Consider the following 57,671-nt stretch of genomic DNA (forward strand, 5'->3'; position numbering starts at 1 on the left):
CCGCCCTGGCCGTTGATCCACTCCAGCTGCTGGTTCAGCAGGAAGAGGGTGGCGAGGGCCGGGGTGTTGTACGTCTGGTTCTTGCGGGAGTTGTCGATCGCCGTGGGCAGGCTGAAGAACTCCGGGACGTGGCGGCCGGACGCGTGGATCCGCTCGGCGCGCTCGATCGCGGCCGGGGAGAACACGCCGATCCACAGGCCGCCGTCGGAGGCGAAGGACTTCTGCGGGGCGAAGTAGTAGACGTCCGTCTCCGACACGTCCACCGGGAGACCGCCGGCGCCGCTCGTCGCGTCGACCAGGACCAGGGCCCCGTCGTCCGCGCCCGCGACCCGCCTGATCGGGGCGGCGACACCCGTCGAGGTCTCGTTGTGGGTGAAGGCGTACACGTCGACGCCCGCCTCGGCCTGCGGCTCGGGGTGCGTGCCGGGGTCGGAGGCGATGACGGTGGGCTCGGCCAGCCAGGGGGCGAGCTTGGACGCCTTCGCGAACTTCGACGAGAACTCGCCGAAGTTCAGGTGCTGCGACTTGTTCTCGATCAGCCCGTGCGTCGCCACGTCCCAGAACGCGGTCGAGCCGCCGTTGCCGAGGACGACCTCGTAGCCCTCGGGCAGCGAGAACAGCTCGGAGATGCCCTCACGCACCTGGCCGACCAGGTTCTTCACCGGGGCCTGGCGGTGGGAGGTCCCGAGCAGGGACGTACCGGTCGCGGCGAGGGCGTCGAGCGCCTCGACCCGCACCTTGGAGGGGCCCGCGCCGAAACGTCCGTCGGCGGGCTTGATGTCAGCGGGAATCTGGATCTCAGCCACGGACCGAGGTTAGCGGCTGGGGGAAACCTGGCGGAAACGTCGTCCGTCGGCTGAGACGTCCGGGCCCGGCGGACCGGGAGGGTGGATGGGCCCGAGAGGCTGGGATGGTGGACCCATGACGGGTCTGGAAGCCGAGCTGCGCAAGGCCGTGCGGGGGGACGTCCGCTTCGACGTCACCTCCCGGGCGCTGACCACCATGGACGCCTCCAACTACCGGCGGGTCCCCCTCGGGGTCGTCGCGCCGAGGGACGGCGACGACGTGGCCGCCGTGCTCGAGGTGTGTCGCTCGCACGGAGTACCCGTCGTGCCCCGGGGCGGCGGTACGTCCATCGCCGGGCAGGCCACCGGGACCGGGGTCGTCCTCGACTTCACCCGGCACATGAACAGGGTCGTGTCCCTCGACCCCGAGGCGCGCACCGCCGTCGTCCAGCCGGGGCTCGTGCTGGACCGGCTCCAGGACGCGGCCGCCCCGCACGGGCTGCGGTTCGGGCCCGACCCCTCCACCCACAGCCGCTGCACGCTCGGCGGGATGATCGGCAACAACTCCTGCGGCTCGCACTCGGTGGCCTGGGGGACGACCGCGGACAGTGTGCGCGAGCTGGACGTCGTCACCGCGCGCGGGCAGCGGCTGCGGCTCGGCCAGGACTGGGCCGGGGCACCGGCGGGGCTGCGGGAGCTGGTGGACGGGGAGCTCGCGCGGCTGCGGACCGGGTTCCCCGAGCTGCCCCGCCGGATCTCGGGGTACGCGCTGGACGCCCTGCTGCCGGAGCACCGGGCCGACGTCGCCCGGTCGTTCTGCGGCAGCGAGGGCACCCTCGGCGTCCTCACCGAGGCCGTCGTACGGCTGGTGGAGGCGCCCCGCGCGCGTGCGCTCGCCGTGCTCGGGTACGTGGACGAGGGAGAGGCCGCCGAGGCCGCCGCCGGACTGCTGCCCCACCACCCCCTGACCGTGGAGGGGATGGCGGCCGACCTGGTGCCCTCGGCGGCCGCGTTGCCCAGCGGCGGCGCCTGGCTGTTCGTGGAGACCGGCGGGACCTCCGAGGCGGAGGCACGCGCGCGTGCGGAGGAGATCGTGCGCGCCGCCGACGTCCTGGACGCCCTCGTGGTGACCGACCCGGCCGGCCAGAGGGCCCTGTGGCGGATCCGCGAGGACGCCAGCGGTACGGCGACCCGCATGCCCGACGGCACCGAGGCCTGGCCCGGCTGGGAGGACTGCGCGGTGCCGCCGCCGCGACTGGGCGCCTACCTGCGGGACTTCCGGCGCCTGCTCGGCTCCCACGGCCTGCGCGGCACGCCGTACGGCCACTTCGGCGACGGCTGCATCCACGTCCGCATCGACTTCGACCTGCTGACCGGGGCGGGCGTCTCCCGTTTCCGGCGGTTCTCCGAGGAGCTCGCCGACCTGGTCGTCGCGCACGGCGGCTCGCTGTCCGGGGAACACGGCGACGGCCTGGCCCGCGCCGAACTGCTCCCGAAGATGTACGGCGGCGAACTGGTCGCCCTCTTCGAGCGCGCGAAGGCCGTCTGGGACCCGGACGACCTCCTCAACCCGGGCGTACTGGTCCGCCCGGCCCCCCTCGACGCGAACCTCCGCTTCTCCGTCCTGCCCCGCGAGCCGGTCGACGTCGCCTTCGGCTACCCGGCCGACGGCGGTGACTTCTCCGCGGCCGTACGACGCTGTGTCGGGGTCGCGAAATGCCGTACGACAGCGGTCTCCGGGCCCGCCGTCATGTGCCCGTCCTTCCGGGCCACGGGGGAGGAGGAGCACTCCACGCGCGGCCGGGCCAGGCTGCTGCACGAAATGCTCGCGGGCGGGGCCGGTGGACTCGTGACCGACGGCTGGCGGTCGACCCAGGTGCGGGACGCCCTCGACCTGTGCCTGTCCTGCAAGGGCTGCCGGTCCGACTGCCCGGTCGGGGTCGACATGGCCACGTACAAGGCGGAGTTCCTGCACCACCACTACGCCGGACGCCACCGCCCGGCCGCCCACTACAGCATGGGCCGGCTGCCGCTGTGGCTGCGCTGGGTGGACCGGCTGCGGCTGGCTCCGCTGGTCAACTCCCTAGCCGCCGTACGGCCGTTGGCCGCCGTCGCGAAGCGGCTCGGCGGGATCGCGGCCGAGCGGCGGATCCCGCGGCTGGCTCCGGAGACGTTCGGCCGGTGGCTGCGGCGGCGGGAGCGGGAGCGGATGCGGGGCTGGACGGCCGAGGCCCGGAAGGGCGGGAGACCCGAACTGCCCGGCACGATGGTCTACCTGTGGCCGGACACCTTCACCGAACACCTCTCGCCGGACGTCGGCCGGGCGGCGGTAAGGGTGCTGGAGGCGGCCGGGATCGGGGTCCTGGAACTGCCGGGGCGGCCGTGGAAGGTGGCGCGGACGGAGGACGGCGAGGTCATGGGCGTCGGCATCTCCGCACCCTGGGGCCGCCCCCGCGACCGCGCCTGCTGCGGGCTGACGTACCTCTCGACGGGCCAACTGGACCAGGCCCGCGCGGTGTTGCGCCGCACGCTCGACCTGGTGGAGCCGTTCCTGCTGCCGGAGCTGGACGAGGTGTCGGGGATGGAGGAGCCGACCGACCTGGACGAGGTGACGGAGCCGCCTGCCTTCGTCGTCCTGGAGCCCAGCTGTGCCGCCGCCCTGCGCACCGACCTCCCCGAGCTGCTGCACGACGACCCGCGCGCCGCCCGACTCGCCGCCCGGGTCCTCACCTTCGCGGAGGCGCTGGAACGGCTCGCCCCCGACTGGCGGCCACCGGCCCTGAACCGCCCGGTCGTCGGCCAGACCCACTGCCACCAGCACGCGGTACTGGGGGACGCCTCCGACCGCCGGCTGCGCGAGGCTGCGGGCCTCACCGGCGAGTTGACGGGCGGCTGCTGCGGCCTGGCGGGCAACTTCGGCTTCGAGAAAGGGCACTTCGAGGTGTCCCGGGCGTGCGCGGAGGAACAGCTGCTGCCGTCGGTGCGCGGGGCGTCCGAGGACACGGTGGTCCTGGCGGACGGCTTCTCCTGCCGGACCCAGCTGGAGCAGCTGGCGGGGGTGCGGGGGCGGCATCTGGCGGAGGTGCTGGCGGAGGGGCTGGACCGGTAGGCACAGGACGGGTCCGTCCGTCCCGCCCGCGCCCTGCGAGACTCCGGTCATGGACACGCACACCTGGACCCTGCGTCCGGCGACCCCGGACGACGTCGAGCCGATAGCCGAGCTGCGGGCCGTGGTGCTGCGTCCCGACCTGGAGCGGCTGGGGAGGTTCGACGAGCGGCGGGTGCGGCAGCGGTTCCGGGACGCCTTCGTCGCGGCGCAGCTGTCGGTCATCGAGAGCGACGGCCGCCTCGTCGGCTCCGTCGCCCTCCGTCCGGCCGAGGACGGGCACTGGCTGGAGCACTTCTTCATCGACCCGGGCCTGCAGGGACGCGGCCTGGGCTCGGCGGTCCTGAGCGCCCTGCTGGCCCGCACTGACGCGGCCGGCGTGACCGTACGCCTCGACGTCCTCCAGGGCAGTGCGGCCCGCCGTCTCTACGAACGGCACGGCTTCACGGTGGAGTCCGAGGACGCGGTCGACGTGTTCATGGTGCGGCGCTGAGTTTCACCCATCGAGACAGTCGTATAGCCGGTTTACGCACCTGACGAAGTCCACTACCCTGGACTCAACAGTGCATCACGATGAACGACCGTCTCGAATCGACCTCCTGGAAGTCCCCGTGACCACCCCCAGCACCGACCTGCCGTCCTCACTCCCGCTCACAGCGGCTCCCGGCACCGGCCCCCGACGCTTCGGCTCCCTCGGTCCCGTCGGCCTGGTCCTCGCCGGCGGTGTCTCCGTGCAGTTCGGTGCGGCGCTGGCCGTCACCCTGATGCCGAGGGCGGGCGCGCTCGGGGTCGTGACCCTGCGGCTCCTGGCCGCCGCGATCGTGCTGCTCGTCGTGTGCCGGCCCCGGCTGCGCGGCCACTCGCGCACGGACTGGGGGACGGTCGTGGTCTTCGGCCTCACCATGGCCGCGATGAACGGCCTCTTCTACCAGGCCGTCGACCGCATCCCCCTCGGCCCCGCGGTCACCCTGGAAGTGCTCGGCCCCCTCACCCTCTCGGTGCTCGCCTCCCGCCGCGCGGTCAACGTCGTCTGGGCCGGGCTCGCGCTCGCCGGCGTGTTCCTCCTCGGCGGCGGGAACGTCGGCGGTCTCGACCCGCTGGGCGTGGCGTTCGCGCTGGCGGCGGGGGCCATGTGGGCGGCGTACATCGTCTTCAGCGCCCGCACCGGCCGCCGTTTCCCGCAGGCCGACGGGCTCGCCCTGGCGATGGCGGTGGGCGCGTTGGCGTTCCTGCCCTTCGGCGTGGTCGGGTCCGGCACCCGGCTCCTCGACCCGGTGACCGTGGGCCTAGGCGCGGGGGTCGCCGTGCTGTCCTCGGTGCTGCCCTACACCCTGGAACTCCTGGCCCTGCGCCGCCTGCCCGCCTCCACCTTCGCGATCCTCATGAGCCTGGAACCGGGCATCGCCGCCCTCGCGGGCTTCCTGATCCTCGACCAGGCCCTGTCCGCCCTCCAGGCCCTGGCCATCGCGCTGGTGATCGCGGCGAGCATGGGGGCGGTGCGGACGCAGGTGGGGCGGGGGAAGGTAGCGCCGGCGGACTCTGCCGTGAGCTGAGCCGAGCTGGCTAGCCCTCGGTCCTCTCCCACACCGACACATGGGACTCGCTCTCCGCTGTGAAGGGGGCCCCGCTCCAGTCCGCCCACCGGTCCCGCAGCCGCATGCCCGCCAGTCGGGCCATCAGGTCCAGCTCCGCCGGCCACACGTACCGGAAGGGGATCGAGCGGAAGGAGCCCCGGCCGTCCACGACGCGGACGTGGTGCGAGGCCATCGCCTGGGTCGCGGTGTCGTAGGTGTCGAAGCCCAGGCGGGTCTCGCCGACGTGGAAGGGCACGGTGTTCTGTCCGGGCGGGAGTCTCCGCAGCTGGGGGATCATCACCTCGATGACGAAGGTGCCCCCGGGCTCCAGATGCGCCGCCACATTGCGGAAGCACTCCACCTGGGCGTCCTGGCTGGTCAGGTTCATGATCGTGTTGAAGACCAGGTAGGCGACCGAGAACGTGCCGGGCGCCCTGGCCGTCGCGAAGTCCCCGAACGTCACCCCGATCTCCTCGCCACCGGGCTTGGCCCGCAGCCGGTCCGCCATCGCCGGGGATAGTTCGATGCCGTGCACCTCGACCCCGCGCCCCGCCAGCGGCAACGCGATCCGCCCGGTCCCGATGCCCAGCTCCAGCGCCCGCCCCTGTCCGGCGAGTCTCGCCAGCACCTCCACGGCCGGGTCGACCGCCTCCGGCGTGAACATCGCCGCCGACGACTCGTCGTAGGTCGCCGCGACGGACTCCGGGAAGTAGTTCTCGTCTTGGGTCACCGGTGGACCGTACTGGTGAGGCGGGAGAGGGGCACACCATTTTCCGGCGCACCCGCAGTGCAGGGAAAAAATAAATGCAAGCACGCTTGCTTGTTTCTGTCGCCCCTGCCATTCTCACCCCATGGCAGACCCCACACCCGTCATCGACGACCTGTGTGCCGAGAGCGACGAACTCGACCGGCTCGTGGCCGAGTTGACCGCCGAGCAGTGGGCGCTCGCGACCCCCGCCCCCGGCTGGACCGTCGCCCACCAGATCGCCCACCTCGCCTGGACCGACCACTCCTCCCTGCTCGCCGTGACCGACCCCAAGGCCTTCTCCCGCGAGGTCGAGAAGGCGCTCGCGGCCCCCGGGGACTTCGTCGACAACGGCGCGGAGGAGGGGGCCGCCAGGCCGCCCGCCCGGCTGCTCGCGTACTGGCGTGCCGGGCGGGAGGACCTCGCGGAGGCGCTGCGTGCCGCGCCCGACGGGGCCCGCTTCCCCTGGTACGGCCCGCCCATGTCCACCGCCTCCATGGCCACCGCCCGCCTCATGGAGACCTGGGCCCACGGCCTGGACGTGGCGGACGCGCTCGGCGTGACCCGGCAGCCCACCGACCGCATCCGGCACATCGTCCGCCTCGGCGTCCGCACCCGTGACTTCTCCTTCGGCGTGCACGGCCTCACCCCGCCCTTCGAGGAGTTCCGCATCGAACTCGTCAGCCCGAGCGGCGAGTTGTGGGTCCACGGCCCCGAGAACGCCACCGACCGGGTCACTGGCCCCGCCCTCGACCTCTGCCTCCTGGTCACCCAGCGAGCCCACCGCGCCGACCTCGCCCTGACCGCCGTGGGGGAGGACGCCGACCGCTGGCTCGACATCGCCCAGGCCTTCGCGGGACCGCCCGGAAAGGGACGCGCACCCAAGGGGGCAACCGCATGACCCCCCTCCGCATAGGCAACGCCTCCGGCTTCTACGGCGACCGCTTCGACGCCCTGCGTGAGATGCTCACCGGCGGTGAACTGGACGTCCTCACCGGCGACTACCTCGCCGAGCTGACCATGCTCATCCTCGGCCGGGACCGGCTGAAGGACCCGGAGGCCGGCTATGCCCGCACATTCCTGCGGCAGTTGGAGGAGTGCCTGGGGCTGGCGCACGAGCGGGGTGTCGCGATCGTCGCCAACGCCGGAGGACTGAACCCGGCCGGACTCGCCACCCGCATCAGGGAGTTGGCCGACCGGCTCGGCCTGGACGTCAAGGTCGCCCACGTCGCGGGCGACGACCTCACCGCCCGCCATCCCGGCAGTCTCGCCGCCCACGCCTACCTCGGCGGCTTCGGCATCGCCGCCTGTCTGCGCGAGGGCGCGGACGTGGTCGTGACCGGCCGCGTGACGGACGCGGCCCTGGTCACCGGGCCCGCCGCCGCCCGCTTCGGCTGGGGGCCGGGCGAGTACGACCGCCTAGCCGGAGCCGTCGTCGCGGGCCATGTCCTGGAGTGCGGGACCCAGGCCACCGGCGGCAACTACGCGTTCTTCACCGAGGGCGGGCGCGACCTCGGAAGGCCGGGTTTCCCCCTCGCCGAGCTCCACGAGGACGGCACCGCCGTCATCACCAAACACCCCGGCACCGGCGGCTTCGTGGACGTCGGCACGGTCACCGCCCAGCTCCTGTACGAGACCCAGGGCGCCCGGTACGCCGGACCCGACGTCACCGCCCGCCTCGACACCGTACGGCTCGACCAGGACGGCCCCGACCGGGTCCGGATCTCCGGGGTCCGCGGCGAGGCACCGCCGCCCACCCTCAAGGTCGGCCTGAACCGGCTCGGCGGCTTCCGCAACGAGGTCGCCTTCGTCCTGACCGGCCTCGACATCGAGGCCAAGGCCGCCCTGGTGCGGCAGCAGCTGGAACCGGCCCTCGCCAAGGCCGCCGACGTGCGCTGGGACCTGGCCCGCACCGACCGCCCCGACGCCGACACCGAGGAGACCGCGAGCGCCCTGCTGCGACTGGTCGTCCGGGACCCGGACCAGGAGGCCGTCGGACGGGCGCTCAGCGGGGCCGCCGTAGAACTGGCTCTGGCGAGCTACCCCGGGTTCCATGTGCTGGCGCCACCGGGGAAGGGCTCGCCCTATGGGGTCTTCGAGGATGTGTACGTCCCCCAGGGAGCCGTGGACCATGTGGCCGTCCTCCACGACGGGCGGCGGATCCCTGTGGCGCCGGCCCAGGAGACCGCCGTTCTCGAAGACGCCCCCCAGCCGCCCCTTCCCGAGCCGCTCGACGAAGGTCCCACCACCCGAGCCCCGCTCGGCCTCGTCGCGGGTGCCCGCAGCGGCGACAAGGGCGGCAACGCCAACATCGGGCTCTGGGTGCGGACGGACCCGGCCTGGCGGTGGCTCGCCCACACCCTCACCGTCGACCGGCTGCGCGAACTGCTCCCGGAGACAGCGGAGTTGACCGTCACCCGGCACGACCTGCCCCACCTCCGCGCCCTCAACTTCGTCGTCGAGGGGATCCTCGGCGAGGGCGTCGCCGCCCAGCACCGCTTCGACCCGCAGGCCAAGGCCCTCGGCGAATGGCTGCGCTCCCGCCACCTGGACATCCCGGAGGCCCTGCTGTGACCGTCCTGAGGACCACCCTCGACCCGACCGGCCCCGACCACCGGGCGAACCGCGAGGCCATGCTCGCCAAGCTCGCCGACCTCGACACCGAGCACGCCAAGGCGCTCGCCGGCGGTGGCGAGAAGTACGTCGAACGGCACCGCAGACGCGGCAAGTTGCTCGCCCGTGAGCGCATCGAGCTGCTCCTCGACCCCGACACGCCCTTCCTCGAACTGTCCCCGCTGGCCGCCTGGGGCAGCGACTACACCGTCGGCGCCTCCCTCGTCACCGGGATCGGGGTCGTGGCGGGCGTGGAGTGCCTGATCACCGCCAACGACCCGACCGTGCGCGGCGGCGCGAGCAACCCGTGGTCGCTGAAGAAGGCCCTGCGCGCCAACGACATCGCCCTCGCCAACCGGCTGCCCTGCATCAGCCTGGTGGAGTCCGGCGGTGCGGATCTCCCCTCCCAGAAGGAGATCTTCATCCCCGGCGGCGCCGTCTTCCGGGACCTGACCCGGCTGTCGGCGGCCGGCATCCCGACCGTCGCCGTCGTCTTCGGCAACTCCACCGCGGGCGGCGCGTACGTCCCCGGCATGTCCGACCACGTGATCATGGTCAAGGAGCGCGCCAAGGTGTTCCTCGGCGGCCCGCCCCTGGTCAAGATGGCCACCGGCGAGGAGAGCGACGACGAGTCCCTCGGCGGCGCCGAGATGCACGCGCGCGTGTCCGGCCTCGCGGACCACTACGCCGTCGACGAGCAGGACGCCCTCCGGCAGGCCCGCCGGGTCGTCGCCCGCCTCAACCACCGCAAGGCGTACGGCGATCCGGGACCGGCCGAGCCGCCCAAGTACGACGAGGACGAACTCCTCGGGATCGTCCCCGGCGACCTGCGCACCCCCTTCGACCCCCGCGAGGTGATCGCCCGGATCGTCGACGCCTCCGACTTCGACGAGTTCAAGCCCCTGTACGGCACGAGCCTCGCGACCGGCTGGGCCTCGCTGCACGGCTACCCGGTCGGCATCCTGGCGAACGCCCAGGGCGTCCTGTTCTCCGAGGAGTCCCAAAAGGCGGCCCAGTTCATCCAGTTGGCGAACCAGCGCGACATCCCGCTGCTCTTCCTGCACAACACCACCGGCTACATGGTCGGCAGGGAGTACGAGCAGGGTGGCATCATCAAGCACGGCGCGATGATGATCAACGCGGTCAGCAACTCGAAGGTCCCGCACCTGTCCGTCCTCATGGGCGCCTCCTACGGCGCCGGGCACTACGGCATGTGCGGCCGCGCCTACGACCCCCGCTTCCTGTTCGCCTGGCCCAGCGCCAAGTCCGCCGTCATGGGCCCCCAGCAGCTCGCCGGCGTGCTCTCCATCGTCGCCCGCCAGTCGGCGGCGGCCAAGGGGCTGCCGTACGACGAAGAGGGCGACGCGGCCCTGCGCGCCATGGTGGAGCAGCAGATCGAGTCCGAGTCGCTGCCCATGTTCCTGTCCGGGCGCCTCTACGACGACGGCGTCATCGACCCCCGCGACACCCGGACCGTCCTCGGCATGTGCCTGTCCGCGATCCACACCGCCCCCTACGAGGGCGCCCGTGGCGGCTTCGGCGTCTTCCGGATGTGAGGAACCTCCAGTGATCACTTCTGTGCTCGTCGCCAACCGGGGCGAGATCGCCTGCCGGATCTTCCGCACCTGCGCCGAGTCGGGCATCCGCACGGTCGCCGTCTACGCGGACCCCGACGCGAACGCCCGCCACACGCGCGTGGCCGACACGGCCGTACGACTCCCGGGCGCGGCCCCCGCCGACACCTACCTGCGCGCCGACCTGATCGTGAAGGCGGCCGTGGCCTCGGGCGCCGACGCCGTCCACCCCGGCTACGGCTTCCTCTCCGAGAACGCCGACTTCGCGAGGGCGGTCCTGGACGCGGGCCTGGTCTGGATCGGCCCGCCCCCGGCCGCGATCGAGGCGATGGCGTCCAAGACACGGGCGAAGGACCTCATGGGCATCGCGCCCCTGGAGGACGTCACGGCCGCCGACCTGCCGGTGCTGGTGAAGGCGGCGGCGGGCGGCGGGGGCCGCGGCATGCGGATCGTGCGCCGCGCCGAAGACCTGCCGGCCGCCCTGGAGAGCGCCCGCGCGGAAGCCGCGAGCGCCTTCGGCGACGGCGAGGTCTTCGTCGAGCCGTACGTCGAGGACGGCCGCCACGTCGAGGTCCAGATCCTCGCCGACACCCACGGCACGGTCTGGGCCCTGGGCACCCGCGACTGCTCCCTCCAGCGCCGCCACCAGAAGGTGATCGAGGAGGCGCCGGCCCCCGGCCTGACCGACGAACTCACCATGGAACTGCACGACTTGGCGGTCCGGGCGGCCCGCGCGGTCGACTACGTCGGCGCGGGCACGGTGGAGTTCCTGGTCGCCGACGGCCGGGCCCACTTCCTGGAGATGAACACCCGCCTCCAGGTCGAACACCCGGTGACGGAAGCGGTGTTCGGCCTCGACCTCGTGGCGGAGCAGATCAGGATCGCGGAGGGGGCCGCGTTGGCCGACGAACCCCCACGCGCGCGGGGCCACGCGGTGGAGGCCCGCCTGTACGCCGAGGACCCGTCGAGGGACTGGACCCCCCAGACCGGCACCCTGCACCACCTCTCCGTCCCCGCGTCCGTCCGCCTGGACACGGGCTACGAGAGCGGCGACCCGATCCCCGTCCACTACGACCCGATGCTCGCGAAGGTCGTCGCGTATGCCCCCACGCGAGCGGAGGCGATCCGCAAACTGGCGGGCGCGCTGGAGCAGGCCACGCTCCACGGCCCGACCACCAACCGGGACCTGCTGGTCAACTCCCTGCGCCACAAGGAGTTCACGACGGCCCGCATGGACACGGGCTTCTACGACCGCCACCTGCCCGAACTCACGGAGCCGGCCGTGGACGTGCTGGCCCCTCTGGCGGCCGCCCTCTCGGACGCGGTGGGCCGCTCCCGCTTCGGCGGCTTCCGCAACCTCCCCTCGACCCCCCAGACCAAGCGCTACGAGATGGCGGGCGAGGAGCACGAGGTCCGTTACCGGCACACGAGGAAGGGCCTGGAGGCGGACGGGGTGCGGGTCCTGCACGCGGACGCGAGCGGGGCCGTACTCGAAGTGGACGGCCTGAGAAGGCAGTTCGAGGTGGCGCGGTACGGCGACCAGCTGTACGTGGGCCGCACGTACCTGAGGGCTCTGCCCCGCTTCCCGGACCCGACGACCCAGCTGGCCCCGGGGTCGCTGCTGGCCCCCATGCCGGGCACGGTCGTGAGGGTCGCGGACGGCCTGGCGGAGGGTTCGGCCGTAGAGGCAGGCCAGCCCCTCCTCTGGCTGGAGGCGATGAAGATGGAACACAAGATCACGGCACCGCACGCAGGAACGCTCAGCGAGCTGAATGCAGTTGTCGGCCAACAGGTAACGGTCGGCTCTCTGCTGGCGGTAGTCCGAACTACCTAAGGGGCGCGGGGAACTGCGCGACCAGCCACAACGAAGGAGCCACATGCCCACGATCGAAACCGAAGAACACAAGTCTCTGAGGCAGGCAGTCGCCGCCCTCGGCAAACGCCACGGCCGCGACTACGACCGAGAGCAACTCTGGTCCGAGGCAGCGAAACTCGGCTACCTCGGCGTCAATCTCCCCGAGGAGTACGGAGGAGGCGGCGGCGGAATCGCCGAACTCTCCCTCGTCCTCGAAGAGCTCGGCGCAGCCGGCGCCCCCCTCCTGATGATGATCGTCTCCCCGGCCATCTGCGGCACGGTGATCGCCCGCTTCGGCACCGAGGCCCAGAAGCAGGAGTGGCTCCCGGCACTCGCCGACGGCACCCGCACCATGGCCTTCGGCATCACCGAACCCGACGCCGGATCCAACAGCCACCGCATCACCACCACGGCCCGCCGCGACCAGGCGACCGGAGACTGGCTGCTCACCGGCCGCAAGGTCTTCGTCTCCGGCGTCGACATAGCCGACGCCACCCTCATAGTCGGCCGCACCGAGGACTCCCGCACCGGCCGCCTGAAGCCCTGCCTGTTCATCGTCCCGCGCGACGCCCCGGGCTTCGGCAGGCGCTGGATCGAGATGGAACTGAGCGCCCAGGAGAAGCAGTTCGAGCTGACCCTGGACGACGTACGCCTCCCCGCCGACGCCCTCGTGGGCGACGAGGACGCGGGCCTGCTGCAACTCTTCGCGGGCCTCAACCCCGAACGCATCATGACGGCCGCCTTCGCGATCGGCATGGGCCGCTACGCGCTCTCCCGGGCGATCACCTACGCCAAGGAGCGCACGGTCTGGAACAGCCCCATCGGCGCCCACCAGGCCATCGCCCACCCCCTCGCCCAGGCCCACATCGACCTCGAACTCGCCCGCCTGATGACGCAGAAGGCGGCCCACCTCTACGACGCCGGCGACGACGTGGGCGCGGGCGAGGCCGCCAACATGGCGAAGTACGCGGCCGGGGAGGCCTGTGTGAAGGCGGTGGACCAGGCGGTCCACACCCTCGGCGGCAACGGGCTCACCAAGGAGTTCGGGATCGCCTCGCTGATCACGGCCGCGCGCGTGGCCCGTATCGCACCGGTGAGCAGGGAGATGATCCTCAACTACGTCTCCCACCAGACCCTGGGCCTGCCCAAGTCGTACTAGGCCGACCCGGTATCAGACCGCCCCGGCATCAGGCCGTCCTGGAGGAACCGTGTTCCGCAGCGAGTACGCAGACGTCCAGCCCGTAGAACTGCCCATCCACGAGGCCGTGCTGGCCCGCGCCGCCGAGTTCGCCGACGCGCCCGCCCTGATCGACGGCACCGACGGCACCACCCTCACGTACGGACAACTCGACGCGTTCCACCGCCGGGTCGCGGCCGGCCTCGCGGAGGCGGGCGTCGCCCAGGGGGACGTGCTCGCGCTGCACAGCCCCAACACGATCGCCTTCCCCACCGCGTTCTACGCCGCCACGCGCGCGGGTGCCTCCGTCACGACCGTGCACCCGCTGTCCACGCCCGAGGAGTTCGCCAAGCAGCTCTCCGACTCCGCCGCCCGCTGGATCGTCACCGTCTCGCCGCTCCTGGAGACCGCCCGCCGGGCCGCCGAACTCGCGGGCGGCGTACGGGAGATCTTCGTCTGCGACAGCGCCCCGGGCCACCGCTCCCTGTTCGACATGCTGGCCTCGACGGCCCCCGAGCCGCACATCGACATCGAGCCGGCGGCCGACGTGGCGGCGCTGCCGTACTCCTCGGGCACCACCGGCACCCCCAAGGGCGTGATGCTCACGCACCGGCAGATCGCCACCAACCTCGCCCAGCTCGAACCGCTGATGTCGGCGGGCCCCGAGGACCGCATCCTCGCGGTCCTGCCCTTCTTCCACATCTACGGCCTCACGGCCCTGATGAACGCGCCCCTGCGCCAGGGCGCCTCCGTCGTCGTCCTGCCCCGCTTCGACCTGGAGACCTTCCTCGCCGCCATCCAGAACCACCGCATCACCGGCCTGTACGTGGCCCCGCCGATCGTCCTCGCCCTCGCCAAGCACCCGCTGATCGAGGAGTACGACCTCTCGTCCCTGCGCTACATCGTCAGCGCCGCCGCCCCGCTGGACGCCCGTCTCGCCGCGGCCTGTTCGGCCCGGCTCGGCCTCCCGCCCGTCGGCCAGGCGTACGGCATGACCGAGCTCTCGCCCGGCACCCACGTCGTGCCCCTGTCGGCCATGCGCGAGGCACCGCCCGGGACGGTCGGCAAGCTCATACCCGGCACCGAGATGCGGATCGTCTCCCTCGACGACCCGGGCAAGGACCTCGCCGTCGGCGAACCCGGCGAGATCCTCATCCGCGGCCCGCAGGTCATGAAGGGCTACCTCGGCCGCCCCGACGACACCGCCGCGATGATCGACACCGACGGCTGGCTGCACACCGGGGACGTCGGCCATGTCGACGCCGACGGCTGGCTGTTCGTCGTCGACCGGGTCAAGGAGCTCATCAAGTACAAGGGCTTCCAGGTGGCCCCCGCCGAGCTGGAGGCCCTCCTGCTCACCCACCCCGACATCGCCGACGCGGCCGTCGTCGGCGTCTACGACGACGACGGCAACGAGGTCCCGCACGCCTACGTCGTCCGCCGGCCCACCGCCGGCGAGCTCTCCGAGAGCGAGGTCATGATGTACGTCGCCGAGCGCGTCGCCCCCTACAAACGCGTCCGCCGGGTCACCTTCATCGCCGGGGTGCCCCGCGCCGCCTCCGGCAAGATCCTCCGACGACAGCTCAGGGAACGCGCATGACCCTCGTCGCCCGCACGCGCGCGCGTGCCGTCGAGACCCTCACCCTCGACTCCCCGCACAACCGCAACGCCCTGTCGTCGGCCCTGGTGGGGGAGCTGGCCGCCGCGCTGGCGGACTGCGCCAAGGACCCCGACGTCCGCGCGGTCGTCCTCACCCACACCGGCACCACCTTCTCGGCGGGCGCCGACCTCAAGGACCCCCCGCACCCGGACGCCCTGGTGGGTCTCCTGCGCCGGATCGTCGAACTCGGCAAACCGGTCGTCGCCCGCGTCACCGGACACGTCCGCGCGGGCGGCCTCGGCCTCCTCGCCGCCTGCGACATCTCGGCCGCGTCCACGGAGTCGACGTTCGCCTTCACCGAGGTACGGATCGGGGTCGCCCCCGCGGTCATCTCCCTGACCCTGCTGCCCCGCACCGACCCCCGCGCCCTGGCCCGCCACTACCTCACCGGCGAGCGCTTCGACGCGGCCGAGGCGGCCCGCATCGGCCTGGTGACGGCGGCCGGCGACGACGTGGACGCCGTACTCGAACCCGTCCTCGACGGGTTGCGCCGGTCCGCACCCGAGGCCCTGGCGGAGACGAAACGGCTGCTCACGGCTAGGGTGCTGGAGACCTTCGACCGGGACGCGGCCGCACTGACCGCGCTCTCGGCCCGGCTGTTCGCCTCACCGCACGCGCGCGAGGGCATGACGGCCTTCCTGGAACGACGGGATCCCTCATGGACGGTGTGACGACGATCGGCGACCGGGCGGAACGCGCGCCCAAGGAGGCCAAGCAGCCCAAGCAGGACCGCAGCCGCGCGACCCGGCAGCGGCTCCTGGAGGCCGCCGTGTCCTGCCTCGCCGAACACGGCTGGGCCGGCTCCACGGTCACGGTCGTCGCCGAACGCGCCGGAGTCTCCCGAGGCGCCGCCCAGCACCACTTCCCGACGCGCGAGGACCTCTTCACGGCGGCGGTGGAATACGTCGCGGAGGAACGCTCGACGGCCCTGCGCGCCCTGTTCCCGCAGGGCGCGGCGGACGACCGCCGAGCGGTGATCTCCGCCCTCGTCGACCTCTACACCGGCCCCCTCTTCCGAGCCGCCCTCCACCTCTGGGTGGCAGCCTCCAACGAGGAGCAACTGCGCCCACAGGTGACGGAGTTGGAGGGGAGGGTGGGCCGGGAGACCCACCGGATCGCCGTAGAGCTACTGGGCGCGGACGAGTCCAGGCCAGGCGTCCGGGAAACGGTCCAGGGCCTCCTGGACATGGCGAGGGGCCTGGGCCTGGCGAATCTCCTCACGGACGACAAGACCAGGCGCGACAGAGTGGTCACTCAGTGGACAGCACTGCTGAACGAGGCCCTGCGGTAGGTCTGTTAAGGGGCGCGGGGAACTGCGCGACAGGTCACGAAATGCCCGCAGTCGCCCACAAGCCTCAGGCACCCCCTTCAGCGGGCGATCCCTCCATACCCCTCGATGTCCCGAGGACTCCGCGCAGCCGGCCCCACATACCGCGCAGAAGGCCGCACAAGCCGCCCCGTCCGCTTCTGCTCAAGAATGTGCGCCGACCACCCCGCCGTCCGCGCACACGTGAACATCGACGTGAACATGTGCGCCGGCACCTCCGCGAAGTCGAGCACGATCGCCGCCCAGAACTCCACGTTCGTGGCCAGCACCCGGTCCGGTCGCCGCGCGTGCAGCTCCGCCAGCGCCGCCTTCTCCAGCGCCTCGGCCACCTCGAACCGCGGCGCCCCCAGCTCACGGGCCGTACGGCGCAGTACCCGCGCGCGCGGGTCCTCGGCCCGGTACACCCGGTGCCCGAACCCCATCAGCCGCTCACCGCGGTCCAGCGCCTGCTTGACCCACGCCTCCGCGTCCCCGGTCCGCTCGATCTCCTCGATCATCCCGAGCACCCGGGAGGGCGCACCGCCGTGCAGCGGCCCGGACATGGCACCGACGGCCCCGGAGAGGGCGGCGGCCACGTCCGCGCCGGTGGAGGCGATCACGCGCGCGGTGAAGGTGGACGCGTTCATGCCGTGCTCGGCGGCCGAGGTCCAGTAGGCGTCGACGGCCGCGACGTGCTTGGGGTCCGGCTCCCCGCGCCAGCGGATCATGAACCGCTCGACGACGGACTGCGCCTTGTCGATCTCCCGCTGCGGCACCATCGGCAGCCCCTGCCCGCGCGCCGACTGGGCCACGTAGGAGAGGGCCATCACGGCGGCCCGGGCGAGGTCCGCCCGCGCCTGCTCGGCGTCGATGTCGAGCAGCGGCTTCAGCCCCCACACCGGGGCCAGCATGGCGAGCGCCGACTGGACGTCCACGCGGATGTCCCCGGAGTGCACCGGGATCGGGAACGGCTCGGCGGGCGGCAGACCCGGGTTGAAGGCGCCGTCGACCAGGAGTCCCCAGACGTTGCCGAAGGAGACATGGCCGACCAGATCCTCGATGTCGACGCCCCGGTACCGCAGCGCGCCGCCCTCCTTGTCGGGTTCGGCGATCTCCGTCTCGAACGCGACGACTCCTTCGAGGCCAGGGACAAAGCCGGGGTCGAGGTCGGACATCAGGCGGCTCCTCATGATGCGTACGACGAATGACGCCACGATAACTCCGAGTGTCACCTTTGGGGAGTCATGCGGCACTCAGTGCCACCAACAGTCGGTGCCGCCCTCGGTGCGGGAGCCGTCCGTACGGCAAGATGACCGCGTGACCGACGCAGCACACGCCGTCTTCCCGGACCCCGCCTCCATGCGCGAGCAGTACCGCGCGGAGGGCCTCGCCGAGACCGACCTGGCCGCGACCCCCGTCGAACAGTTCGCCCGCTGGTTCAAACAGGCGGCCACCGAGGCGCACCTCTTCGAACCGAACGCCATGGTCGTCTCCACCGCGGACGCCCAGGGCCGCCCCAGCTCCCGCACGGTGCTCCTGAAGCAGTTCGACGAACAGGGCTTCGTCTTCTTCACCAACTACGACTCCCGCAAGGCACGCGACCTCGCGCAGAACCCCTACGTCAGCCTGCTCTTCCCGTGGCACCCCATGGCCCGCCAGGTCATCGTCACCGGCGTGGCCCGCCGCACCGGCCGCGACGAGACCGCCGCGTACTTCCGCACCCGCCCGCACGGCTCCCAGCTCGGCGCCTGGGCCAGCGCCCAGTCCTCGGTCATCGAGACGCGCGAACAGGTCGACACCGCCTACGCCGACCTCGCCGCCCGCTACCCCGAGGGCGAGCAGGTCCCGGTTCCGCCGCACTGGGGCGGCTTCCGGGTGGCTCCGGAGACGGTCGAGTTCTGGCAGGGCCGCGAGAACCGCCTCCACGACCGACTGCGGTACGTGGCGGAGCCGGGCGGCGGCTGGCGGGTGGAGCGACTCAGCCCCTGAGCCTCCGGCCCCTCCGGGCCCCTTCAGGCGCGCCCGACCACCCCGCCCAGGTCCAGCGCGGAAGCGATCCGTACCGCCACGTCCTCCGCGTACACCGCGTCGCTCCGCTCGAACTGGCCCCGTCCCGCACCCCGAAGGAACGTCACGACCCCCAGCGTGCGCCCCCGGCTGCGCAGCACCGCGCACAGCGCGTGCACCACGTCCGAGGGCCACTGGCGGGCCTCGGCCCACTCCCGGGCCCGGTCCGCCGGCACCGACCCGACGCTCGCCCGCACCGAACCGATGCGGTCCACGCACTGCAACGCCGGATGCCCCTCGCCATAGCGCACGGGCAGCCCGGACGCGCCCGAGAGCAGACTCGGCCCCGGCGCCCCGGAGGGCGTGGAGGCCACCCGCACCAGCCGCACCGGGCCCGTCTCCTCGCCGTCGGCCACCGCATCGCCGGCCACCCGGTCGACCAGCGCGTGGTCGGCGAACCCGGCCAGCGCGAAGTCCAGGTGCACGACCGCCGCCTCGGCCGGGTCCTCGCACTCCGCCGCCGCCCGGGCCGCCCGGTGCAGCTGGTTCGTCCGGAACCGCAGCAGGGACGCCTCCTGCTCGCTCTGCTTGGCCTCGGTCACGTCGTTGAACAGCCAGCCCACACCCAACGGGACGGGCTCCTCCGCGAGCGGCGAGGCCAGCCGTACGAACCCGCAGCGCCAGCAGCGCCGCCGCTCGCCGTCCGGGGTCCGCACCGCGACCCAGATCTCGGCCGGTGCGGGCGGGGCGCCCTCGGCCAGCACATGCGTGAGCGCGCTCTCCAGCTCCTCCACGCCCTGCGCGAGCAGCTCCCCGAGGGGCCGCCCCAGCACGGACGTACGGCCGACCCCGAGGGACCGGGCCGCGTGTGCGTTCACCACGGCGGGCCGCAGATCGGCGTCGACCAGCACGACACCCCAGGACGCGTCCTCGAAGAGGGCCTCGCTCAGCGCGATGGACCGCTCCAGGTCGATCTGCGTGTGCACCTCGCTGAAGGCGCAGTACACCCCGGCGGGCTTGCCGTCCGGCCCCCGCACGGCCGCGGACTGGGTCCGCACCAGCACCCGGCCGCCGTCCTTGGTCAGCAGCGCGAACTCGTGCACCTGACGGCCGGGCGCCTGCATGGCGGACATCAGCCGCCCCTCGACCTCCTCGGCGTCCGCCGGCCGTACGGCCCACCCCGCGAACCCGTGCCGCCCCACCGCCTCGGCGGCGCTCCAGCCGAGGATGCGCTCGGCCTCACGGTTCCAGTGGGTGACGACGCCGTCCGCGTCGAAGGCGCACAGGGCCGCGTCCATGCCGTCCAGGAGCGCGGCGAGCAGATCAGAACCGCCCGAGCCGTCCTGGCCCTCCGGGCCGGGTCCGTCGGGACCCAGCTCGTCGGTGGTCCCACTACGCCGGGAAGCACTCACCTGGACCCCCTGCCAGCCGCTCACTAACAATCAATTCAACTCGAACGTGACGCAGCACACACCGGGTTCCCGCAAGATTGAGAGAATCGTTGTACGCCGGAAACGTGCCGAATCCCCCTAAGCAGCCCACCTGTGCGGCTCCAGCCGCAGGTCGACCCACTCGTCGCTCCCGCCGTCCAGCACATACCGGTCGACCTCGACGAACCCGCGCGCCCGCGCGAACCGGGTGCCGTCCTCGTTGACGGCGAGCACGCACGTCTCGATCACCCGGGCGCCGAGCACACGCGCATGATCAAGACCCTTCTCGTAGAGGGCGGTCCCGAAACCCCGCCCCCGGAAATCGGGCAGCACGCGCGCGATGACGGTCGCGACGGCGTCGTCCCCCTGCGGTGGCCGCACGGTGGAACACCCCACGAGCGTGTCCCCGGCATAAGCGTTCTCCAGCCGATTACGCCCGACCCGCTCCCGCACCTCCTCGATCCCCATGGCAGCGGGCGGAACGATCACGTTGTGCACGAACCGCCACTCCTCGGCCATCACGTCCCCGACGACGGGCTCGATCCGCAGGTCAGCCATGGGTCCCCTCCACACGTCCGTGTCGATCAGCAACGCCATCCTAAAAACGGTTGATCGGCGGCCGATCGCTTCCTAGTGTGTGCCTCACGCCGAAAGGAGGTGATCGGGTACATGAGTGAAACCCGGACGCGCGAGGTGGCTGCGGGCTAGCGGCCTGCCACCACATTCAGTGCGGTGCCGGACCAGCGTGTACGTGATGCACGCAGCCGGCCAATTCAACGCAGTCACCCGACCCGCGAGCTCGCCGGTAACGTCCGGCCGGCTCCCCCGCCTCAGGGCGGAGGGACCCGAGCTCGCGGGTCGTCTGCGTTTTCCCGCGGGTGCCTACTGCCGGTAGAAGATCCGGTCCCCGTACTCCTCGAAGACCCGGTCGTTCCACTCCAGGCCGCCGTCCACGTTGCCCGAGCGCAGCAGCGGGGGGTCGATGCCGCGGGCCGTGAGGGCGGCTGCCGTCGTGGCCATGACCGCCTGGAGCAGGGCCGAGGTCACCACCGTGGAGGCCGGGGCGAAGGGGGCCGGGACGGCGTCCAGGGTGAGTTCCGCGTCGCCGACCGAGATCTTGGAGTCGAGGACGACGTCGCAGTGGTCCTTGAGGAAGGTGCCCGAGCTGTGGCGGGGCTTCGTCGCGGTGGTGTAGGCGAGAGACGTGACGCCGATGACCTTCACGCCGAGGGAGCGCGCGGTCAGGGCCATCTCCACCGGGAGCGCGTTGCGGCCGGACAGGGAGATGATCACCAGGGCGTCCCCCGCGCGGAGCGGGGAGCAGTCCAGGACCGCGCTCGCGAGGCCGTCCACCCGTTCCAGCGCGGAGCCGAGCGTGGCGGGCATGACGTCGACGCCCACCACTCCCGGCACGGTCAGCAGGTTCATGAGGGCGAGCCCGCCGGCCCGGTAGACCAGGTCCTGCGCGGCGAGCGAGGAGTGGCCCGCGCCGAAGGCGAAGAGGCGGCCTCCGGCGGCGACGGTGTCGGCGAGGAGCTCACCGGCGGCCGCGACGGACTCGCCCTCCTCGTCCCGGACCCGTTCCAGGAGTCCGATCGCGGCGTCGAAGAACTGTCCGGACAGTGTGCCGTGGCCGCCCGCGGAGCCCGTGCCGCCCATGCCTCATCCACCCTTCGTCGCTGTGTCGCGGATCACCGTGCGGTCTGGACCAGTGGGATGTCAATACGGCCGCGTGCGATGGCGGCACGGCCGCGATCCCGTTCGTCGGCAGGGGCGCGATCCCGTTCGCCGCGGCCCGGTCTCAACGGCGCGGCACGCTTGTCAGTGGTATCCGGCAGAATTGAGGCCAGGGCCAGCGCACGCGCCGGAAAGCTGTCGTGCTTCCGGCAGATCTCATCGAGGGGCACGTATGTCCGGACTGATCGACACCACGGAGATGTATCTCCGCACCATCCTCGAGCTGGAGGAGGAAGGTGTGGTCCCCATGCGCGCCCGGATCGCCGAGCGGCTGGACCAGAGCGGGCCCACGGTCAGCCAGACCGTGGCGCGGATGGAGCGTGACGGCCTGGTGTCCGTCGCCACCGACCGGCACCTGGAGCTGACGGACGAGGGCCGCCGGCTGGCCACCCGCGTGATGCGCAAGCACCGCCTCGCGGAGTGTCTGCTGGTCGACGTGATCGGCCTGGAGTGGGAGCAGGTCCACGCGGAGGCGTGTCGCTGGGAGCACGTGATGAGCGAGGCGGTGGAGCGCCGGGTGCTGGAGCTGCTGCGCCACCCGACCGAGTCGCCGTACGGCAACCCGATCCCGGGCCTGGAGGAGCTGGGCGAGAAGGACGGCGCCGACCCCTTCCTGGACGAGGGCATGGTCTCGCTGGCCGAGCTGGACCCGGGTGCCGACGGCAAGACGGTCGTCGTACGGCGGATCGGCGAGCCCATCCAGACGGACGCGCAGCTGATGTACACGCTGCGCCGCGCGGGTGTGCAGCCCGGTTCGGTGGTGAGCGTGACGGAGTCGGCGGGCGGGGTGCTGGTGGGCAGCGGCGGGGAGGCGGCCGAGCTGGAGTCGGACGTTGCCTCGCATGTGTTCGTGGCCAAGCGCTGAGCTGTCTCAACTTCCGGGTTCTGCCGGGTAGTTGTCGTCCAGGTCGTGGTCCTCTCCGGACCGGGGCCCGGCGCCGTCCGGGGTCTCGTCGATCCGGGATTCACTGTGCGGAATCGCAGCGCTTCGACGCTTCCCGTGCGAGGCTGTCGCGTGAGGCATATGACCTGAGGGGGCGGGCGGATGTGCCGTAGACGTGGGGATGGCCCCGGCACCTTGCGGCGCCGGGGCCTGTCCTCCCCTGTGCTGACCCGGAGCCCCGAGCTCCCAGGGTCATTCCCCTCGGACCGATGTCCCCGAGCGGTCCGCCTCCCGCTGCAAATCTCCCCTCGGCCGCGGCGATCATTCCTTGGGTGCGGTCACTCGAACGAGGGGTGTTGCCGCGCGAGAACCCATTTTCGAATATGTATTCGATAGTCTGCGGGTGACGGGGCGCGCGTGACGCGCGCTGCACAGATGTACGACAGAACAGCGGCGGACAGGACAGACACCACAGGCACGGCAGGCCAAGGGGGGTGCCGATGGCGCGGCGCATCGACGTGACCGGGGCGGGCGGCGTACGTCTCGCCGCCTGGGAGTTCGGTGATCCTCCCAAGAGCGATCCGACGGACCCGGCCGACCCGACGGACCCGGCCGACCCGGCGAAGGCCGCCTCCCCGCCCCCGGAGAAACGATCACCCGGGGTCCTCTTACTCCACGGCCTGATGGGCCGTGCCTCCCACTGGGCCTCCACCGCCCGCTGGCTCTCCGAGCGGTACCGGGCCGTCGCGCTCGACCAGCGCGGTCACGGCCGGAGCGACAAGCCCCCTCGGGCCGCCTTCACCCGCGACGCGTACGTCGAGGACGCCGAGGCCGCCCTCGAACAGCTCGACCTCGCCCCCGTCGTCCTCATCGGCCACGCCATGGGCGCCCTGACCGCCTGGCAGCTCGCCGCCCGCCGCCCCGACCTGGTCCGCGGAGTGATCATCTGCGACATGCGGGCCTCCGCCCTCGGCGCCGCCTCGCAGCGGGAGTGGGGCGAGTGGTTCAAGGCCTGGCCGGTCCCCTTCGCCACCCTCGCCGACGTACGCAAGTGGTTCGGCGAGGACGACCCCTGGGTCGAGCGGCCCAACCCGGCGCGCGGCGAGTTCTACGCCGAGGTGATGGCCGAGTCCCCGGACGGCTGGCGCCCCGTCTTCGAACCCGAGCAGATGCTCCAGTCCCGCGAGACCTGGGTCTACGACGCCCACTGGGAGGAACTCGCCCAGGTCAGGTGCCCCACCCTGGTCGTCCGCGGCCTGGACGGCGAACTGGGCCGCGCCGAGGCCCAGGAAATGGTCCGCGTCCTGCCCCGCGGCCGGTACGCCGAGGTCGCCGACGCCGGCCACCTCGTCCACTACGACCAGCCGGAGGCCTGGCGGGCCGCGATAGAGCCGTTCCTCGACGGACTGGACGGAATGGACGGGCTGGAAGGTCTGGACGGCGGGAACGACGGCTGACGTGCCGCGACACCCCCGGCGGACGGTGAACGAGGTCCGCCGGGGGCCGGAGAGGGTCAGCGCACGTCGACGTAGTCGCCGCCGGCCGTGGCGGTCGCGGTCGTGGTGCTGCCCGCGAAGCTGTAGCGCCAGTAGCCGTCGGTGGTGGCCTTGACCGTGGTCTTCAGGTTCCCGGTGCTGTTCGTCGTGACCGTCTTCACGGTCGCGTACGTGCTCGCGCCCTTCTTGCGGAACTGCAGCCGGACCTTCTGACCCGCGTACCCGTGGAAGCCGCCGAGGGTCTCCCAGTCGGCCCGGGAGAGCTTCCCGGTGACGGTGAGGGTCTTGTTCTTCGCGACGGGCTCCGGCGCGGCGTTGACCGTGAGGGCCGCGTCCCGCAGCAGCGGCACGGACTTCACCGCGTGCCGGTCGGTGAACCCCCTGCCGTCCGCGGACTCCGCCCAGGCGGCCGTGTTCCAGGTGCCCGCCAGGGCGTTGCGCCCGAAGTTCCAGCGGGGCTGGACGTAGGCGAACTGAGCCGTGCAGGTCGCCGTGGTCGCGTCGACCTTGGTGCAGGACGCGGGCCAGCTGCCGTAGAGAACCGCGCTCGGGGCGTCGTAGGACCCCTTGTACAGGTACATGTCGCCGCCCGCGATGCCGGACGGATCGGTCGCGGTGAACTGCGCCGTGAAGTCCTGGAGCGGCTGGTCGTCGAGCCGGACCGGCTTGCCGCCGTTGACGACGACGCCCGAGATCCGGGTCGAGCCGGCCGTCTCGTCGCCCAGCCGGGCGGGGCCGGCGAAGGCCCGCACCAGGGTGCGGCTGAGGCTGCCGCCCAGGTCGTCGACGGCGGTGACGCGCAGGGTGACGTAGGCGGCGTCGGCCGTGACGGTGTACGGCGCCGAACCGTCCGCCGCGAGCGGCAGGTCGGTCCACGTCGTGCCGTCGTCGGTCGAGGCGGCGAGGCCCGTCACGCGCGTGTGCGCGCTGTCCGCGTCGGCGTTGCGGGTGGCCGCAGTCGCGGTGACCTGCACGGTCCCGGCGGCGGCCCGGCCCGAGCCGTCGAGGCCCGAGACCCTCACCCGGGCGTCTATCAGCGGCAGCACCCGCCCGGAGACCCCCGTCGAGGTGCTGCTGGAGCGGAACGTCCAGGTGTTGCGCACGTCCGTGGCCAGTCGCGCGTACGGCACCCGGCGGTGCGTGGTCTGCTCCAGGGTGTACGACTGCTCCCGGGACGGCAGGGCCGAGGAGGTCAGCGAGTGGTACGCGTCGATGCCGGAACCGTCGGCGTAGACCACGCCGTCCGCGCCGGTCACCCGGTACGAGGAGAGGGCGCGGCCGTCGGCCCCCTGGTGCCCGTCGGCGTCGCCGAAGCCGCTGCCCTCGTCCAGGGAGAACCGGTGGTTGTAGAGCTGTGAGCCGGTGCCCTCGCCGAGGACGGGCTGGAACGGGGCCGCGCCCAGCGTCTCGCCCGGGCCGGTGCCGGCGGGCAGGGTGCGGGCGGCCAGGTTGAGGTACTGGTCGAAGGTGCCGTAGTCCAGGATCCGGCCGTACTCGACGCCCGGGGTGACGTACTCCGTGACCGAACCGGCCACCGGCACGGCGGTGCCGACGTAGACGCCGGTCCACTCGCCGAAGTTCGGCACCGACTGGAGGAAGGCGGTGGTCCGGGTGCCCGGGGCGCGGACCTGGGTGACGGTCCTGGCCAGGGACGCCGTGGTGACGTTCTTGACCGGTGAGGAGGGCACGGTGTTCTTGAAGCTGTGGGTGAGGTCGTAGCGGTAGGGGCTCGGGGCGCTCGCCGAGGAACCCTTCCTCGCCAGGACGTCGTGGATGCGCAGCGAGACGCCCGGCACGGTGAACGGCGTGACGTACACCTTGGCGTCGCCGTCACCCGCGAAGCCCGCGAGGTCACCGCCCGGCACGCTCAGCCAGACCGCGGCCGACTGCCGGGTGGCGGTGGTGTCGTCGGTGCGGATGCCGGTCTCCTTGGCCGCCCGCTCGTCGAAGGACACCGTCTTCGCGGCCGAGCCGACCGTGAAGGACTGCGCGAGCAGGTAGCTCGGCTGCTGCCAGTCGACATGCAGCGCCACGGCGAAGTAGTCGCCCGGCGGCAGCTTCACGGTGGACGTCGGCCCGCGCCCGTCGCTGTTGACGGGGTACGACGTCCAGGTCCTGCGGTCCCAGACGTAGAACAGCTTGGTCGCCACGTAGTCCGCGTGCGTGATCGTCAGCTTGACGGAGTACTCGGCCGCGGTCGCGGCCGTCGAAGCGGTGGCGGTGGTGGTGGCAGCGGTGGCGGTGGCCGGCTTCAGCGCGAGGCTCGCCGGCTCCCGGTCCGTCGCGCGCTCGGCGCTGGGCCGCACGGAGACCCGGCCGTCGAGCGACGCGACCGAGTAGCGGGTCCGCTCCGCGCGGTCCGCAGCGGTGATGTGCAGGTTCCGGCCGCCGATCAGGCCGACGCGGTCGCCGTTGCCCAACTCGACGCCTTCAGCGGCCGGTTGAGCGCGGACCGTCCCCGTGCCGGCTTTCACCGGAGCCGCCCCGGCCGACGGTGCGAGCAGCACGGACGCGGTCAGTACCGCCCCGCACAGCCCCGCCCCGACGGATCTTCGAACACCGTGCATGAATAAGCCCCCTTGCCCCTGATCCCCTGATCCCCCGGTCCGGCGATCCCCTGATCCCCGTCGCGACCTCCCGGTCAACACCTCACAGGAGTCGCACAGTGCACTCTAGACAAGGGGTCTGACACCGGCCCCGGCCACCCCGCCCCGGCCATCCCGCCCCGGGTGGCCCTCCGACTCGTCAGCCCTTGCTGACCGCAGTAAGGATCTCCGGCAGCTGCCGTGCCGTTCGTGGTGCCGCCAGGCGCAGGCCCGCGACGGTGATCAGCCCGCCGTACACCGCCCCCGTCGGCAGCAGCACCCAGCTCCACTCGTCGCCGCCCGCACTGACGTTGGCCCAGATCGCCAGGGCGATCACCGGTGCGCACAGCAGCGTGGCCGAGACCATGCCGCCGACCACGGCCGCCGCGGCGAGCCCCGACTGTCCCGGGGCCACGTTCTTGTAGCCCTCCTGCGGAATCGAGTAGGGGAACCGCGCCGACGTCCACGCCCCGGTCGCCAGCATCGCCCCGAGCAGCGCGAAGGACATGCCGAGCACCTCGGGCAGCTTCGGCCAGTCACCGATCATCGCGGTCGTCACCACGGTGACGAGAGTGGCGTACGGCAGTGTGATCACCAGCAGTGCCAGTGCCCGCGCGCGCAGCTCGACGTAGGCGTCGCGCGTGGAGGAGATGGTGAGCGCGACCATCCAGAACGCCGAGGTGTCCTGCCCGAACTGGTTGTACATCTGCACGCCGAGCATCCCGGCGGCGAAGCAGGAGAAGTAGATCGACCCGGTGCCCTGCACCGCGTTGAACACCGGCACGATCAGTCCGATGGCCAGGGAGGTGACCCACGCGGCCTTGGTCTTGGGGTCGCGCCACACATAGCGCAGGCTGCGTTCCATCACGGTGCCGGTGCGCCCGCCGGGCAGCAGTCGCGCGAGCCCGGTCGAGTTCCGCTCCTTGGCGGCCCCGCCGGCGGACGGCAGGGTGGAGCCGTCGGGTGAGGTCATCAGCCGGGTGAGGTGACGCGACCAGAGGGCGAGCAGACCCGCCAACGCGGCCACCGACAGGGCGAGTTGCAGGACGGCGGTGCCGTACGACCCCTCGCTCGCCGAGTCGACCGCGCTGATCGCCGAGGCGGGCGGGATCCAGCCCAGCACCTCGGCCGGTCCGTCCAGCTGCCCGAGGCCGCCCGAACCGAGGCGCTGGGCACCGAAGTTGACCACCTGCGCGCCGATGGCGACGACCAGTCCGCTCAGCACCGCCAGATCGCGGCCCTTGCGACTGCTCAGCAGCCGGAGGTTGGCCGCGGCGACCGCCCGCGCGAGGGCCACGCACACCAGCAGCGCGAGCGGCACGGCGACCACGGAGAGGACGTACGCGGGGCCGCCGTGCGCGACGGCGACCACCGAGCCGACGAGCAGGCAGAGCGTGAACACGGGCCCGATGCCGACCAGCGAGGCCACCAGCAGCGCCCGCACCAGGGGCCGGGGCCGCAGCGGCAGCATCACCAGGCGGGTGGGGTCGAGGGTCTCGTCGCCGCCGGGGAAGAACAGCGGCATCACGGCCCAGCCGGCCGCGAGGACGGCGACCAGCGGGACGGCGACGGACTCCGCGTGCTCGTTGCCGCGCAGCGCGACCAGTCCGAGCAGCTGGAGGGCCGAGAAGAGCAGCACGGCGACGGCCGAGCCGATGTAGGCGGCCCGCCGCCCGCCGGACTGCCGCAGACCGTTGCGCAGCAGGGACAGCTTCAGCCGTACGACGACCGGGGTGACGTCCTGCGCCACCGGGCCCGGAAGCGAGCCCGGTGCGACCCCGGCCGGAGAGGGAGAGTCGGCCGCCGTCATCGGGCCCCGCCGCCCAGCCAGTCGAGGTTCGCCCCGGCGTCCTGCCCCTGCGCGCCCACGAGTTCGAGGAACGCCCGCTGGAGGGAGGGCGCGGCACCGCGCACCTCGTCGAGCGGACCGTGGGCGCGGATGCGGCCGGCGGCCATGACGGCGACCCAGTCGCACAGGGACTCCACGAGCTCCATCACGTGCGAGGAGAAGACGACGGTGGCGCCGGAGCCGGTGTACCGCTCCAGCACTCCGCGAATGGTCTGCGCCGAGACCGGGTCGACCCCCTCGAAGGGCTCGTCGAGGAACAGCACTTCGGGATTGTGGAGCAGGGCGGCCGCGAGCCCGATCTTCTTCCGCATCCCGGTCGAGTAGTCGACGACCAGCTTGTGCTGGGCCCCCGCGAGGTCCAGCACGTCGAGCAGTTGCGAGGCCCGCCGGTCGACCTCGCCCCCGGGCAGGCCCCGCAACCGCCCGGAGTAGGCGAGCAGTTCCCGCCCGGAGAGCCGCTCGAACAGCCGCAGTCCCTCGGGCAGCACCCCGATCCGGGCCTTCACCGCCACGGGGTCCTGCCACACGTCGTGCCCGACGACGGTGACGGACCCCTGATCGGGCCGCAGCAGCCCGGTCACCATGGAGAGAGTCGTGGTCTTCCCGGCCCCGTTGGGTCCGACGAGCCCGATGAACTTCCCGGCGGGAAGCTCCAGATCAATCCCGGCAACGGCAACCTGCTGCCCGAACCGCTTCCAGAGTCCCCGCACACTCACAGCCGACGTCATGAACGCCCACTCTAGGCGCGCACCTCACCTGTCCCGACCGCACGCGTAGGCGAGCGGGGAGATCAGCTCCTCGGCGTCCGGCAGCCAGCGGTTCGCGGCGGTGGGACGGCAGGCCCACTGCACGGCCCCGGAAGAGCCGTACCGGGTCGGGGGAGCGGCGACGAACGACCCCTCGCCCAGCACCACGAGGTCCAGGGACGAGGGGGCCCACCCGAGCCGGCGCACGAGGTCCGGGACCTTCGCCGTCGCGCCCGGCAGCACGAAGAAGTGCATCCGGCGGTCGGGCGTCAGCGTCACGGGGCCGAGGGTCAGTTCCATGCGCTCCATGCGGGCCAGCGCGAGGAAGCCGGCCGTGTCCCGGACGGAGATCGCGTCGAAGGTCCGCCCCGTCGGCAGCAGGATCGACGCCGTCGGCTGCTTCTGCCACATCCGGCGCGCGACGGTCGCACTGCCCGTGGCCTGCGTCGCCCAGTCCTCCCGCGCGGGGTGCGCCCCGGGGGCGGCGCACGCGGTGTCACCGCAGGAGCAGCGCTGCACCCCTTCGACTGCTTCCAGCCAGGTGCCGGGAAAGACGTCCCAGTGGCGCTCCTCGGCGTATCGTACGGCTGTCTCCAGCAGCGATTCCCCGCGCTGCTTCGGAATCTGAGCGGCCTCGGGGCCCGCGATCGTCTCTTCCACGCTCAACACAACTCCCGCGCCCACCTCGGGTTACGGCTGTAGCGCGCGCGGGGGAGGAGCATTGATTCGGCATCTGGGGCGCATGGATGCACGTGTGGGGGCGCGCGGGAGGGGCCGGGGCGTGAGCTGGGTAGCCACGAACGGGGCAGGCTTCCGCCTTTACCCCGGCAATCCTCGCATGCCTCGCATTTTAGCTGTCTCCGCGGGGCATTGATCTTCACGGCCGGATCTTTTCGTTCACACCGACGGGGTCCGGGAGTGGAAGACACGTCAACTCGGTGCGTGGGCAGGCACCGCAGCCACAGGGGGTACGCCATGGCCGCAAGGCCACTTGTCGCGCGGCAGCCGAACGAACGGCTGCAAGCGCTCATCCAGGAGGCGGGGTGCTCGAACGCCGGGCTCGCCCGCCGGGTCAACATGTGCGGCGCCGAGCACGGCCTCGACCTGCGCTACGACAAGACGTCCGTGGCCCGTTGGCTACGGGGACAGCAGCCGCGGGGCAGGGCGCCCGCGATCATCGCGGAGGCGCTCGGGCGCAAGCTCGGCCGTACGGTCACGATCGACGAGATCGGCATGGCCAACGGCAAGAACCTCGCCTCCGGTGTCGGCCTCCAGTTCTCGCCGACGGTACTGGGCGCCATCGAGCAGGTGTGTGAGCTGTGGCGCAGTGACGTGGGGCGACGGGACTTCCTGTCCGGCTCCTCGGTCGCCGCGTCCGCGCTGGTCGAGCCGAGCCGGGACTGGCTGATCTCCTCGCCCGACTCGCAGGTGGCACGGCAGGCGGGCCCGCGCGTGGGCCAGTCCGACGTGGCGGCCGTGCGGGCGATGACCCAGGCCCTGGTCGACCTCGACCACCAGTACGGCAGCGGGCATGTCCGCCCGGTCGTCGTGCACTACCTCAACAGCGTGGTCTCCGGGCTGCTCGCGGGGTCGTACCGGGAGGCCGTCGGGCGCGACCTGTTCGCCGCGGTGGCCCGACTGACCGAGCTCGCCGGGTACATGGCGATCGACACCGGTCAACCGGGCCTGGCCCAGCGGTACTACATCCAGGCGCTGCGGCTCGCGCAGGCGGCCGGTGACCGCGGATACGGCGGCTATGTGCTCGCCGCGTCCATGAGCCACCTCGCCGCACAGCTCGGGAACCCGCGCGAGATCGCCCAGTTGGCGCGGGCGGCGCAGGAAGGGGCGCGGGGCCGGGTGACACCGCGCGCGGAGGCCATGTTCCTCGCGGCGGAGGCGCGCGGGCACGCGCTCATGGGCGACGTGCGCGCCACCCAGGCGGCGTCGGCGCGGGCCGTGACCGCGCTGGAGGCGGCGGATCCGTCCTCGGGCGACGACCCGGCGTGGATCGCGCACTTCGACGAGGCCTATCTGGCCGACGAGTTGGCGCACTGCCACCGTGACCTCGGTCAGGCCGACGCGGCGGCCCGGTGCGCCCAGGAGTCCCTGGACGGGCTGCCCGAGAACAAGGCGCGCCGCAGGGCGATCGGTTACGTGCTGCTCGCCACCGCGCAGGTGCAGCAGCGCGAGATCGAGCAGGCCTGCAACACCGGCCTGAAAGCGGTGGAGTTGCTGGAGACCGTCCGCTCCAACCGGGGCGCGGAGTACCTCGACGACTTCCAGCAGCGCCTGGAGCCGTTCCGGGACGAGGCCGTCGTCAGGGAGTTCGGGGCCCGGCTCGACCTTCAGGCGGCCGCATAGGGGGCGACTACAGCGGTCAAGGGCCCGGAATCGTCACGCGATCACCCGAGAACTGTTACTGCGGTCACAGGGGCGCAGGTCACGTCCTGTGCTACGTGGCACCGGGCTCGGGGTACCCGGTAGCGTGACACGACGATTCCGAAGTTCCCCCATAAGTAGGAGTCCCGGTGACGCAGAGTGGACAGGGCGAGCAGCCCTCGGCGCGCGAAGCGCGCGAAGGCATCGTGCTGCCCTCCGACGGCGGGGAACCCCTGCTGCCGGGACAGACGGGCGCCTACGGTGCCCCGCAGCCCGGTTACGGCGCCCCGCCGCAGTCGTCCGGCTACGGCGGCCCGCCGCACGGCGGGTACGGGAACCCTCCGCAGGCGGACCCGTCCGGTCAGGCGTCCGACGGGGCGTACGGCGGGTCCTCCGCGGGCACGGCCTACGGTCAGCCGCCCGGCGCCCAGGCCTGGGGCTCCCCGTGGGGCCCCGACCAGCAGGCGCAGACCCAGCCGCCCGCCCAGGACTGGTCGCAGCCGACCACCCAGACCTGGAACGCCCCCCACCAGCCCGCCGGCACCTCCCAGCAGCCCGGCGGCACACCGTCCCAGCCGCTGCCGCAGCAGCAGCCCGCGCCGGGCTACGACAGCGACGAGCCGACGTCGTACTACCTCCCGCCGGTCGGCCGGCCCCTCCCGTCGGCGCCCGCCGCGCCGTCCCAGCCGCTGCCCCCGCAGCAGGGGCAGGTCGCGCCCTACGAGGCCCCCGGCACCGCGCCCCAGCAGCAGGCCGCGCCGGGCTACAACACCGACGAGCCGACCTCCTACTACCTCCCGCCGGTCGGCCGGCCCCTCCCGTCGAGCTCGGGCCCGACCGCCCACGAGGGCGCCACGCAGTTCATCCCGCCTGTGCGCCCCGGCGCCCTCCCGCCCGAAGCGGGGCAGCACCCGCAGGCCGCCTACGGCGCCCAGCCCGGGTACGGTCCCGACGCCCAGGCGACGCAGTACATCCCGCCCGTGCCCGGTCAGGCCACCGGGGGCGACCGGCAGCCGCCCTCCGACTTCGACAACCTGTTCCGCGGCCACGGCACGGACGGCGGCGCCTCCTCCACCCAGCAGCTGCCGCGCATCGACGGGCAGCAGGCCGTACCGGCCGCCTACGGAGGCCCGCAGCCGTCGTACGGCGCCCCGCAGCCGCCGTACGTCCCGCCGGGCGGTGACGGGTACGACGACGGCGGCCGGGGTGGCCGCGGTCGGTCGCGGGTGCCCGTCCTCGCCGCCGTGGGCGTCGGCATCGTCGTGCTCGGCATCGGCGCGGGCGCGCTGCTCGCCGGTGGCGGGGGCGGCGGGGGCGGGGGCGACAAGAACCAGACCGTGTCGGCGACGGCCCCGGCGAGCGGGGGCTCGTCCGCGCCGGCCGCCGACGCGGCGAAGGCGCAGGCCGTGGAGCTGGACAAGCTGCTCGCCGACAGCGGCAACAGCCGTTCCTCGGTGATCAACGCGGTGGCGAACGTCAAGTCCTGCAAGGACCTCGGCCAGGCGGCCCAGGACCTGCGGGCGGCGGCGGGCCAGCGCACCGGCCTGGTGACCCGGCTCAAGGGGCTCGCGGTCGACCAGCTGCCGAGCCACGCCGAGCTGACCGAGGCCCTCACCAACGCCTGGCGGGCGTCCGCGTCCGCGGACAACCACTACGCTGCCTGGGCCGACCAGGCGGCCGGCAGGAAGGGCTGCAAGAAGGGCCAGGCCCGCGTCACGAGAGAGACCGCGGCCGGCAACCGGGACAGCGGCACCGCCAGCACCGAGAAGGCCAGGGCGGCCCGGCTGTGGAACGCCATCGCGAAGAAGTACAGCCTGACGGAACGCTCGTCGACCCAGCTGTGAGAGGCCGGGCGGGGGAGCCTTCCGCACCCCCGCCCGCCCGTCGCCCCGGCCGCCTCAGTCGATGTCGGCGTGCCGGAGGGTCTGCGTCACGTCGGTGAAGCCCTCGTGGGCCGCCGTGAGCCGGCCCCGGCGCACCACCTGGAGGGTCACGTTGGCGTTGACCATGCGCGGGAAGCCGATGGACGCGAGGTGGTTGGTGGCGTTCCAGGTGTCCCGGGGCCACCGGAGCGTCGGCGTCAGGCCGTTGGTCGGGATGCTCAGGCCGTCGTTGAGCGTGCCGCGCACGCTGTCGGCGGTCACCTCGCTGCCGCCGAGCGACTCGACGGCCTTCCTGAACACCGTGTAGGCGATCCAGGTGGTCTGCACGCCCGCGTCCGCCGAGTCGATGCGGTTGTCGTCGAAGGCCTCCTCCTTGATGACCTTCTTCATCCCGTCCCAGCGGGCGTCGCTCGCCACCGGGTACCAGCCGGTGATGTACGACCCCTCGTAGGGCCCCGACGCCCCGCCGGACGCGTCGATCTCCGTCTGGTCGACGCTGCCCATCGCCATGGCCGTCCGCACCCTCGGGTACTCGGCGCGGGCGCGCCGGAAGGAGTCCATGAAGGTGCTGGTGCGGTCGCCCAGCGCGGGCACGACGCACCCCTCCTTCCCCTTCCCCGAGCCGGAGCCGGCCGCCGACCCGGAGCCGGCGAGCGCCTTCGTGGACTGCGCCGAGTACTCGCTGGCGTCGTCCGCGGCCCGCACGTCGGCGGCGGCCCGGTGCCCGCCGGTCGTCAGCCCGGAGTCCAGCAGCACCGGCAGCTCGTCGCCCGCGACGGTGTCGGGCCGTACGAGGGTGACGTCGCCGCAGTCCCGGGCGAGCTCCTTGCCGAGGCCGGCGAGCAGGGTGGGCTGGCCGCCGTTGACCGGGTAGGACAGCGGGCTGGTGAACTCGGCGTTGGTGACGCCGTAGCCGCCGATGTAGGGGATGCCCGCGCCCTCCAGGGGCGGGAAGAAGGAGTCGGCGTACTGGCTGTAGGAGCCGACGACCGCGACGACGTGCTCCTTGACCGCGCGCCGGGCGCACTTCGCGGCGCCCACGCCGTTGTTCTTGTCGTTGCAGGTCAGGACGGTCAGTTTGCGGCCGCCGAGGCCGCCCCTGGCGTTGATCCAGCGGGCGTAGGCCTCGGCGAAGGCGGGCATGCCGGGCTTGTTGGTCGCCTCGGTGTCCGAGGGGGCCCAGGTCATGACCTTGATCGGGTCGTCCCCGGAACCCCCCGTGGTACCGGGGACCACCCCGCAACCGGTGACGAGCGAGGCACCGGCGGCCAGTGCCCCCGCCGCGAGGGCGAGGGCTCGGACGGGACGGTGGTGCCGGGGGAGGAACGTGCTGCGGATGCGTCGCCTGCCGGTCATGGGCCCACACGCTTCCGTCACACCGCCAACTCGAAAGTGACCCTGGGTCAATGAACGGTGACGTAAAGGTGAACAGCGGGGGCCTGGTGGGCACGTTCGGGCGAGAACGTACGATCGGTGACCGTGCAAGGTTCGGAGAACTCTTCCCGTCGCGGCCGTCGCTCCTCCACCATGGGCGGCATGCCACTGAACGACATGCCGTGGTGGCGCTGGCGCAGCAATGTGCGCTCCGCGCTGCACATGCTCTCCGACCCCGCGTTCCAGCAGAACGTCTGGCTGACCGGTGTCGAGGGGTACGGGGACGTCACCGACGCCGTGTACCGCCTCGTCGAGGACACCTGGCTGGACAACTGGTCCGCCGAGAAGTACGTCGGCACGATCTTCCGGGACTCCCAGGAGGCGGCCCTCGTCGACACCGCCGTGCTGCGCGTGCTGCGGATCATGCACCAGGTCGGTCCCGACGCCCCCGTCTCCGTGTACATGGAGAACCCGGGCTGGCCGGACGCGGTGCGGGCGGCGCGGGACGCGCACGTGCGGATGGCGGCGGCCGACGGGGAGGACCCGGACGCACCGCCGCGCACCCTCCAGGTGCTCCAGATCATGACCCGGTCCGCGTGACGGACGCGGTGTCTGCGGCGGCGGTGGATATGCGACCCTGTCCTGCATGAACGCGCAGTCCACCCGGGCCGAGGCCCCGGCCGAGCAGTACGTCCTGACCCTGTCCTGCCCCGACAAGCAGGGCATCGTGCACGCCGTGTCGAGCTACCTCTTCATGACCGGCTGCAACATCGAGGACAGCCAGCAGTTCGGCGACCACGACACGGGTCTGTTCTTCATGCGCGTCCACTTCTCGGCGGAGGCCCCGGTCACCGTGGACAAGCTGCGGGCGTCCTTCGCGGCGATCGGTGACTCCTTCCACATGGACTGGCAGATCAACCGGGCCGAGGACCGGATGCGGATCGTGCTCATGGTCAGCAAGTTCGGGCACTGCCTGAACGACCTGCTGTTCCGCGCGCGGATCGGCGCCCTCCCGGTGGACATCGCCGCCGTGGTCTCCAACCACACCGACTTTGCCGAGCTCGTGGGGTCGTACAACATCCCCTTCCACCACATTCCGGTGACGCGCGAGAACAAGGCCGAGGCGGAGGCGCGGCTGCTCGAGCTGGTGCGGGAGCAGGACGTCGAACTGGTCGTCCTCGCCCGGTACATGCAGGTCCTCTCCGACGACCTGTGCAAGCAGCTCAGCGGCAGGATCATCAACATCCACCACTCCTTCCTGCCGAGCTTCAAGGGTGCGAAGCCCTATCACCAGGCTCATGCGCGGGGTGTGAAGCTGATCGGGGCGACGGCGCACTATGTGACCGCCGACCTCGACGAGGGGCCGATCATCGAGCAGGAGGTCGAGCGGGTGGGGCACGACGTGACGCCGGACCAGCTGGTGGCGATCGGGCGGGACGTGGAGTGCCAGGCGCTGGCGCGGGCGGTCAAGTGGCATGCCGAGCGTCGGATCCTGCTGAACGGTCGGCGGACGGTCGTTTTCGCCTAGGAGCTCGGGTCTGCTGGTTGTGGGGCGGGTGCGGGTGGTTCGTGGTTGCTCGCGCAGTTCCCCGCGCCCCTTCAGGGGCGCGAGAAGCCCCACTCGCCCGCGGCCGCCGACGAAAGAGCAACCCGCCCCTACATCCGGCTCATGCTCGCCGCCGCGTACAGGACGTCCCTGATCGCCTCCCGGTCGCCCACCTGCCCCGCCGCCGCATCCGCCGGAGGCACATGGCCCGCGGCCAACTGGCAGAACTCCACGCCGTCGAGGGCGACATGGGCCACCTCGTGCTCAGCCGAGCCCATCGCCGCGGGGGAGTCGAGAGGGATCAGCCACTCTCCGCCCCCATGGCCCTCGATCTCCAGACGCAGAGTGCGGCCGGGCTCACCCGCCGGGACAAGGTGCCGTCCGTGGGCCGGTGACGCGAGCCCCTTCTGGCGCCGGTCCGCGAGCACCGCGGGGAGCATCCGCGCGGCCAGGTCGATCATGCGGTTCAGGTGGCGGGGGGACGGCGGCTCGTAGGGGTAGTCCACCGCGTCCGCGATGTCCTCCGCGTGAACCCAGCACTCGAAGGCCCGGTCCAGCATCGCGTCGTGCAGCGGCAGCGAGAAGTCGCCGTAGGGCACGGTGAGTTTCCCGGTGGTGCCGCCGGTGAACGACACCGTGCGGACGAGGTCGTGGCTCTGCTCGCGCCACGGGGTGCGGACCGAGCGGGTCGGCGGGAAGTGCGAGGCGCGCCAGTAGGCCTCGGTGCGGTCGGCCGGGGTGGGCGCGTCCGCGGGGACCTCGCCCATGGGGTCGTCCAGGCCCAGCGCGACCGCGACGAGACCGTCGACCGACAGCAGGTGGGCCATCACCCCGGCGACCGTCGTACGGCGGCTCGTGGCCTCGTCGGCGTCGAACCAGCGCAGCCGCACCGGGGCGTGCCACTCGGCGTCGCCGAAGTCCTGGAGCAGGGCGTCGAGACGGGCGGTCTCGGCGTCGTAGGGCAGCGCCCACTTGGGGATCGGGATGCGTGGCGGGCGGCGCTCCAGGCAGCTGTCCAGGACGCGGGTGCGCAGACCGGGGTCCAGGTCGAGGCTCTCCGGGCGCTGGAGCAGCCCGACGGCCCCGCGCAGTCGCAGTGCCTCCTCGGCGCAGGAGCCGCAGACGCCGAGGTGGTCCTCCACGGCGGCGGTCTCCTCCACGGAGCACGCGGCCAGCGCCCACGCGCCGAGCAGCGACTTCAGCACCCGGTGCTCCAGCACGAGGGGCGCGGGCGGCGGGAGCTCGTCCAGCTCGGGCAGCGGGCGGCCGGTGTCCTCGACGGAGGCACGGGGCAGGGGTATGCGGGGCGGCTGGTCCGGCCGGCCGGCGGGGCTGTCGCCGTCGTGAGTGCCGTTGCCGTCGTGGGTGCCGTCGTCGCCGGAGCCGTCCGCGCCGCTCCTGTGCGACCCGTGGTCCTCGTGACCTTCCTGGCCCACGGCTGTGCTCCGCTCCTCGATGTCGTCGCCGGTTCCCTTGTCGGGATCCTCGTCGTGCTCGTCGTACGCCTCGAACCGGTCGCTCACGCCGCGCCCCCGTATCCCGGCGGAGCACCGGGCGCCCCGGTGTCGTGGGCGGTCGACAGGAGTTGCAGGCCGAGGCGCAGGCGGCGGCGGGCCTCGTCCTCGGTGATGCTGAGGTCGGTGGCGGCCTGGCGGTAGTCGCGGCGCTGGAAGTAGGCCAGCTCCAGGGCGGCCCGCAGCGGGGTGGGCATGGCCTGGACGATGTAGTCGGCGCGGGCGGCTACGGAGGCGCGGTGCACCTTGCGCTCGAGCTCCTCGGTGTCGGCGGCCGCGCCCTCACCGCCCTGGGTGAGGGCGGCGGTCTCGGTGGCGCGCAGTCGCTGCACGGCCAGGCGGTGGGTCAGTCCGGCGACCCAGGAGCGCAGCGGGCCCTGTTTGGGGTCGTAGGTCTCGGGGTGCGCCCAGACGTGGGCGAAGACGTCCCGGGTGATGCCGTCGGCGGCGCGTTCATCGCCGAGCACGCGGTGGGCGAGACCGTGCACAAGTGAAGCGAAACGGTCGTAGAACTCGCCCAGGGCGGCCGCCTCACCGCGTGCGAGCCGCTGCTGCATCTTGCGGTCCCAGCGGGGTGGTGCGTCCTTCTTCGCCATACGGCCCCCTCACCCCTGGAGTGTCCGAGTCAAGCCTGAGCCCACCGTCTCCTCGAATGTAGTCGGCACCCCCGACGGCGCACGCCCCTTTGTTCCAATGCGCGCCCCCCGAGGGCCCGCGAGTGGTAGTGGACCTTGCCTACCCCGTCACTCTCTGATCAGGCACGATCGAACAGGATCGAAGTCGACTAAAACAAGCCTCTTTCAAACGGTTTCTGTTTCTCGGCCGGTGTTTCAGGGAACGGCCGCTGGGCAGCAGCGCTGCACGGAAGCGTAGGAATGGCCTCCGTTTGTTTACCGGCGGATGAAGGGCATGGTGGTGGCGTTCAAGGTGACCGGCGACGAGCAGGGCGACTGGTCCGTGCTCAGGGTGTCGGGCGAGCTGGACCTGGTGACCTCACCGGTGCTCCGCCAGCACGTCCACGACGTGGTGGCCGAGGGCCGTCACCGTCTCGTCCTCGACCTCTCCGACGTGTACTTCTGTGACTCCAGCGGTGTGGGTGTCCTCATAGCCTCCCGCCGCCTGATCCGCTCCTGCCAGGGCGAACTGCGCCTGATCCTGCCGGCCGAGGGCGCCCCCGACGGTTCCCACGTCAACCGCGTCCTCGGGGCGCTGGGCGTGCGCCGCCTGTTCGAGGTCCACCCGGACGTGGACTCGGCGACCGACGAGGAGGCGGGACCACTGTCCGCGTAGGTCCCCCTCTGCCACATGGTTGTCCCGAAATTCCCCCGGTCCTGGCACAACGGCCCCCTTCCGGCCCCCGGGGCGTCACGCGCGTCGTACGCTCCGAGCGAGATGCCCCCGACGTGATGTGAGGCGGTCCGAGAAGACATGGTCAGCAGCGAGTACGAGCGCAGGATCGCCGGCCGGTTCGTCACCTTCGACCAGGACGGCAACGGCTGGATCGACCGCGAGGACTTCAACGTGGCGGCCAAGGCGCTGCTCACCGAGTTCGGCACCACGGCGCGCTCCGACAAGGGGCAGGCGCTGTACGCCGGCGCGGAGGCGTTCTGGCAGGGGATGGCCGGGATCGCGGACCGGGACGGCGACCAGCGGATCACCCGGGACGAGTTCGTGAACGGCGCGGTCAAGCGGCTGCGCGACAACCCGGACCGGTTCGCCGAGATCGCCCGCCCCTTCCTGCACGCGGCGATCGACGTGGCCGACCAGGACGGCGACGGACGCGCCACCGTGGCGGACACCGCGCGCGTGCTCAGGATCCTGGGTGTCGCCGAGGACCTGGCGGGCACGGTCGCCGCCGGTCTGGACACCGACGGCGACGGCAAGGTCGGCGAGGCCGAGATCGTGCCCGCCTTCGCCCGCTACTTCACGGTCCCCGAGTAGCCGCCCGCCGGGCCCGTCCGGCGGACCGGGCCGACTGCGGGGGCGGCCCTGACGTGCGTGAGCGGCATCCGACGCGCCGGGCAGCCGCAAGACGGCACTTGCGGGGGCGGGCGGTGTCGATGCGGGGGCCCCTCCTGGCCGGGCGCCGGGGTGTCGCCGGCCGACGGGGTCGCCGGGGATCGGTGCATCGAGTGCCGCGCCGCCGGTGTGGTCCGCCGGACGGGGGCTGCGCCACCGGCCCGCGCCGGGCGGCCGCAAGGCGGCACCTCCCGGCCCGGGCGGTGTCGACGCGGAGGCCCCTCCTGGCCGGGCGCCGGGGGCGTCGCCGACCGTCCGCCGGACGGGCGCGCTGCGTCACCGGGCCCCGAAGCGCTCTCGCAGCTTGTACTTGAGGACCTTGCGCAGGGTCTCGTTGCGTGGCAGGGCGGCCACCACCTCCAGCTGCTCCGGCAGCTTGTGCGTCGACAGGCCTTCGGCACGCAGGTACTCCGTCACGGCGTCCAGGGTCAACTCCGCGGCGCCCTCGGGCTGTTCCACCACGGCACACACGCGCTCCCCGCGCTCGGCGTCCGGCAGTCCGACCACCGCCACGTCCCCGACCGCCGGATGCGCGGCCAGCAGGTCCTCGATCTCCTTCGCCGAGATGTTCTCGCCCTTGCGGATGATCACGTCCTTGAGCCGCCCGGTGAGCACCAGATGGCCCGACTCGGTGAGATGTCCGAGGTCACCCGTGCGTAGGTAACCCTCCTCGTCGAAGGCCTCCGCCGTCTGCGCCGGATCCAGATACCCCTGGCACACGGCCTCCCCCTTCAGCCGCACCTCCCCGTCCACGATCCGCACGGACATCCCCTCCGGCGGCCTGCCCTCGGTCGTCGCCAGGCTCTCCGCCGTGTCGTCCGGCGCCCCCATGGTGATCATCGGCACCTCGGTCATGCCGTACCCGTGGGTGAGCTGCACCCCCATCTCCCGTACGACGGCGTGGTAGACCTCCGGCGGCTTGGGCGCCCCGCCACCGGCCAGCAGCCGCAGCGTGGGAATCACCGGAACGCCGGGCTGTTTGCGCTGCTCGGTGAGGAACATCGAGTAGAACGCCGTCGAACCGCCCGCCACCGTCACCCGGTGCCTGCGGTAGCCGTCCAGGGCGTCCGGCAGCGCGAACTGCTCGAACATCACCGCAGGGAAGCCGTACAGCAGCAGCATCACGGTGTAGTCGGGGCCCGCTATGTGGGCGTAGGGGAAGGCCATGGACCCCACGTCGTCCGGCGTCAGGCGCAGCGCGTGCGCCAGGCAGGAGCCGCCCGCGATCAGCGAACGGTCCGTGTGCAGCACGCCCTTGGGGTCGGAGGTGGTCCCCGAGGTCCAGTAGATCCACCGGACCGAGGTGCCGTCGGCGGGCGGGGCGGGCAGGACGGCCGGATCTCCGTCCGGAAGGTGGTCGTACGCCTCGAAGATCCCCTTGGCGCCGAGCCGCCGGGCCATCTCTGTGTGGTCGAAGCCGCGCCAGACACCCGGCACCGCGAAGAACTCCGCCTTCGACTCCCGCAGCGCGAAGCCGACTTCGCGGTCCCGGTAGAAGGGGATCACCGGCGACTGCACGGAGCCCAGGCGGGAGAGCGCGAAGGAGAGCAGGGCCGTCTCGATCCGGGTGGGCAGCTGCCAGGCGACGACCGTGCCGGGCCGTACGCCCATGTCGTACAGGCCGGCCGCCACCCGCTCGGCCCGCGTGCGGAGTTCACCGAAGGTGAGCCTGCGCTCGTCCTGGAGGAGGACCGGGCGGTCGGGGGTCAGGTCGGCGCGGCGGGCGACCAGCTCCCACAGGGTGCGGGACGCGCTGAGTGCGTGGGCGGTGTCGGTCACGGCGGCCCCCTCGTGCGGTGACGTATCTGACGGACAGTCAGATCGTGGCAAGAGCGTAGGGCTCGACGCCTTGTCGGTCCAGGGGTGCGGGACTTAGCCTGCCAGAATCTGACGGTTCATCAGGTAGGGGCGGCTGTCATGGACCTCGCGTACACGCCGGAGGAGGAGGAGTTCCGGGCACGGCTGCGGGAGTGGCTCGCCAAGGCCCTCCCCGCACTCCCGCCGAAGCCGTCCCCGCAGGACTGGCCCGGACGCAGGGCGTACGACCTCGGCTGGCAGCGGATGCTGTACGACGCCGGGTACGCCCATGTGCACTGGGACGCCTCGCCGACCACGCGGCTGATCTTCCTTGAGGAGACCGAGACCGCGGGTGCGCCCTATGTGGGCGCCGGGTTCGTAGGACTGCTGCACGCCGGGCCGACCATCGCCGCCGAAGGCACCGCCGGGCAGCGGGAACGCTGGCTGCCGCCGATCCTGCGCGGCGAGGAGGTCTGGTGCCAGGGTTTCAGCGAACCGGACGCCGGCAGCGACCTCGCCTCGCTGCGCACGCGCGCCCGGAGGGACGGCGACGACTACGTGGTGACCGGGTCGAAGATCTGGACCTCGCACGCCGAAGTGGCCGACTGGTGCGAGCTGTTGGTGCGGACGGATCCGGCCGCGCCCAAGCATCGCGGGATCACGTGGCTGGCTCTTCCGATGTCCGCTGCGGGTGTCGAGGTGCGGCCTCTGCGGACGCTCGCCGGGTCCACCGAGTTCGCCGAGGTGTTTCTCGACGAGGTGCGGGTGCCGGTGGCGAACCGGGTGGGGGAGGAGAACGACGGGTGGCGCGTGACGATGGTGACGCTGTCGTTCGAGCGAGGGACGGCCTTTGTGGGCGAGGTGGTCGCCTGCCGGCGGGTGCTGCGGTCGGTCGCCGCGGAGGCCCGGGACAACGGGCGCTGGGACGACTCTTTCGTGCGGCGGCGGCTGGGGCGGCTCAACGCGGAGTTCCGGGCACTGTGGCGGCTCACGCAGTGGAACGTGAGCGAGGCGGAGGCGAGGGGTGGGGTGCCGGGGGTGGGGGGTTCCGTCTTCAAGCTCCGGTACTCGCATGCGCGGCAGGAGTTGTACGAGGTGGCGGCGGAGGTGCTGGGGGTGGAGTCGCTGGATCTCGAGCGTGGGTGGGTGCTGGAGCGGTTGTCGTCGTTGTCGTACACGATCGCGGCGGGGACGTCTCAGATTCAGCGGAACATCGTTGCTGAGCGTGTTCTTGGGTTGCCGAAAGGGCGGTGAGTGCGGCGTGCAGTGGTTTGGCGAGTGCGGGCCGGTGGGGGCTGGTCGCGCAGTTCCCCGCGCCCCTGGGTGGGTTACCGCAGCCCTCGTCGAAAAATGGAGGCCCTGACATGCGGTTTCAACTGACCGGTGATCAGGTGGCGTTGAGGGACGGCATGCGGGGGTTGCTCGCCCGTCGGTTCGATCGTGAGGCGCTGCGGGATGCCGTGGATTCGCCGGGGCTGGACCGTGGGCTCTGGCGGGAGCTCGGGGCTGCCGGGTTCTTTTCGCTGAGGGTGGCTGAGGCGGACGGCGGGGTCGGACTCGGGTTGCCGGAAGCGGTGTTGGCCTTCGAGGAGGCCGGGCGGGCCCTGCTGCCCGGACCCCTCGTGGCTACCCACCTCGCCGCCGGGGTCGTGGACGGGGCCGCCGAAGGGGAGGTCGTCGTGGCCGACGTCGACAGCGGCGGCCTGGTGGAGTGGCTGGACGCGGCCGACGTCGTACGCGGCGATGTCGCCGGGGCCGTACCCCTGGAGTCGGTGGATCCGCTGACCCCGCTGCACCGGGTGCCCGGCGCAGGCGCGCGTGCCGTCGATCCCGTCGCCGTGCTGCTCACCGCCGCCGAGCAGCTGGGCACCGCCACGCGCGCGTGCGAGCTGGCCGTCCAACACGCCCGGACGCGGGAGCAGTTCGGGCAGCCGATCGGGGCGTTCCAGGCGGTCAAGCATCTGTGCGCGGGGATGCTGGTGCGGGCGGAGACGGCACGGGCCGCGGTGTACGCGGCCGCCGTGACCGCCGACCCGGTGGACATCGCCGCGGCCCGGCTGCTGGCCGACGAGGCGGCCGAACAGGGTGCCAGGGACTGTCTTCAGGTGCACGGCGGGATGGGGTTCACCTGGGAGTGCGAGGTGCAGCTGCTGCTGAAGCGGGCCTGGGTGCGGGCCCGGCGGGGCGGTGGCGGTGCGGAGAGCGAGGAGTCGCTCGCCGTCGATCTGCTGGCCTGAGGCGGTCCACGGACTGCCGGTCCCTGGGGCGCCCGGTGCGGATGTCGCGGATTGTGGCATACCGGAATCACGGAGCGTTGATATCGGGTTGTGTCCTATGTGTGACTCGTCACGTCCTGGAGTCGGCGCCCTGCTCCGGTACCTTGTGTGAGATGCGAGTGGTTCCCAGCCTGAGCCATGCCGGTGTCGCCGAGGGGGCCGCGCCGGACCCGGCGGTGTGCGTCGCTGCTCGCAGGGTGGACAGGCCTGGACCTGCCGCCTGTTCGACTCCCCGCCGCGAGCGTCGCACAGTATCCCGCACGGGTACTCCTTCGCGCTGGAATATGCCCGAAGCGCTTGTTGGCGTGACTGTACGTCAACCATGCTGTCTCGTAAGGGACTCACGTTCTGTGACCCCGGCTTTGGCCATTGTTCTGGCCATGAAAAAAATGGCTACGATCGTGGCCCTCGTGAGGCGCGAGGCCATGGGCCCGCCGGTTCGGATGGTGTGAGCGGTGCAGGTGCTTCAAGTGCAGCTGGAGATCCGGCCCGACCCCGCAGAAGTGGGGCGAGCCCGGCGGTGGGCCCGCGCGCGGCTCGTCGGATCCGGGGTGGGGGCCGACGAACCGCTCGCCGAGACCCTGATCCTGCTCGTGTCCGAACTGGTCACCAACGCCGTGGTGCACACCGGTCTGCCTGCTGTGCTGCGGCTGTCCCTGCCGGGCGTGGAGGCGAAGTCGGAGTCGGTACCGGTCCGCCTGGAGGTGGCCGACCGCAGCGGTCTGGCCCCGGTGCCGCGGTGGGTGGACGGCGACGCGACCGGCGGCCGCGGTCTCGCCCTGGTCGACGGCCTCGCCGACCGCTGGGGCTGGAGCCGGGAGGGTGCCGGCAAGAGCATCTGGTGCGAACTCGACCGCTTCGAGCGGCCGCAGCAGGACACGAAGGCCTACGACATCGAGGTCGCGGCCTATGAGGGGCTGGCGTTCGAGGCGGTGTGATGCCCGTAGCGGTGTCCCCGGGTCTGCCCGTCGTATGGTCGATCGCCTGGTCGCGGATCGCCCGTCGCACGGTGGCGGATCCGCCTGGCAGGCGGTGGCAGACCTGCCCTGCTCGTGGCCGCCGCGTTGCCTGGTCCGTGGCCGCCGACCTGCACGGCCCGTGGTCGTCGATGCGCACAGCCCGCGGTCGCCGGCCGTCGGCCCGTGGCCGCCAACCGCCCAGCCCCCGGTCCCGGGATTCCCCCGGCGCACATGGCTCGGCGCTCGCCCCCCGCCCGGGAAATCGCCCGGCGCATGGTTGCAGAAACCGGCCCGGTTCCTTCTCGCGGTGTGCCGGTGCGCCGGGGGGTGCATCGGTGCGCGGCGGTGCGAAAACGGACGTAAGTCATTATTCGGCTGGGCGGTGTTGACGCACTGTGTTCGATTGATCACGCTGGTGTCAGCGATTCGCCGCGAGGGGACGCCGAGGGCCTCGGTGACGGAGGTCCTCGACGAGAGTGGATCGTGAGGCGGTGTCGACTCCCCCAGGGCGCAGGGGAGTCGATGACGGCGGCGCGCGATGTCGAGCTCGGGGCGGGCCTGCGCGCGCCGCCGACCGGCCCCTCAGAGCACGGCCACCGGGGCCACCGGCGTTCCGGTGCCGCCGGCGAACGGCTCGGGCATCGCCGACAGCAGGAACGTGTAGCGGCCCTCTTCTCCACAGGCTGTGGACAATTCCTCCAGGTTCCAGTTCTGCCCCTGAAGCATCCCCATCTCCACCAGGTCCAGCGCGTGCACCGGCAGCCACAGGTCCTCGATCTCCGGCGGGAAGATCTCGAACGTCAGGGTGTCGTTGGCGACCGCCGCGACATCGCGCGCGTGGAACCACTCCGGAGTGCGGACCGACAGGCCGGGCGAGGGGTAGGCGTACGCCTCCCGGTCCCCCGCCAGATAGGCCTGGATCTGCCCCGTCCGTACGAGCACGACGTCCCCGGCGCGCACGCGCGTGCCCGCGAGTTCCTCCGCCGCCTCCAGGTCCTCCGGCGTCACCGCGTGCCCCCCGTCGAGCCGCGCCACGCCCCGTGCGCGGGCCACATCGAGGAGCACCCCGCGCGAGACGACGTGCCGCGCCTTGTCGATGCCGCTGAACTCGGCGCCGCCGTGCGGGGTGATGGTGCCGGCCGGGCGGCCGTTGTAGAGCATCCCCGAGTGCGAGGCGTGGGTGAGCGCGTCCCAGTGGGTGGCCGCCTGGAGTCCCATCGTCACCACGTCGTCGCTGCACGCGACCGTGCCCGGACCGAAGAGTTCCTGGTTGATCTGCACCATCGTGTGCAGGGGGTTGACCCGGCCCGGCATCACCCCGGTCTGCACGCCGTCCTGCTTCAGGGGGAGCGCCAGGGGGACGCGGCGACCGGTGCGGACCGTCGCCACCGCCTCGCGCACGACCTCGTCGGTGATCAGGTTCAGGGTGCCGATCTCGTCGTCGGCGCCCCAACGCCCCCAGTTGTTCACGCGCTTGGCGATGTCGTGGAACGCGGCCGGAAGTGACATCGGGCCCTCCCCGGGGCTTGTGTCCGCACATCTGACGGGTCATAAAATCTAACGGTCCGTCAGAAACCGCGGGAAGGGGCCGGGCGTGGGGAACTTCTTGGCAGGCAAGGTGGTCGCCGTGACCGGCGCGGGGCGGGGGATCGGACGTGCGGTGGCCCTGGCCGCGGCGGCCGAGGGGGCGAAGGTCGTCGTCAACGACTACGGCGTCTCCGTGGACGGGGCGTCGCCCACGAGCGAGGTCGCCTCCGGCGTCGTCAAGGAGATCGAGGCGGCCGGCGGCGAGGCCGTCGCCGTGGCCGACGACATCTCGACCATGGCGGGCGGACAACGGGTCGTCGACACCGCGCTGGCCTCCTACGGGCAGCTCGACGGGGTGGTGTGCGTGGCCGGGATCCTGCGCGAGCGGATGCTGTTCAACATGTCCGAGGAGGAGTGGGATCCCGTCGTCGCGACCCATCTGAAGGGGACGTTCACCGTCTTCCGGGCGGCCTCCGCGGTGATGCGGCAGCAGCGGGCCGGGACGTTGCTCGGCTTCACCAGCGGGAACCACCAGGGGTCCTTCTCGCAGGCCAACTACAGCGCCGCGAAAGGCGGGATCATCTCGCTCGTGCGCAGCGCGGCCCTCGCGATGCACAAGTACGGGGTGACCGCGAACGCGGTGGCGCCCGTCGCCCGTACGCGGATGTCGGCGAACGTCCCCTTCGACCTGGCGGAGATCGGGGAGCCGGAGGACGTGGCCGCGATGGTGGTCTATCTGCTCTCGGAGCGGGCCCGGGAGATCACCGGGCAGGTGTACACGGTGGCGGGGTCGAAGATCGCGGTGTGGGCGCAGCCTCGGGAGGTGCGTGCCGCGTATGCCTCCGGCGGGTGGACGCCCGAGTCGATCGCGGAGTTCTTGCCGGGGTCGGTGGGAGTCGATCCGATGCCGTTGCTTTCGGGGCCGGGCGCCTAGTCGTCTAGGGGTGCGCGTTGGTGGGCGGCTGAAGGGTTCGTTGTGGCTGGTCGCGCCCACGCGGCGGAGCCGCAGATCGATACAGCCCCGCGCCCCTGGGGAGTCGGATGCGGTCTGTGTTTGAAGGGGACCCTCGTGGATTTTGGATTCAGCGCCGAGGATGATGCGTTCCGTTCCGAGGTGCGGGAGTGGCTGGCCCGGCACGCTGATGGTGCTCAGGACCGGCGTAGTTGGGAGCGGCTGCTCGGCAAGTCCGGTTGGATCGGGCTCGGTTGGAGTGAGGGCGGGTACGGGAACCGGACCGCCACCCTCACCCAGCAGGTCGTCTGGGCCGAGGAGTACGCACGGTCCGGGGCGCCGGCTCGGTCCGGGCACATCGGCGAGAAGCTGCTGGCGCCCACGCTGCTCGCGCACGGCAGTGAGGAGCAGAAGGCCCGGTTCCTGCCTCCCGTCGCCGCCGGGGACGAGCTGTGGTGTCAGGGGTACAGCGAGCCCGGGGCCGGGTCCGATCTCGCCGGGGTGCGGACCGGGGCCGTGCGGGACGGGGACGGGACGTACCGGATCACCGGGCAGAAGATCTGGACCTCGCTCGCGCACGAGGCGGACTGGTGTTTCGTGCTCGCCCGCACCGATCCCGGGTCGAGCCGGCACCGTGGGTTGTCCTTCCTCCTCGTGCCCATGGACCAGCCGGGGCGCATCGAGGTGCGGCCCATTCGGCAGATGACCGGGACCAGCGAGTTCAACGAGGTCTTCTTCGACGGGGCGCACGCGCGCGCCGAGCATGTCGTCGGGGGTGAGGGGAACGGCTGGCGGGTGGCCATGAGCCTGCTGGGCTTCGAGCGCGGGGTCTCCACGCTGGCCCAACAGGTCGGGTTCGCACAGGAGTTGACCCGGGTCGTCCAGGCCGCCGTACGCAGTGACGCGGTCGCCGATCCGGTCGTACGGGCCCTGCTCGTGCGGCAGTGGGCCGAGTTGCGGGTCATGCGGTGGAACGCGCTGCGCACGCTGGGCGGTTCGGGGGACACCGGGGCGCCCAATGTGGCCAAGCTGCTGTGGGCGGGGTGGCATCAGCGGCTCGGGGAGCTGGCGCTGCTCGTGCGCGGGGCGGAGGCCGCGGTCGGGCCCCGGGACTGGTCCGCCGAGTCGCCGTACGAACTCGACGAGTCGCAGTACCTGTCCCTGTTCTCACGGGCCGACACCGTCTACGGCGGCTCGGACCAGGTCCAGCGCACCATCATCGCCGAGCGGGTGCTCGGTCTGCCCAGGGAACCCAAGGGGGTCGTCTGATGCGCGGCGTGCTGTTCGACGGGAGGCAGATCCAGGTCGTCGACGATCTGGAGGTGCGGGAACCGAGGGCCGGGGAGGTGCTGGTCGCGATCTCGGCCGCCGGGCTGTGCCACAGCGACCTGTCCGTGGTGGACGGGACCATTCCGTTCCCGGTGCCGGTGGTGCTCGGGCACGAGGGCGCCGGGGTCGTCGAGGCCGTGGGGGAGGGCGTCACGCATGTCGGGCCCGGGGACCACGTGGCCCTGTCCACGCTGGCCAACTGCGGTGCCTGCGCCGACTGCGACCGGGGGCGGCCGACCATGTGCCGCAAGGCCATCGGACGGCCCCGGAAGCCCTTCTCGCGGGGCGGGGAGCGGGTGTTCCAGTTCGCGAGCAACTCCGCCTTCGCGGAACGGACGGTGGTGAAGGCCGTCCAGGCGGTCAGGATCCCGAAGGACATCCCGCTGACCTCGGCCGCGCTCATCGGGTGCGGGGTGCTGACCGGGGTGGGAGCCGTGCTCAACCGGGCCCGGGTGGACCTCGGGGACAGCGTGCTGGTCATCGGCACCGGCGGGATCGGGCTCAACGTCATCCAGGGCGCGCGGATCGCCGGGGCCTCGCGGATCGTGGCCGTGGACGCCAACCCGGCCAAGGAGGCGGTGGCCCGGCAGTTCGGGGCGAGCGACTTCCTGACGTCGGTGGCGGGGGTGCGGGAGCTGCTGCCGTACGGCGTGGACCACGCCTTCGAGTGCGTGGGGCGGGTCGAACTCGTCCGCGCCGCCATCGACCTGCTGGACCGGCACGGACAGGCGGTGCTGCTGGGGACGCCGGCGGCGGGGGCGGAGGCGTCCTTCGTCGTCTCGTCGATGTTCCTCGACAAGTCCGTCCTCGGCTGCCGCTACGGGTCGTCGCGCCCGCAGCGGGACATACCGAGGTACGCCGAGCTCTACCGCCAGGGACGACTGCTCCTCGACGAACTCGTCACGGAGACCTATCCGATCGAGGACTTCGAGAAGGCGGTCGGGGACGCGGAGGCGGGACGGGTGGCACGGGGAGTGCTGACCTTCTGAGCCGGCCGGCCTGGGAGTGCTGACCTCTGACCCGCCGGTCCGCTCTCGAACCCGGTCCCGGCCCGGAAGGTGCGGCGGTACGCGGTCGGGGTGACGCCGAGCGCCGCCTGCAGGTGCTGGCGCATCGACTGGGCCGTGCCGAAGCCCGCGTCGTGAGCCACCTGGTCGACGGAGAGGTCGGTGGACTCCAGCAGGTGCCGGGCGCGCTCCACCCGCTGCTGGGTGAGCCACTGACCGGGGCTGACGCCGACCTCCTCGCGGAAGCGGCGCGTGAAGGTGCGTACCGACATGGCCTCCTGCGCGGCCATGTCCCGCAGCTGGATCGGCTCGTGGAGGCGGCCCAGCGCCCACGCGCGCGCCGAGGTGGTGGTCGACGCCTGGGGGTCGGGCACCGGGCGGTGGATGTACTGCGCCTGACCGCCGTCCCGGTGCGGCGGTACGACGGTGCGGCGGGCCACGTCGTTGGCGACCGCCGTGCCGTGGTCGCGGCGGACCATGTGCAGGCACAGGTCGACGCCGGCCGCCACGCCCGCCGACGTCAGGACGTCGCCGTCGTCGATGAACAGGACCTCCGGGTCGACCCTGATCTGCGGGAAGAGCTCCTGGAACCGGTCGGAGTCGGCCCAGTGCGTGGTGGCGGGGCGGCCGTCCAGGAAGCCGGCGGCGGCCAGGACGTAGACGCCGGTGCAGATGGAGGCGAGCCGGGTGCCGGGGCGGATGTGGGCGAGGGCGGCGGCCAGTTCGTCGGTCAGGACGCCCCGCTCGAAGACCGGGCCCAGTTCGTAGGAGGCCGGGACGATCACGGTGTCGGCGGTGGCCAGGATCTCCGGGCCGTGCTCGACCTGGACGGCGAAGTCGGCGTCGGTCCGCACCGGGCCCGGCGGGCGGATCGAGCAGGTGACGACGTCGTACAGCAGCCGCCCCTCGGCGTCCCGGGGGCGGCCGAAGATCCGGTGGGGGATGCCCAGCTCGAAGGGGAGGACGCCGTCCATGGCGAGGACGACGACGCGGTGCGGGCGGAACTGAGGGTCACGCGGTCCTCGACTCATGGCCCGATCCTAACGAATGCTGTCCTTCGGGCCAATGGATCCGCCGGGCCGCAGGCCGGATGCTCTATGGCGTGACCCAGACAACCGAAGCCGCAGCCGTCGAGGAAACCCGGTCCCCCGGGGGATTCCGCATTCACCGCGCCTGGTTCGTCGCCGCCGTCACCTTCGTGACGATCATCGGCGCCGCCGCCTTCCGCTCCCTGCCCGGCCTCCTCATCGACCCCCTGCACCAGGACTTCGGCTGGTCGCGCGGCACCATCGGCGCGGCCGTCTCCGTCAACCTCGCGCTGTACGGCCTGACCGCGCCCTTCGCCGCGGCCCTGATGGACCGCTTCGGCATCCGGCGGGTGGTCGCGGTCGCGCTGACCGTGATCGCCGTAGGGTCCGGACTCACCGTGTGGATGACGGCCGCCTGGCAGCTGATGCTCTACTGGGGTCTGCTCGTCGGCCTCGGCAGCGGCTCGATGGCCCTCGCCTTCGCCGCGACCGTCACCAACCGCTGGTTCACCGAACGGCGCGGCCTGGTCACCGGCATCCTGACCGCCGCCTCCGCCTCCGGCCAGCTGATCTTCCTGCCGCTGCTGTCCTGGATGGTCGAGGAGCACGACTGGAGGCCCGCGGCGATCACGGTCGCGCTCGCCGCCCTCGCGGTCGTCCCCTTCGTCTGGCTGCTGCTGCGCGACCACCCGGCCGACGTGGGCCTCAAGCCGTACGGGGCGCAGGAGTTCGTGCCGAAGCCGGCGCCGGTCCAGGGAGCTGCGCGCAGGGCGGTCACGGTCCTGTTCAAGGCCGCCCGCACCGGCCCCTTCTGGCTGCTCGCCGGCACCTTCGCGATCTGCGGGGCCTCCACCAACGGCCTGGTCCAGACCCACTTCGTGCCCGCCGCGCACGACCACGGCATGCCGGTCACGGCCGCCGCCTCGCTGCTCGCGGTCATCGGTGTCTTCGACGTGGTCGGCACGGTGGCCTCCGGCTGGTTCACCGACCGCTTCGAGCCCCGCCGTCTGCTCGCGGTGTACTACGCCCTGCGCGGCATCTCGCTGCTGTTCCTGCCGATGCTGCTGGCGCCGAGCGTCCACCCGCCGATGCTCTTCTTCATCGTCTTCTACGGCCTCGACTGGGTCGCCACCGTCCCACCCACCGTCGCCCTGTGCCGCGAGCAGTACGGCGAGGACAGCGCGATCGTCTTCGGCTGGGTCCTCGCCTCCCACCAGGTCGGCGCGGCCCTGGTCGCCTTCCTCGGCGGCGTGGCCCGGGACGTGTTCGGCACCTACGACATGGTCTGGTACGCCTCGGGAGCTCTGTGCGCGGCGGCGGCCCTGATGGCACTGGTGATCCGGCGCCGCCCGGCCGTCCCGGCCCCCGCCCCCGGCCTCGCGACCGCCTGAAGCCGGGCCTGGCGGTCGAGAAGTTCGTTCGCGAGGCCGACGACCGGGGCCGGGTGGTCCCTCAGATGAACCGTCCCCGGTGGAACAGCAGAGGCCGTTCGCCCTCCCCGGTGCCCAGCGCCTCCACCCGCCCCACCACGATGAGGTGGTCCCCGCCGGTGTGCACCGCGTGGATGGTGCAGTCGATCCACGCGAGCGTGTCCGCGAGGCGCGGGGAGCCGGAGACCGGCGCCGGTTCGTGCCGCACCCCCGCGAACTTGTCGGCGCCGCTGACCGCGAACGCCCGGCACAGCTCGCCCTGTCCGGCGCTCAGGACGTTCACGCAGAAGACGCCCGCCCGGGCGATCCGCGGCCAGGTCCCCGACCCGCGGCCCACCATGAACGCCACGAGCGGCGGATCGAGGGAGAGTGAGGAGAAGGACTGGCAGGCGAAGCCCGCGGGCGGTGCACCGGGCGCCGTGATCACGGTGACCCCGGTCGCGAAGCTCCCCAGCACCCGCCGGAACTCTGCCGGATCGAGCGGCGCGCGCTCGTCCTCGCGCACACACCGCAACTCGGGCCGGGGCAGTGCCTCCACCGGCCGCGCCCCGGTCGACCTCAGGTACCGGACGGCCGCTTCCGCCGTCCCCGCTTGTCCCATCACATCCCCATTGAAGCTGACGGGCCGTCAGATAGGAAGGGGCGGGGCAGGCCCGCGAGCGGCCCCCCGTACGCTGCGTCCATGGGGTGGGGGAACAAGCGGCTCAACGAGGCCGCAGCGGTGTGTGCGGCGCAGTTTCCGGCGATCGGGCTGGGCTGGTGGATCAGGGGTCAGCTGGGCGACGACTACGCGTACGCGGGCGCCTACGGGGCCTTCGCCGTGTTCGCCCTGGCGTGCCTCCTGGTCGTGGCCCCGCTGATCCTGCCGGTCCTCGGTCTCGCGCATGCCCTTGTCCAGGTGCTGCCGGCGGAGGCACTCGCCCACCGGGCCGCCGGGCGCCTGCGGGGACCGGTGTGGGCCTGGCACCTGCTTCTCACCTCGCTGCTCGGCCTGATCTGGGCGGGGATCGCCCTGCTGCTGTGGGACTGGCCGTTCACCACCACGGCCCCGCTCTTCGCCGTCCTCGGTGTCTTCCCGGTGCTCGGCCTCGGGTGGCTGCGCAGGCGGACGCGCGGCTACTGGGGCATCTGGCTGCCCTCGCTCTTCGCCTCCGTCGGACTGTTCCTCCTGGTGTTCGTCGGCGGGGTGCTGGCCACGGTCACGGGAATCCTCGAGGAGTACGAGCCGCCGAAGCTGTCCGCCGCACAGCTCGCCGGCGAATGGCACGGCAGCGACGGCGCGGTGCTGCGCCTGCGTCCCGGCGGCGAGGCCGAACTCACCGCCCTGCCCGCCGAGACGGAGCCGGCCGACCCGTCGGAAGCCCCGGCCTTCGTGGTGTGCGACGGCACCGGCACCTGGCAGCGGGACGCCAGGGGCGGCTACGACCCCTACGCCGACGGCCCCGAGGGGCGCCCCGGTGTCGTCGTACGGCCCACTGGTGGCTGTGGGCGTCAGACGTACTGGAGGATCGGCGGGACGGAGGCCGCGCCCGAGCTGTTCGTGCCGTTCGGGGACCCGGACGCGCCGGACGTGCGGATCCTCAGGCGGGTCCCCTGAGCCTCAACACCTGAGCGTCACCGCCCCCGGTACTCGGGGCTTCTGCGCTCCACGAAGCTCGCCACGCCCTCCTTGGCGTCGGCGGTCGTCATGTTGATCTCCTGTGCGGCGGCCTCGGCGGCGAAGGCGGTGCCGCGGTCGCTGTCCAGGGACGCGTTGACGAGCTGTTTCGTCAGGGCGAGGGCGCGGGTGGGGCCGGCGGCGAGCCGGGCCGCCCACTCGCGGGCCGTCTTGTCCAACTCCCCGTCCGGGACGACCCGGTTGACCAGGCCGAGCCGTTCGGCGTCCGGGGCGGAGAGCGCGTCGCCGAAGAACATCAGCTCCTTGGCCCGCCGGGGGCCGACGAGACGCGGCAGGAGGTAGGCGCCGCCGCCGTCGGGGACCAGGCCCCGGCGCACGAACACCTCGATGAACCGGGCCGATTCGGCGGCCAGCACGAGATCGCAGGCCAGGGCCAGGTGGGCGCCCAGCCCGGCCGCCGTGCCGTTGACCGCCGCGATCACCGGCTTCTCGCAGTCCAGGACGGCGGCGACGAGCCGCTGGGCGCCCTCGCGGATCACCCGGGCCACGTCACCGGCTACCCGCTCGCCGTCTGCCGCCCCGCCCCGCAGGTCCGCCCCCGCGCAGAATCCCCGCCCGGTGCCGGTGAGGACCACGGCCCGGACGTCGGGGTCCGCGGACGCCTCGCCGAGCAGCCGGACGAGACGGTCCCGTTGGGCGGGCGTCAGCGCGTTGAGCGCCTCGGGGCGGTTGAGGGTGAGGTACGCGACCTGGCCGTCGACGACGTGCAGCACCTCGCTCACCGGCACACCACCAGTGCGTCCAGCGCCACCGCGCCCTGCCCCCGGGGCAGCACCATCAGCGGGTTGACGTCGAGTTCCGCGAGCTCGTCCCCGAGTTCCACCACCATCCGCTGCACCCGCAGCACCACTTCCACGAGTGCGTCCAGATCGGCCGGCGGCCGTCCCCTCACCCCGTCGAGGAGGGCGCGTCCGCGCAGCTCCGCCAGCATGTCCCGGGCCTGCTCCTCCCCGAAGGGCGGCACCCGTACGGCGGTGTCGCGCAGCACCTCGACCAGTACTCCGCCGAGCCCGACCGTCACCGTCGGCCCGAACAGCTCGTCGTGCACGGCCCCGACGACCATCTCGACGCCCCGCTCGACCATCTGGCAGACCAGGACACCGTCCAGAGTCACGTCCTCGTAGCGGGCGATGTCGGTCAACTCGCGGTAGGCGTCCCGTACCTGGCTGGCGGAGGTCAGCCCGATCTTCACGAGGCCCAGCTCGGTCTTGTGGGCGATCCTGGCGCCGGACGCCTTCATCACGACCGGGTAGCCCACCAGGCCCGCCGCCCGGACGGCCGCCGCCGCGCTGGTCACCAGCTGCTCGCGCGGCACCCGGATCCCGTACGCCCGCAGCAGCTGCTTCGCCGCGTGCTCGCTGAGCTGCTGGCCCGGGCGCATCAGAGCCTGGGCCTTGCGGAAGGAGGGCGAGGGGGTGCGCGGGGCCTCGTCGAAGGGGGAGCGGTAGCCGCTGACGAAGCGGTGGTGGTCGAGGTAGGCGCGGACCGCGGTGATGCAGTTGCCGACCGTGCGGAAGGTGGCCACCCGGGAGGAGCCGAGCAGGACCTCGCGGTAGGCCGGCTCGGTGCCGACGGGCGAGCCCCACACCACGCACACCAGCTTGTCGGTCTGCTCGGCCGCGTCCACCAGGTCCCGCACCAGCCGGTCGCTCAGCGGCGGGAACGGCCCGGTCACCGGGCAGATCAGCACCCCGACCGACGGGTCGGCGAGGATCGCGTCGATGATCTTCCGGCCGCGCCAGTCGCCGACCGGGTGGCCGCCGTTGTCGACCGGGTTCGCGACGCTCAGGAACTCCGGTATCCACTGGTGCAGTTCGGCCTGCTTGGCCTCGGAGAGGGCGGGCAGGTGCAGGCCCGCCTCGGTCGCCAGGTCGGCGAAGTGGGCGCCGGTGCCGCCGGAGATCGAGTACACCACGACCCCTTCGGCGCGCGGCGGCCTCGCGCGGGCCAACAGGGCGGCGGTGTCCTGGAGTTCGTCGAGGCCGTCGACGCGGATCACGCCGTACTGCCGCATCGCCGCGTCCACCACCGCGTCGGCGCCGGTGAGTTTGCCGGTGTGGGAGGCGGCCGTACGGGCGCCGGTCTCGGTGCGGCCGACCTTGACCGCGACCACCGGGACCTTGCGGCGGGCGGCCCGGTCGGCGGCGAGCAGGAAGGAGCGGCCGTCCTTGAGGCCCTCGACGTAACAGGCGATCGCGCCGACCTCGGGGCGCTCGGCGAACCAGGAGAGGAAGTCGGCGGTCTCCAGGTCGGCCTCGTTGCCGGTGGGCGCCCAGTGGGTGAGGCGGATGCCGAGTTCCTGGAGGGCGTAGACCGGGCGGCCCTGGTGGCCGGACTGGGTGATCAGGGCGATGCCGGGTCCTTCGAGATCCTCGCGGAAGGAGGAGAAGGCGTTCAGGTTGGTGTTGGGGCCCAGCAGCCGTATCCCGGACTCGGCCACGGCGGCCGCGAGCCGTTCCTGCGCGGCCGCCCCCTGCTCGCCGGTCTCGGCGAAGCCGGAGGCGAAGACCACCGCGAACTTCACCTTGGCCTCGGCCAGTTGCTCGATCACCGGCAGCGGGTCCGCGACCAGCAGGACGGCCAGGTCGACCTGCTCGGGCAGGTCGGCCACGGAGGTCACGCAGGGGATGCCGAAGACGGCCGGGCGGGTCGGGTGCACCGGGTGCAGCCGGGCCCCGACCCGTCCCGCCCAGTCGATCAACTGCCGGGTGACACCGGTGTTCGGGCGCCCCTCGGCGTCCGAGGCGCCGATCACGGCGACCGACTCCGGCCGGAAGAAACGGTCCAGATCGGGGACGTCCGTATACAGCGGGCGGCCGCCGACGTCGAGGTCGTCGACGTCGGCGGGCCTGCCGTGGACGGCGGGTCCGGGTTGCTCGCCGCACGCGATGACCCGGGCCCGGCGGGAGTCGGTGGTGAGGGTGCCGTGGGTTGATCCAAGCATCGGTCCGCCCGCTCCTGTGTGACAGCGCTAATAACTGACGCTCTGTCAGATTACAGAACTGACGCCATGTCAGGAACCGTTGAGGACTGAAATCAGTGGGGCGACTCGTTCATTGGCTGCGAGTCAGTGAAACAAACAGCACTGTCTGCTTCGAGTCGGTCACGCAGGGCGGGTCCTGTGAAGGTTTTCAGGGTTACCTTGCAGGGGAATGGCCTGTTTGTCGTGCCATGGAGGGGCGGTTCTACGACAAACTCCATGTGCATCCACCCAGATACTGTTCTCGAAAACAGACATGGTTGTATGGTTCTTGGGGAGAGGAGGCGGGACGACGTCTCCTCTCTTTTTGTCGAGTCGTACTGAGCAAGGGGCATGTGCGATGCAGAAGCGGTCGCGGTCGACCCGTCAGGCACTTGTGGCTGCCGCGGTGGAACTCGTCGCGAACGGGCGGATCACCGACGCCGGACTGGTCAACATCTGTAACACCGCCGGGGTCAGCCGGGGCGCGCTCTATCACCACTTCTCGTCCATCGCGGAGTTGGTGGCGGAGGTCCACGCCCAGGCTCGGGGGCGGGTCGCCGCGCTGGCCGAGGAGTGCTTCGAAGGGCCGGGAACCGATGCGCCGGCGCGCTTCAGCATCGCCCTCGGCAAGGCCTTGGCGGAGGACCAACTGGTCCGTGCGGGACTGAAGTTGGCTGCCGACGGCACGGACGACCCACCGCGACTCCGGGAGGAGACGTTGGACGGGTTGCGCGAGCGCATCCTCGCCGACGCCCCCGACAGTCCCGAGCGTCAGGTGCTGGCGGACCTCGCCGTCGTGGTCACCGCGGGGCTGGAGTCGCTCGGGTACGCCGACGCGGTCTGGTGGAGCCCCGAGCGCGGCCGGCGCGTCTGGGACAGGGTC

At 72.3% G+C, this 57,671-nt stretch carries 48 protein-coding genes (2 of these 48 only partly in view); 29 read left to right on the plus strand and 19 right to left on the minus strand.

Annotated features, from left to right (window positions below; translation table 11 throughout):
• A protein-coding gene (gene serC / locus H295_RS0136740; RefSeq protein WP_020140350.1) for a phosphoserine transaminase crosses the window boundary here: on the minus strand, nt 1-806 show its 5' portion. 313 nt of this gene lie to the left of the window's left edge; 806 of the gene's 1,119 nt are visible here — the first part of the coding sequence; its start codon is at nt 804-806; the stop codon falls past the left edge of the window.
• Nucleotides 807-921: 115 nt separating this feature from the next.
• On the opposite strand from serC, the gene H295_RS0136745 reads away from it, so the two are divergent.
• From H295_RS0136745 to H295_RS0136755, 3 genes are all read left to right on the plus strand, one after another.
• Entirely contained in the window at nt 922-3,894 is a 2,973-nt protein-coding gene (locus H295_RS0136745; protein WP_020140351.1) for an FAD-binding and (Fe-S)-binding domain-containing protein, read from the plus strand.
• A 49-nt stretch (nt 3,895-3,943) separates the two neighbouring features.
• Complete coding sequence (locus H295_RS0136750; protein WP_020140352.1) at nt 3,944-4,384, plus strand: GNAT family N-acetyltransferase; 441 nt, start codon at nt 3,944-3,946, stop codon at nt 4,382-4,384.
• A gap of 118 nt (nt 4,385-4,502) precedes the next feature.
• Nucleotides 4,503-5,444, plus strand: a complete 942-nt coding sequence (locus H295_RS0136755; protein ID WP_020140353.1) for an EamA family transporter — start codon at nt 4,503-4,505, stop codon at nt 5,442-5,444.
• A 10-nt stretch (nt 5,445-5,454) separates the two neighbouring features.
• On the opposite strand, the gene H295_RS0136760 is transcribed toward H295_RS0136755, so the two are convergent.
• Nucleotides 5,455-6,195 (minus strand): class I SAM-dependent DNA methyltransferase, encoded by a 741-nt coding sequence (locus H295_RS0136760; protein WP_020140354.1) that lies wholly within the window; start codon nt 6,193-6,195, stop codon nt 5,455-5,457.
• Nucleotides 6,196-6,316: 121 nt separating this feature from the next.
• Between H295_RS0136760 and H295_RS0136765 the strand changes: the two genes are divergently transcribed.
• Genes H295_RS0136765 through H295_RS0136800 form a run of 8 tightly spaced genes read left to right on the plus strand, consistent with a single transcriptional unit; the run spans nt 6,317 to nt 16,380 of the window.
• The gene (locus H295_RS0136765; RefSeq protein WP_020140355.1) at nt 6,317-7,111 is read left to right on the plus strand and encodes a TIGR03084 family metal-binding protein; all 795 of its coding nucleotides are present in this window, start codon (nt 6,317-6,319) and stop codon (nt 7,109-7,111) included.
• Nucleotides 7,108-8,784, plus strand: a complete 1,677-nt coding sequence (locus H295_RS0136770; RefSeq protein ID WP_020140356.1) for an acyclic terpene utilization AtuA family protein — start codon at nt 7,108-7,110, stop codon at nt 8,782-8,784. Before H295_RS0136765 ends, H295_RS0136770 begins: the two co-directional genes overlap by 4 nt.
• Nucleotides 8,781-10,379 (plus strand): acyl-CoA carboxylase subunit beta, encoded by a 1,599-nt coding sequence (locus tag H295_RS0136775; protein WP_020140357.1) that lies wholly within the window; start codon nt 8,781-8,783, stop codon nt 10,377-10,379. The genes H295_RS0136770 and H295_RS0136775 overlap by 4 nt, the downstream gene beginning before the upstream one ends.
• A gap of 10 nt (nt 10,380-10,389) precedes the next feature.
• Nucleotides 10,390-12,231 carry an acetyl/propionyl/methylcrotonyl-CoA carboxylase subunit alpha gene (locus H295_RS0136780; RefSeq protein ID WP_020140358.1) on the plus strand — a complete coding sequence of 614 codons (1,842 nt, stop codon included), beginning with the start codon at nt 10,390-10,392 and terminating at the stop codon, nt 12,229-12,231.
• A 43-nt stretch (nt 12,232-12,274) separates the two neighbouring features.
• Nucleotides 12,275-13,411, plus strand: a complete 1,137-nt coding sequence (locus H295_RS0136785; RefSeq protein WP_020140359.1) for an acyl-CoA dehydrogenase family protein — start codon at nt 12,275-12,277, stop codon at nt 13,409-13,411.
• A gap of 49 nt (nt 13,412-13,460) precedes the next feature.
• Nucleotides 13,461-15,029, plus strand: a complete 1,569-nt coding sequence (locus H295_RS0136790; RefSeq protein WP_020140360.1) for a 4-coumarate--CoA ligase family protein — start codon at nt 13,461-13,463, stop codon at nt 15,027-15,029.
• Nucleotides 15,026-15,760 (plus strand): enoyl-CoA hydratase family protein, encoded by a 735-nt coding sequence (locus H295_RS0136795; protein ID WP_020140361.1) that lies wholly within the window; start codon nt 15,026-15,028, stop codon nt 15,758-15,760. Before H295_RS0136790 ends, H295_RS0136795 begins: the two co-directional genes overlap by 4 nt.
• Nucleotides 15,748-16,380, plus strand: a complete 633-nt coding sequence (locus tag H295_RS0136800) for a TetR/AcrR family transcriptional regulator (protein WP_020140362.1) — start codon at nt 15,748-15,750, stop codon at nt 16,378-16,380. The genes H295_RS0136795 and H295_RS0136800 overlap by 13 nt, the downstream gene beginning before the upstream one ends.
• Before the next feature lie 77 nt (nt 16,381-16,457).
• Here the strand turns inward: H295_RS0136800 and H295_RS0136805 are convergent, their stop codons facing one another.
• The gene (locus H295_RS0136805) at nt 16,458-17,570 is read right to left on the minus strand and encodes a citrate synthase 2 (RefSeq protein ID WP_020140363.1); all 1,113 of its coding nucleotides are present in this window, start codon (nt 17,568-17,570) and stop codon (nt 16,458-16,460) included.
• 184 nt (nt 17,571-17,754) lie between these two features.
• On the opposite strand from H295_RS0136805, the gene pdxH reads away from it, so the two are divergent.
• Nucleotides 17,755-18,384, plus strand: coding sequence for a pyridoxamine 5'-phosphate oxidase (gene pdxH / locus H295_RS0136810; protein ID WP_051135678.1), 630 nt, complete (start codon nt 17,755-17,757; stop codon nt 18,382-18,384).
• Between the two features lie 23 nt (nt 18,385-18,407).
• Here the strand turns inward: pdxH and H295_RS0136815 are convergent, their stop codons facing one another.
• The 3 genes from H295_RS0136815 to H295_RS0136825 all read right to left on the minus strand — a co-directional run bounded on the left by H295_RS0136815 (nt 18,408) and on the right by H295_RS0136825 (nt 21,491).
• Complete coding sequence (locus tag H295_RS0136815; RefSeq protein WP_037819970.1) at nt 18,408-19,814, minus strand: PAS domain-containing protein; 1,407 nt, start codon at nt 19,812-19,814, stop codon at nt 18,408-18,410.
• 117 nt (nt 19,815-19,931) lie between these two features.
• Nucleotides 19,932-20,390 (minus strand): GNAT family N-acetyltransferase, encoded by a 459-nt coding sequence (locus H295_RS0136820; RefSeq protein WP_043218587.1) that lies wholly within the window; start codon nt 20,388-20,390, stop codon nt 19,932-19,934.
• A 324-nt stretch (nt 20,391-20,714) separates the two neighbouring features.
• Entirely contained in the window at nt 20,715-21,491 is a 777-nt protein-coding gene (locus H295_RS0136825) for an SIS domain-containing protein (protein ID WP_020140367.1), read from the minus strand.
• Between the two features lie 250 nt (nt 21,492-21,741).
• On the opposite strand from H295_RS0136825, the gene H295_RS0136830 reads away from it, so the two are divergent.
• Together H295_RS0136830 and H295_RS44155 are read left to right on the plus strand one after the other, a co-directional pair.
• Nucleotides 21,742-22,434, plus strand: a complete 693-nt coding sequence (locus H295_RS0136830) for a metal-dependent transcriptional regulator (RefSeq protein WP_020140368.1) — start codon at nt 21,742-21,744, stop codon at nt 22,432-22,434.
• 518 nt (nt 22,435-22,952) lie between these two features.
• Nucleotides 22,953-23,909: an alpha/beta fold hydrolase gene (locus H295_RS44155; protein WP_043218589.1), complete on the plus strand. Its 957-nt coding sequence runs from the start codon at nt 22,953-22,955 to the stop codon at nt 23,907-23,909.
• A gap of 56 nt (nt 23,910-23,965) precedes the next feature.
• Here H295_RS44155 and H295_RS46155 read toward each other — a convergent pair whose 3' ends face one another.
• From H295_RS46155 to H295_RS0136855, 4 genes are all read right to left on the minus strand, one after another.
• Nucleotides 23,966-26,515 carry a hypothetical protein gene (locus H295_RS46155; protein WP_158691105.1) on the minus strand — a complete coding sequence of 850 codons (2,550 nt, stop codon included), beginning with the start codon at nt 26,513-26,515 and terminating at the stop codon, nt 23,966-23,968.
• Nucleotides 26,516-26,693: 178 nt separating this feature from the next.
• Nucleotides 26,694-28,343, minus strand: a complete 1,650-nt coding sequence (locus H295_RS0136845; RefSeq protein ID WP_020140371.1) for a hypothetical protein — start codon at nt 28,341-28,343, stop codon at nt 26,694-26,696.
• The gene (locus tag H295_RS0136850) at nt 28,340-29,110 is read right to left on the minus strand and encodes an ABC transporter ATP-binding protein (protein ID WP_028810088.1); all 771 of its coding nucleotides are present in this window, start codon (nt 29,108-29,110) and stop codon (nt 28,340-28,342) included. The genes H295_RS0136845 and H295_RS0136850 overlap by 4 nt, the downstream gene beginning before the upstream one ends.
• Before the next feature lie 24 nt (nt 29,111-29,134).
• Complete coding sequence (locus H295_RS0136855) at nt 29,135-29,797, minus strand: bifunctional DNA primase/polymerase (protein WP_078616860.1); 663 nt, start codon at nt 29,795-29,797, stop codon at nt 29,135-29,137.
• 306 nt (nt 29,798-30,103) lie between these two features.
• Between H295_RS0136855 and H295_RS0136860 the strand changes: the two genes are divergently transcribed.
• Entirely contained in the window at nt 30,104-31,489 is a 1,386-nt protein-coding gene (locus tag H295_RS0136860; protein WP_020140374.1) for a hypothetical protein, read from the plus strand.
• Nucleotides 31,490-31,656: 167 nt separating this feature from the next.
• Entirely contained in the window at nt 31,657-33,351 is a 1,695-nt protein-coding gene (locus H295_RS0136865) for a hypothetical protein (RefSeq protein ID WP_020140375.1), read from the plus strand.
• A gap of 54 nt (nt 33,352-33,405) precedes the next feature.
• Here H295_RS0136865 and H295_RS0136870 read toward each other — a convergent pair whose 3' ends face one another.
• Nucleotides 33,406-34,746, minus strand: a complete 1,341-nt coding sequence (locus H295_RS0136870; RefSeq protein ID WP_020140376.1) for an ABC transporter substrate-binding protein — start codon at nt 34,744-34,746, stop codon at nt 33,406-33,408.
• A 117-nt stretch (nt 34,747-34,863) separates the two neighbouring features.
• On the opposite strand from H295_RS0136870, the gene H295_RS0136875 reads away from it, so the two are divergent.
• Entirely contained in the window at nt 34,864-35,364 is a 501-nt protein-coding gene (locus H295_RS0136875) for an SCO4402 family protein (protein ID WP_078616861.1), read from the plus strand.
• A gap of 46 nt (nt 35,365-35,410) precedes the next feature.
• Complete coding sequence (purU, locus tag H295_RS0136880) at nt 35,411-36,292, plus strand: formyltetrahydrofolate deformylase (protein WP_020140378.1); 882 nt, start codon at nt 35,411-35,413, stop codon at nt 36,290-36,292.
• A gap of 128 nt (nt 36,293-36,420) precedes the next feature.
• Here the strand turns inward: purU and H295_RS0136885 are convergent, their stop codons facing one another.
• Together H295_RS0136885 and H295_RS0136890 are read right to left on the minus strand one after the other, a co-directional pair.
• A complete protein-coding gene (locus H295_RS0136885) occupies nt 36,421-37,833 on the minus strand; it encodes a hypothetical protein (RefSeq protein WP_020140379.1) in 1,413 nt (470 codons plus the stop codon).
• Nucleotides 37,830-38,420: a sigma factor gene (locus tag H295_RS0136890; RefSeq protein WP_020140380.1), complete on the minus strand. Its 591-nt coding sequence runs from the start codon at nt 38,418-38,420 to the stop codon at nt 37,830-37,832. The genes H295_RS0136885 and H295_RS0136890 overlap by 4 nt, the downstream gene beginning before the upstream one ends.
• Before the next feature lie 313 nt (nt 38,421-38,733).
• On the opposite strand from H295_RS0136890, the gene H295_RS0136895 reads away from it, so the two are divergent.
• Together H295_RS0136895 and H295_RS0136900 are read left to right on the plus strand one after the other, a co-directional pair.
• The gene (locus tag H295_RS0136895) at nt 38,734-39,114 is read left to right on the plus strand and encodes an STAS domain-containing protein (protein ID WP_028810089.1); all 381 of its coding nucleotides are present in this window, start codon (nt 38,734-38,736) and stop codon (nt 39,112-39,114) included.
• Between the two features lie 138 nt (nt 39,115-39,252).
• Nucleotides 39,253-39,765, plus strand: a complete 513-nt coding sequence (locus H295_RS0136900) for an EF-hand domain-containing protein (RefSeq protein WP_020140382.1) — start codon at nt 39,253-39,255, stop codon at nt 39,763-39,765.
• A 354-nt stretch (nt 39,766-40,119) separates the two neighbouring features.
• On the opposite strand, the gene H295_RS0136905 is transcribed toward H295_RS0136900, so the two are convergent.
• On the minus strand, nt 40,120-41,622 hold the full coding sequence (locus H295_RS0136905) for a class I adenylate-forming enzyme family protein (protein ID WP_020140383.1): 1,503 nt from the start codon (nt 41,620-41,622) through the stop codon (nt 40,120-40,122).
• 138 nt (nt 41,623-41,760) lie between these two features.
• Here H295_RS0136905 and H295_RS0136910 point away from each other — a divergent pair, with 138 nt between their 5' ends.
• From H295_RS0136910 to H295_RS0136925, 3 genes are all read left to right on the plus strand, one after another.
• Nucleotides 41,761-42,894 carry an acyl-CoA dehydrogenase family protein gene (locus H295_RS0136910; RefSeq protein ID WP_020140384.1) on the plus strand — a complete coding sequence of 378 codons (1,134 nt, stop codon included), beginning with the start codon at nt 41,761-41,763 and terminating at the stop codon, nt 42,892-42,894.
• 110 nt (nt 42,895-43,004) lie between these two features.
• Nucleotides 43,005-43,877: an acyl-CoA dehydrogenase gene (locus H295_RS0136915; protein WP_028810090.1), complete on the plus strand. Its 873-nt coding sequence runs from the start codon at nt 43,005-43,007 to the stop codon at nt 43,875-43,877.
• A 509-nt stretch (nt 43,878-44,386) separates the two neighbouring features.
• On the plus strand, nt 44,387-44,854 hold the full coding sequence (locus tag H295_RS0136925; protein ID WP_020140386.1) for an ATP-binding protein: 468 nt from the start codon (nt 44,387-44,389) through the stop codon (nt 44,852-44,854).
• 603 nt (nt 44,855-45,457) lie between these two features.
• Here H295_RS0136925 and H295_RS0136930 read toward each other — a convergent pair.
• A complete protein-coding gene (locus tag H295_RS0136930) occupies nt 45,458-46,384 on the minus strand; it encodes a cyclase family protein (RefSeq protein ID WP_020140387.1) in 927 nt (308 codons plus the stop codon).
• 85 nt (nt 46,385-46,469) lie between these two features.
• Between H295_RS0136930 and H295_RS0136935 the strand changes: the two genes are divergently transcribed.
• From H295_RS0136935 to H295_RS0136945, 3 genes are all read left to right on the plus strand, one after another.
• Nucleotides 46,470-47,336 carry an SDR family oxidoreductase gene (locus tag H295_RS0136935; RefSeq protein ID WP_020140388.1) on the plus strand — a complete coding sequence of 289 codons (867 nt, stop codon included), beginning with the start codon at nt 46,470-46,472 and terminating at the stop codon, nt 47,334-47,336.
• Nucleotides 47,337-47,471: 135 nt separating this feature from the next.
• A complete protein-coding gene (locus H295_RS0136940) occupies nt 47,472-48,623 on the plus strand; it encodes an acyl-CoA dehydrogenase family protein (RefSeq protein ID WP_028810091.1) in 1,152 nt (383 codons plus the stop codon).
• The gene (locus tag H295_RS0136945; protein ID WP_020140390.1) at nt 48,623-49,672 is read left to right on the plus strand and encodes a Zn-dependent alcohol dehydrogenase; all 1,050 of its coding nucleotides are present in this window, start codon (nt 48,623-48,625) and stop codon (nt 49,670-49,672) included. Before H295_RS0136940 ends, H295_RS0136945 begins: the two co-directional genes overlap by 1 nt.
• Here the strand turns inward: H295_RS0136945 and H295_RS0136950 are convergent.
• Nucleotides 49,594-50,721 carry a GlxA family transcriptional regulator gene (locus H295_RS0136950; protein ID WP_020140391.1) on the minus strand — a complete coding sequence of 376 codons (1,128 nt, stop codon included), beginning with the start codon at nt 50,719-50,721 and terminating at the stop codon, nt 49,594-49,596. The two genes, H295_RS0136945 and H295_RS0136950, sit on opposite strands and share 79 nt — an antisense overlap.
• Before the next feature lie 71 nt (nt 50,722-50,792).
• Here H295_RS0136950 and H295_RS0136955 point away from each other — a divergent pair, with 71 nt between their 5' ends.
• A complete protein-coding gene (locus tag H295_RS0136955; RefSeq protein ID WP_028810092.1) occupies nt 50,793-52,109 on the plus strand; it encodes an MFS transporter in 1,317 nt (438 codons plus the stop codon).
• A gap of 61 nt (nt 52,110-52,170) precedes the next feature.
• On the opposite strand, the gene H295_RS0136960 is transcribed toward H295_RS0136955, so the two are convergent.
• Entirely contained in the window at nt 52,171-52,749 is a 579-nt protein-coding gene (locus H295_RS0136960; RefSeq protein ID WP_028810093.1) for a flavin reductase family protein, read from the minus strand.
• Between the two features lie 81 nt (nt 52,750-52,830).
• Here H295_RS0136960 and H295_RS0136965 point away from each other — a divergent pair, with 81 nt between their 5' ends.
• Entirely contained in the window at nt 52,831-53,745 is a 915-nt protein-coding gene (locus H295_RS0136965) for a hypothetical protein (RefSeq protein ID WP_234021764.1), read from the plus strand.
• Nucleotides 53,746-53,762: 17 nt separating this feature from the next.
• Here the strand turns inward: H295_RS0136965 and H295_RS0136970 are convergent, their stop codons facing one another.
• Together H295_RS0136970 and H295_RS0136975 are read right to left on the minus strand one after the other, a co-directional pair.
• Entirely contained in the window at nt 53,763-54,554 is a 792-nt protein-coding gene (locus tag H295_RS0136970) for an enoyl-CoA hydratase/isomerase family protein (RefSeq protein WP_020140395.1), read from the minus strand.
• Nucleotides 54,545-56,770 (minus strand): acetate--CoA ligase family protein, encoded by a 2,226-nt coding sequence (locus H295_RS0136975; protein WP_020140396.1) that lies wholly within the window; start codon nt 56,768-56,770, stop codon nt 54,545-54,547. The genes H295_RS0136970 and H295_RS0136975 overlap by 10 nt, the downstream gene beginning before the upstream one ends.
• Before the next feature lie 376 nt (nt 56,771-57,146).
• Here H295_RS0136975 and H295_RS0136980 point away from each other — a divergent pair, with 376 nt between their 5' ends.
• Nucleotides 57,147-57,671 carry the 5' portion of a TetR/AcrR family transcriptional regulator gene (locus tag H295_RS0136980; protein ID WP_020140397.1) on the plus strand. It continues 135 nt past the right edge of the window, so only the first 525 of its 660 coding nucleotides appear in the window; it begins with the start codon at nt 57,147-57,149; its stop codon lies off the right edge, out of view.

Origin of the sequence: Streptomyces sp. 351MFTsu5.1 (assembly GCF_000383655.1) — a bacterium.
Classification (GTDB): Bacteria; Actinomycetota; Actinomycetes; order Streptomycetales; family Streptomycetaceae; genus Streptomyces; species Streptomyces griseorubiginosus.

Coding starts and splice junctions, on each gene's coding strand:
- H295_RS0136745 (WP_020140351.1), top strand. CDS start 922: ATGACGGGTCTGGAAGCCGAGCTGCGCAAGGCCGTGCGGGGGGACGTC.
- H295_RS0136750 (WP_020140352.1), top strand. CDS start 3,944: ATGGACACGCACACCTGGACCCTGCGTCCGGCGACCCCGGACGACGTC.
- H295_RS0136765 (WP_020140355.1), top strand. CDS start 6,317: ATGGCAGACCCCACACCCGTCATCGACGACCTGTGTGCCGAGAGCGAC.
- H295_RS0136770 (WP_020140356.1), top strand. CDS start 7,108: ATGACCCCCCTCCGCATAGGCAACGCCTCCGGCTTCTACGGCGACCGC.
- H295_RS0136785 (WP_020140359.1), top strand. CDS start 12,275: ATGCCCACGATCGAAACCGAAGAACACAAGTCTCTGAGGCAGGCAGTC.
- H295_RS0136795 (WP_020140361.1), top strand. CDS start 15,026: ATGACCCTCGTCGCCCGCACGCGCGCGCGTGCCGTCGAGACCCTCACC.
- H295_RS0136800 (WP_020140362.1), top strand. CDS start 15,748: ATGGACGGTGTGACGACGATCGGCGACCGGGCGGAACGCGCGCCCAAG.
- H295_RS0136805 (WP_020140363.1), bottom strand. CDS start 17,570: ATGTCCGACCTCGACCCCGGCTTTGTCCCTGGCCTCGAAGGAGTCGTC.
- pdxH (WP_051135678.1), top strand. CDS start 17,755: ATGCGCGAGCAGTACCGCGCGGAGGGCCTCGCCGAGACCGACCTGGCC.
- H295_RS0136820 (WP_043218587.1), bottom strand. CDS start 20,390: ATGGCTGACCTGCGGATCGAGCCCGTCGTCGGGGACGTGATGGCCGAG.
- H295_RS0136825 (WP_020140367.1), bottom strand. CDS start 21,491: ATGGGCGGCACGGGCTCCGCGGGCGGCCACGGCACACTGTCCGGACAG.
- H295_RS0136830 (WP_020140368.1), top strand. CDS start 21,742: ATGTCCGGACTGATCGACACCACGGAGATGTATCTCCGCACCATCCTC.
- H295_RS44155 (WP_043218589.1), top strand. CDS start 22,953: ATGGCGCGGCGCATCGACGTGACCGGGGCGGGCGGCGTACGTCTCGCC.
- H295_RS46155 (WP_158691105.1), bottom strand. CDS start 26,515: ATGCACGGTGTTCGAAGATCCGTCGGGGCGGGGCTGTGCGGGGCGGTA.
- H295_RS0136845 (WP_020140371.1), bottom strand. CDS start 28,343: ATGACGGCGGCCGACTCTCCCTCTCCGGCCGGGGTCGCACCGGGCTCG.
- H295_RS0136850 (WP_028810088.1), bottom strand. CDS start 29,110: ATGACGTCGGCTGTGAGTGTGCGGGGACTCTGGAAGCGGTTCGGGCAG.
- H295_RS0136860 (WP_020140374.1), top strand. CDS start 30,104: ATGGCCGCAAGGCCACTTGTCGCGCGGCAGCCGAACGAACGGCTGCAA.
- H295_RS0136870 (WP_020140376.1), bottom strand. CDS start 34,746: ATGACCGGCAGGCGACGCATCCGCAGCACGTTCCTCCCCCGGCACCAC.
- purU (WP_020140378.1), top strand. CDS start 35,411: ATGAACGCGCAGTCCACCCGGGCCGAGGCCCCGGCCGAGCAGTACGTC.
- H295_RS0136890 (WP_020140380.1), bottom strand. CDS start 38,420: ATGGCGAAGAAGGACGCACCACCCCGCTGGGACCGCAAGATGCAGCAG.
- H295_RS0136895 (WP_028810089.1), top strand. CDS start 38,734: ATGGTGGTGGCGTTCAAGGTGACCGGCGACGAGCAGGGCGACTGGTCC.
- H295_RS0136900 (WP_020140382.1), top strand. CDS start 39,253: ATGGTCAGCAGCGAGTACGAGCGCAGGATCGCCGGCCGGTTCGTCACC.
- H295_RS0136910 (WP_020140384.1), top strand. CDS start 41,761: ATGGACCTCGCGTACACGCCGGAGGAGGAGGAGTTCCGGGCACGGCTG.
- H295_RS0136915 (WP_028810090.1), top strand. CDS start 43,005: ATGCGGTTTCAACTGACCGGTGATCAGGTGGCGTTGAGGGACGGCATG.
- H295_RS0136930 (WP_020140387.1), bottom strand. CDS start 46,384: ATGTCACTTCCGGCCGCGTTCCACGACATCGCCAAGCGCGTGAACAAC.
- H295_RS0136945 (WP_020140390.1), top strand. CDS start 48,623: ATGCGCGGCGTGCTGTTCGACGGGAGGCAGATCCAGGTCGTCGACGAT.
- H295_RS0136950 (WP_020140391.1), bottom strand. CDS start 50,721: ATGAGTCGAGGACCGCGTGACCCTCAGTTCCGCCCGCACCGCGTCGTC.
- H295_RS0136960 (WP_028810093.1), bottom strand. CDS start 52,749: ATGGGACAAGCGGGGACGGCGGAAGCGGCCGTCCGGTACCTGAGGTCG.
- H295_RS0136965 (WP_234021764.1), top strand. CDS start 52,831: ATGGGGTGGGGGAACAAGCGGCTCAACGAGGCCGCAGCGGTGTGTGCG.
- H295_RS0136975 (WP_020140396.1), bottom strand. CDS start 56,770: ATGCTTGGATCAACCCACGGCACCCTCACCACCGACTCCCGCCGGGCC.